Origin of the sequence: Streptomyces sp. NPDC046900 (assembly GCF_040644975.1) — a bacterium.
GTDB lineage: Bacteria > Actinomycetota > Actinomycetes > Streptomycetales > Streptomycetaceae > Streptomyces.
In genome coordinates, this window is record NZ_JBEYXD010000067.1 from 1 (window position 1) to 47,600 (window position 47,600).

Consider the following 47,600-nt stretch of genomic DNA (forward strand, 5'->3'; position numbering starts at 1 on the left):
AGTTGTCAACTCCCCACCCCCCACCACCAAAGCCCCCCCCCCCGGTGGGGGGGTCGGACGGTTTGTTGTTCCCACCCGCCGCCCGGGGCCGCGCCCGCCCCCCGGTACCCCTCTCACCGATCCGATGATCTTTCAAGAAAGGGCTTAACGTGCCGGGCTCTGAGCTCTACGAGAGATTCATGGCGTTGCACACCCGTGACGGCGGGTTCGTCATGCCGAACGCCTGGGACGGCCTGTCGGCGTTGATGCTGGCCGATGCCGGCTTCGAGGCGATCGCGACGTCGTCGGCGGCACTTGCCTTCACGCTCGGCCGCCTCGACGGGCGGCACGAGGTCACCCGCGAAGAGCACCTGGAGCATGCGCGGTTGCTCGGCCAGCTCACCGGGCTGCCCGTCAACGGCGATTTCGAGGACGGGTACGGCGACACGCCGCAGGACGTCGCAGCGACGGTGGAGGCGGCCGTGGCGTCTGGGCTGGCCGGGATCGGGATCGAGGACACCTCGGGTGATCCCGAACGGCCGATCCGGGGCTTCGACGACGCCGTCACCGCGTTCGCAGCGCGGTCGACGCGGCCAAGGGGCGCATCGTCGTCACCGGCCGGACCGACAACTTCATCCAGGGGCGGCCCGATCTCGATGACACCATCCGGCGTCTGACGGCCTTCGCCGAGGCCGGCGCGGATGTGCTCTACGCGCCATTCCCACCCGATCGCGACGCACTCGTCGCGATCGTCACCGCCGTCGCGCCGACACCGGTCAACGTCCTCATCTCGCCGGCGGACAAGGTGCTGACCGTCCCGGAGTTGCAAAAGGCCGGGGTCAAGCGGATCAGCTTGGGTCCGATGCTCTACGCGAACGCGATGGGGGCCCTCGAACACGCCACCAAGGCGCTCGTCGCGGGCGACCTCGCCGCGGCGACGACGGGCATGAGCTTCGACCGTATCGGCGCACTGCTCGCCGGCAAGAAGTAGCCCGAACCCTTGAGGATCTCTACCCATCAACCACTGATCGTAAGAAGAAGGCAGACTGACGTGGACCTCGACAAGCTCATGAACAAGCACCTCACCAGGTATTTTGACCCCAGCAAGACCATTCCGGAAGAGACCCTGGAGAAGTTGCTGAGGTTCCTGCGCTCCACGCCGACGTCGGTGAACATCCAGCCGAACCACTTCTACGTCCTCGCCACGCCCGAGGGGAAGAAGCAGCTCGCGGACAACCTGGGCGAGCGGTTCCAGGACAACGGCGAGAAGATCCTGAACGCGTCGCACACCATCATCCTCACCACCCGGGCTGACGTGCCCGACAGCCACCTCGAGGCGGTGTTCAGCAAGGAGAGGGCCGACGGCCGGTTCCCTGACCCGTCAAAGCAGGAGCTGTGGGAGTCGATGACCCGGGACTTCCTCAACCTGCGCAACTACGGCTACAAAGACCTGAACCACTGGATGGAGAAGCAGACCTACATGGCGGTGGGCCTGACCATGATGGCGGCCGCCGAGCTCGGCGTCGAGGCCACACCGCTGGAGGGGTTCGACCCGACCAGTGTCGACAAGGCGTTCAAGATCCGCGAGACCGGACACAGCACGACGGTGCTGCTGGCCCTGGGCTACCCCGACCCGGAGAGGGTGTACACCAGCCCGATCTCGCGATTCGACGCCGCCCAGCTGTTCACCTTCATCTAAACACCCGGAGTTGATCACCTTGGACGGACAGGAGCTGCAGAAGATCGCGGGCGACTGCACTGTGGAACTGCCCGGCGCCGACCTGGAGCATGTTTTCGGCCCCGACTGGGAGGTCTACAAGGTGCGCGGCAAGGTCTTCATGCTCATGACCGACATGCCGGGGCGCCCCGTCGTGATCCTGAAAGCTGATCCGGACGACGCCGCAGCGCTGCGTGAGCAGTACGCAGACATTACCCCCGGCTATCACATGAACAAGAGGCACTGGATCACGGTGGAAGGCGGGGACACCGTCGACGAGAAGCTGGTGAAGGAACTCGTGATCGAGTCCTACCGTCTCGTGGTCGGCGGGCTTCCCAAGTCCGCGCAGCCCGTGGATCCGCGCACCTACGGCCGCCGCGCCTGACCTTCGTCATGCCCATCAGCGGCGAGAAGCTCCAGGACAGAGCGCGCGACACGGCACTGGCGCGGCCCACTGACGGTCTGGCGGTGGACTTCGTTGTCGAGGCCGATCGAGCCGAACTGGGTGAGATCGTGCAGCGGCTACAGGACGGACGGCTGCGGACAAACATCGGTGACGTCGCGAGCCTCGATGACGCCATCGGTGCCCTCAACCCGACCACGCGACGCAGCGGGAAGACAGTCATCCGCGTACGCCCGTAGGCAGCGGACGGCCACAGTCCGACTGGCGGGTCATCCACACGGTGCAGGAGATGAAGCGGCTCGGCCGCGACGCCGCAGAACTCCCCCGCAGCCCCGTCCCGTTGGTCTGCGTACGCATCCTGCAGGGCACCACTGCCGCATTGATGGTGCCTCAGGTCCTCGCCATCGGACCTGAACGTGAACTCATTGACCAGGCCTTCACCGACCAAATGCACAACGAGCGCCGCCTACTGAACCTGCTGACGCCCACCGAGACCACAACACTCGAAACGCTGCTCACGACCTGGCTCTCCCGTATGGCACAGGCCGCACCAGCAGCAACTGACCAGACACCTATCCGAGCCGCGACCTGCTGGAAAGACGGTATGACGCAGCTTGGGAACACGGGTGATCGTCGCGTGCATCGCGTCGACTTTCGGATTAGGAGAACCCACTTCATGCCCAGCCCCACGGTCTTCCGATCAGCTTCCGCCGCCCCCGGCGACCGAGGACTGCTCCTCGGCCGCGCCTTCCCGGACCAGATCCGGCGGACCTGGGAGTTCTACAACGAACTCTTCGCTACCGCCGGGGCGGCTCGGCAAGACGTCACCAAGTGGGGCCAAGAGGCCTTGGAGCACATCGGCGCGCTGGCCCCCGACCTAGCCGCCGAGATCGACGGCATCGCCCGCGGCTCCGGCCTGCCGCCCCATCAGATCGCCGCGCTCAATGCCCGCACGGAGATTCTCGGCCGACTCGGGCAGCAGCACCCGGAGTGCTCGACCGTCGTCCACACCCCGGCCGACGGCGGCCCACCGGTCACCACCCAGGCCTGGGACTGGCACGACGGCATGCGCGATAACTGGTTCGTGTGGACCGTCGAGCACCCGGACGGCCGGGTGGTGCGCACGCTCACCGAATACGGCATCGTCGGCAAGATCGGAGTCAACTCCCGCGGACTCGGCCTCCACTTCAACATCCTCGGCCACCGCTCCGACCAGTCCCCCGAACACCACGGCCCATGGCTCCCCGTCCACGTCCTGGCCCGCCTGGTACTCGACCGCTGCGCGACCCTCGACGAGGCGAAGGCACTGGCCATGGGCACCCCGGTCGCGGCCTCTTCCGCGCTCACCCTGTGCGACTACGAGGAAGGCCGCGCCCGCGCCGCCACCGTCGAAGTCAGCCCGGTCGGTCCCGCCCTGCTCCAGCCCGGCGACGACGGCTACCTGCTCCACACCAATCACTTCCTCGCCCCGAACCTGTCCCCCGGAGAGACCATCGGAACGCAGGACCCCGGCACCTACCACCGCTTCGAGGCCCTGCAGCGACGCACCCGCCCGCTGGATGCCCCGGACCGCGGCGCCCTGCTGCAGGTCCTCACCGTCCATCTCGCCGAGGGCGCGGCCCTGTGCTGCCACGCGGCCCCGACCGCGCCACTCGGCCAGCGCTGGGAAACCCTGGCCACCGTGTCCCTCGACGTCACTACAGGCCACCTCGCCGTCCACCCCGGTGGCCCCTGCACCGCCCAGCCCCTCACCTGGACACAGGTCTGACAGATCGCCCGCACAACGCTCCGGCGCTCACCTGCCCGCCCAGGCCGCCGACCGCGGACCGGCCCATCAACCGCACCGTCATCCGCCGTCCGGCGACCGCGCCGAACAGTCCGAAGACCTTGCCGCGCTCCTCGGGGGAAAGCGGCACGCACAATGGCGGCTCGGGGAAGTCGACCTTCGGCAGCATGCCGTTGACGAACTGCCGGAACGGCGGCCTGAGTTTGGGTTCCTCGGCCTTGCCGAGCTTGGCCAGCTTCAGCTTCCCCCCACAAAAGGGCAGTCGTAGCAGCACGATCGATCAGCTTGACACGCTTGTCCAGCAGCCAACGACCGTTCGTGAGAACCTGCACGTCACAGGCCATGGATCGGGTTTTCGGCACTCGCAGACCGCGGACCCTATGCCTGACCAGCGGAAACACAGCTATCAAGCCCGGAAAGACAACAACTTCTCAGGGTGTGGACTTCGCCATGTCGACTGAGTCGTAAATGGGGAACACATTGTGCAGTCCCGTGCGGCGCCGTACCGGTGGCGTTTTCCGTTTTACCTGGTCAGAGGATCCCGTGTTCCTCGTTGTGCGCGGTGGCCACCGCCACTGCGGCGATCACGCCGTAGGTGAGATGGTCCGCCACTTGCGGCCACCGTGGCAGCGCACGGATCTGGGCGGTACGCCTACCCGGCACACTCAGGTCAAGCGCGGCGATGGCCAGTCCGGCGAGCGCGCCCCACGCGGTGGTCGCCCGCCGCGGCAGCACGGCCGCGAGCGCCACGCCCCAGCCCACACTGAGCCCGAAGTGGACGGGGATTGCGGCAGCGAGCAGTCGCGACGAGCGTGCTTCGTCCGGCAGCAGGAGCGATCCGGCCGCGCGGGTCGCCGCCAGCGGATCGCGCCGCGTGGCCAGGGCGTGCACCGTCGACGGCACGCCACTGAGCACACCGGCGACGATGCCCGCGCGCATCCCGGTTCCGAGGACGGTCATGCCCTTGGACTACACCGTGCTGGGGCGCTCCGCAATGACCGAGGTTCCGGTGGCCAACTGCTCGGCCGCCGGGTATCCAAGCCTCCGCTTACCGATAAACGGGCTTGTCTGGTCGAAGGGGGCCCTGATCGGGTGGTCGCGGTGCGGTCGGTGCATGAGGGTGTGCTGTCGGCCAGCGGCTCCCGCTGCGGTGCAGGCAAGCGCGGCTGACCAGCGGGCTCCGCGGCTACGCAGCCACTTCTGAAGGCGGCTGGCGCCGAGTCGGCGAATCGCGCCGGGGGTCTGGTAGCCCGTCAGCAGGATCAGCGGTTCCATGGCGGCCAGGTTCAGCTCACGCTCGAGGGCGGGGAAGATGCCGGCCAGCAGGCCGCGCAGGCGGTTGGAGGCACGGGTGCGATCGCAGACCAGGTCGGTGCGTCGAGCTGTGAGGAGCTTCGGCTCTGCCATGGCCTCGTCCGCGGCCCTGAGCGGGCTGAGGTCCCGAGGCACCCTCGCCTGGTCGGCGATGATCAGCGCATCGCGCGCGTCGGTCTTGCCCTCGCCTCGGCAGCTCCCAGACGCACGGTTCACGGCCCGGCCGGGCATGTAGAGGGGCCGCTGCCCATGGCTCGCCAGCAACGTGATCACCACGCCGGCACAGCCGTCCGGAAGATCGATCGCCCACGTGTCCTCGACCGCAGCAGGCGGTACACGGAGGAGTTCACACGGGACGCGGTCGCGCTCGTGCGCTCCTTCGGGAAGACCGTCACCGAGGTGGCCCGTCAGATCGAGGTCAGCCCCGAAGGACTGCGGAACCGGGTCACGCAGGACGCGAACGACCCTGGGCAGGGGGCGCCGGGAGAGCTGACGAGGGCCGAGCGCGAAGAGCTGCGCCCACTGCGCACCGAGGCGGTCAGGGCGAGGCCGCGTCGTTGGGGTGCGGAGCCTTCGTGCGTCTCGCCGTCGTCCCTCTCCCCCGGTCGCCGCTGCGCTGCCGATCCGGGCCGTCCCGCCAGGTGGCCACCGTCGGCGCCCGAGTCGCCCTACGGGCTATGCCGGGGATCACAGCGCCGCTGGTCGACTCCAGGGGAATACATGCCCAGTCATGTTGTTGATTTGCATGCGAAGTCATGTATCAACAGGGAGCGCAACATGCAGTTCGGAATCTTCGGGGTCGGTGACATCTCGCCCGACCCGACCACGGGACACACCCAGAGCGAGGCGGAGCGGATCGCCAACCTGATCAAGATCGCCCGGCGGGCCGACGAGGTGGGCCTCGACGTCTTCGCGCTGGGCGAGCACCACAATCCACCGTTCGTGATGTCCTCGCCGCCGGCGCTGCTCGCCCACATCGCGGCGCTGACGGAGCGGGTCATCCTGAGCACCGCGGTGACCCTGATCACGACCAATGACCCGGTGAAGATCGCCGAGGACTACGCGATGGTGCAGCACGTCGCCAAGGGGCGGCTGGACCTGATGCTCGGCCGCGGGAACACCGTGCCGGTCTATCCGTGGTTCGGCAAGGACATCCGCCAGGGCGTCCCCCTTGCCCTGGAGAACTACAACCTGCTCCACCGGCTGTGGCGAGAGGACGTGGTCGACTGGGAAGGACAGTTCCGCACCCCGCTGCAGGGCTTCACCGCCACCCCGCGCCCGCTGGACGACGTCCCGCCGTTCGTGTGGCACGGCTCGATCCGCAGCCCGGAGACCGCCGAACAGGCGGCGTACTACGGCAACGGGTTCTTCGCCAACCACATCCTGGCCCCGAACTTCCACTTCAAGCCGATCGTCGAACTCTACCGGCGACGGTATGAGCACTACGGCCACGGCACCGCCGAGCAGGCCATCGTCGGACTGGGCGGCCAGGCGTTCGTCGCCAAGCGCTCCCAGGACGCGGTCAACACCTACCGGCCCTACTTCGAGAACTATCCGGTCTTCCGCGGCTCGAAGCTGGAGGACTACATGGCGGGCACGCCGCTGACCGTCGGCAGCCCACAGGAAGTGATCGAGAAGGTCCTCACCTTCCAGGAGGGCTTTGGGGACTACCAGCGCCAACTCTTCTCCGTCGACGCCCTCGGCCTGCCCCTCGACATGGCGCTGGAGCAGGTCGAACTGCTGGGCACCGAGGTGGTGCCGGTGCTGCGCAAGGAGATGGCGGCCCGCCGTAAGCCCGGCGTCCCCAACGCCCCGACGCACGCTTCCCTCATCAAGGCGAAGTACGGCGATGCCGAGCCGCGTCAGCCGCGCCCGAACCCGAACCGAGGCGACAACCTGTCGGGCACCTCGCCGTACCAGGACAGTGACCCGGCCGTCGAGGCCAGCTTCCCGGCGGCGTTGTGATGACCGGCGTCAGCCGACTGGCGAACGAGGCCTGGGAGGCGATGTTTAGGGCCCAGGCGACCCTCGCCCGCGAGTTCGAGTACGAGGGCGACTGGGGTGGCTTCCCGCCGCGCGAGTACGGCGTGCTCTACGCGCTGGCCGGAGCGAGGGACGGCTTGCGGATCACCGACCTGATCGACGACGCCCTGCTCACCCAGGCAGGGGTGTCCCGCCTCGTCGCCCGCCTGGAGAAGCGGGGGCTCGTCGAACGGCGGCCCGATCCCGACGACGCTCGCGCCTGCCGCATCGTTCTCACCGCCGAAGGCCGTGAAGTGCAACGGCGCCTCGGCCGCGCACACGCCCGGCACGTCACGACCGCGATGACGAGGGCTCTGACTCGCGAACAACTGCAGACGCTACGCGAGTTGGGCCGCGCACTTCTCGCCGCGGCCCCGGCCACCGCCGCCCACCACACGAAAGCACCCGCGAGGGACACCACATGAACGACCTCACCCCCGCCGCGACCTCGGTGACGATCGCCGTCGTCAACGCCGGCGTCAGCGATCCGTCCTCGACCCGGCTGCTCGCCGACCGCATAGCCCAAAAGACAATCGACACCCTCGGGGCGTCGGGCACGACAGCCACCGTGCGCTCGCTCGATCTCGGTCCTCTCGCCACGGACACCGCACAGAGCATCGTCTCCGGCATCCTGGGCCCGAAGGTGCAGTCGGCCATGGAACTGCTCGCCCGGGCCGACGCGATCATCGCCGCCACACCGGTTTACAAGGCGGGGATCAGCGGCCTGTTCAAGTCGTTCGCCGACCTGATCGACAACGACCTGCTCATCGCCAAACCCGTCGTCCTCGCCGCGACGGGCCAAAGCACACGACACGCCATGGTCGTCGACGACCAGCTCCGGCCGCTGTTCGCTTTCCTGCGCACCATCCCGGTGCCCACCTCCCTGTACGCCGCACCCGAGGACTGGGCGTCGAGTGACCTCGGCAAGCGCATCGCCCGAGCCGCACACGAGCTCTCCGTCATGCTGCGCAGCGGAGCCGGCCGGAGAATCGCCGACAGCAACTGGAGTAGCTACGACCACCAGTTCGGCGGTAACGCCACACGGGCCGAGCGGTCCCTGGACGGCGTCGACTTCACCACCGACCTCATGCGACTCGCCACCGGCGCAAGCGCACGCCCTCACGATGGTGACCGGACCGATGTACGTTGACGCACCCGCCCCGGAAAGGGGACTGGCGCAATACGAGCGAGCAGGCCGACGCGCGACGGTGGTGGTTATAGGAGGCGGACAGTCGGGGCTCTCGGCCGGCTACCACCTCAAGCGGCGCGGCTTCGCCAGCGCCCTGACCGGCCCGCACGGCCCCGGCAACGAGAAGACCTTCGTGGTACTCGATGCCGAACCGGCGGCCGGCGGGGCGTGGCAGCACCGCTGGGAGTCGCTGCGGATGGGGACCGTGAACGGCATCTTCGACCTGCCCGACTTCCCGCAACCACCCGTCGACCCCGACGAGCCCAGTCGCATGGCGGTGCCGCGCTATTTCGCCGCTTTCGAGGAGGCGACCGACCTGCCGATCCTGCGTCCGGTGACCGTCACCTCCGTACGGACCGTGGACGACCGGCCCGACGGAGAGCTGGTGGTGGAGTCCAGCGCGGGGACGTGGACCACCCGGGCGGTCATCAACGCCACCGGCACCTGGACCAACCCCGTCCGACCCCACTACCCGGGGCAGGAGAGCTTCACCGGCATCCAGGTGCACACCCATGACTACGTCTCGGCCGACCGGTTCGCCGGCCTGCGGGTCGCCGTCGTCGGCGGCGGCATCTCGGCACTGCAGCAACTGGAGGAGATCTCACGGGTGGCCACCACGTTCTGGTACACGCGTCGCGAACCCATCTTCCGCGAGGGCCAGTTCGAGCGCGAGGTCGCCGGCCGTGAGATCGTCGCCAAGGTCGCCGCCGACGTCGAAGCGGGCAGGCCCACCGGCAGCGTCGTCTCCTACACCCACCTGGCCTGGACTCCCTACGCGCTGGCGGCAAAGGAACGCGGGGCACTGCGGCGCCGTCCCATGTTCACGGCCATCGAACCCGACGGCGTCCGCGAGGCGGACGGTTCCTTCACGGCCCTCGACGCCATCGTGTGGGCCACGGGTTTCAAAGCCGCCCTGGCGCACCTGGAGCCCCTGCGGCTGCGCAACGAGCTCGGCGGAATCACCATGCGCGGCACCCAGGTGGCCGACGAACCACGCGTGCACCTGGTCGGCTTCGGACCCTCCCAGTCCACCGTCGGCTCCAACCGCGCCGGCCGTCAGGCGGTCAACAGCCTGCTGCGGCAGTGGAAGGCCACCGCACCGTCCCTCGCCGGCCCGACGGGCACGTCCAGCGAAGAACCGGAGGTCCAGCGGTGACGTCCCGCAGGACGGCGGCCACACCGTATACATGCCCGCGGTCATCGTGCAGGAGCGTGGCGTGGAACTCGACGGACAGGCGCGTGCCATCCCTGCGCGCCGCCGGTGCCGCCGCGAGGTCGCCCAGCTCGGCCATCACGCCCCGGGGCACAGCGTGCCGGTATCCGCCCCGGTGGGCCGCGCGGAGCTCCTGAGGAACGATCAGGTCCACCGGCCGGCCCATGGCTTCCTCGGCGGAGTAGCCGAACATCCGGGCAGCACTCGGGTTCCATCTCCGGATGACACCGCTGCGATCCGCCACGATCACAGCTTCCACTGCCTCATGAAGGACATCGGGCGCGTAGGCGGCCGGGAGTTCGCCGGAGGGCCCGGTTGGGCCGTCAGCCGTCGACGGCCGAGTGGGGCAGGCGGGCGGTGCATCGGTCATGGCTGCTCTCCTTCATCACAGGGCCGGCCCGGCGCGGGCAGCGGCGCCGACCGGTGCGGTGCGGCCCCGCCGGGCTGTCGTCACGAGCGGGCGGGCGCACCAACGTTCGCGGCGGTGAACCCGGGCCGCTCTGCCCGGTCATGACGGTGCTCGGTCGCCCGGTCCGCGGCCCTTCCCCACGAGCGCCGCTCAGGCTCGATCCGGCCGGCTTGCGCCGTTCGTGCCGGCCAGGCCGACGGCCCGGGCAACTCCCTGCCTTCGGTGTCAGTGGACCCGCGTACGGTCTGCGCCTGGTTGATCAGAATTCTCGCTTGCCCTCGGTGCACGACTTCGTGACCTGGGAGCCCGTGCTGCGGCTTCTGCGGGACAGCGGTGCGAAGGAGCAGGCTGCCCCGTCCATCCGCGTGGCGGGACGCATCGGCCGGCAGGGCTGGAGCCTGCCCCTGCGGCGACGGCTACCCCCGCCCGGTCGGGCCGCCCAGGCCGAGGACATGCGAGACGAGATGGAGGCGGTGGAGCGGGTGCGTCACGCGCTCGCGGACGCCGGTGTCGACGACGTCTCGTTCACAGCGGAGATATCGCCGGCCGGCAAGACCGCACTCCGCCTGCTCGGGCCCAGCCCGGCCGTGGAGCCCGGCATCGGCACCCCGCACCGGGGTCGCTCATCCTGGTTGAGGGCGCCGTTGCCCAGCCCTGGCTCTGTCTTCCCGACCCGGTGCCTGGGGCGGTGCCGGCCCCTTCGGCGGATCCGGCGTTGCTGGAGCGGACGCTCCGTGAGCGGTTGCCCGGCGCCATCGGTGCGACGGAGGCGGAGATCGCCGCTGCGGAAGCGCGGCTCGGCGTCACCCTGCCCGAGGAACTCAAGGTGCTCTACCGGGTGACACGGGCACGGTGGGAGGACTGGGGCGACGACGACCAGGCAGCAGAACGTGAATGCATGGCGGTCGGCTGCGAGCTCTTCGCGTTGGACGACCTGTACATCGCCGACGCGTCGTCCCGCCACTGTCGTTCGAAGTTCGCGGCGATGGAAGCGGTCGTCACCCCGCCCGACGCCGCGGTGCAGGGCCTGGTTGGCTCACCCGGCTGGATCGCCTTCGGGGACAAGTGCGGTGGCGACCGGCTGGCCCTCGATCTGACACCCGGCCCGCGCGGACACGTCGGGCAGGTCATCATCCTCAGCCACGAGGAGGACATCGGCGCCTGCCTGGTCTCCGACTCGCTCACCGACCTGGTGATGAACCAGCGCAGTAAGCGACGTGGCGGCTTTGGCGGGGACCAGCCGCCGGCCGTGGCCCGCGTCAATATTCGAAGCGTCTCTGATTGGCTTAGCGCGCCTGAGCGTTGCTCAGCCTTGGGAGTCAATCGCCTTCGTGCCCTGGTACTGAACGACAGGAGCCGCCGGCCCGCGTGGCACGTCCCTGCGGACGCTGGTCGATCGGGCCGCAAGACCCGACCGAGGAGGGTGCCCGACGTCGCCCGGACGCCGGGCGTGCGCGCAGCACCCTGCCACAGGCTCACTACGCTTCGCTACTCCAACTGGTGAGCCCGCCAAACATCGAGGCCACCGCACACCCCGGCTTGGAGGTCCTGTCCATCGGCGTATGGGACGCCGAGCCACTCAGCCTCGCCCCGGTCACCGAGCTACCCCGCCTGCGAACCCTTACCGCCTACCCCGGCACGCTCACCGATCCTCTGGAGATCGCCGAGCTCACCACACTGGAGTTCCTGGAACTCGGCCCGGAGGAATGGCGCGTCCTCCTCGACGCCGGAGCCGTCCCGCGCAGCCTGTCGGCCGCCGCCATCCATGTGCACGGCAACCACGACCCCCTGCCCATCGTGGCCATCGCCAACGAAATCCTGGCCCTCTGGCACCGGCCCCAAATCATCCAGACCGTCCTTGAAGGCAACCTCGGGCCCATGCCTTAGCCGACAGGGGGCAAGCACCAGGTCGCAGGCCCACTCGTCACAGACCGGGACGAGAACGCAGCACGCAACCTCCCCGCCCTTGCGGCGAGGGCAGTAACGGGTACCACAGTGGCCGCAGACCAGGGCGCATCAGCGCCGAAGCCTGGTGGAGCCGACCAGAAGACCCGCACCACCCGTCCCCGCCACCCGGCGCGGACAGGACGGGCAGGGCGGGCAGGTGGCGCAGCCCTGCCGCACCAGCGGCAGACAGAAACGAGAGACCGTACTCAAGCCGAAGCCCTCACGCTGTGGTGATGTGACGGACCTTCCGGGCCGCAATGCCCGGAATGTTGAGACCTGAGTACGGTCTCGGCAACGGATGACGTCGCCAAGGTTCGCCCCTGCCGGGCAAGCGCCGTGCATTTCTCTAAATTGGTGCCTGGAGGGGATGGCGCGCAGCAGGCGGGAATGCTTACTGTTTCCCCCGGCAGCGCATCGGGCGCTGTCGTGGAGCGATGAATCGAGGAGGCCTGCGATGCTTAGCGTCAGCCCTTGGCTCCTCGGTGAAACGTGGCGGCGTTCCAACTCACGCGCGCCCGCGGGTCTGATCTGAATCGATAGCCGCACCGTCCTCGTGCCCATCTGGCCTTCGAGGCGGTTTTAGCACACCTCCTTTTTCGGGCCTGTTTCTTCAGGTTTCCGTGTGCCGCGCTCGACGTCACTGTTGCACTCATGCGCCCGTCCGTGACTGGACGGCAGTGGGGTCGGCATGGATTCGTCACTGGCGTCTCAACGACGCCCGCTTGTCGCCATGAGGACATATCATGCTTTCACGTCGTCTGTCCCGTCACGCCCGTACGCGGTGCATCCGCGTTCTCGCCTCGGTGGTTGCCGTCGCCTCTGTCAGTCTCCTGTCCGGTTGCGGGGGCGACTCGTCCGCCGCTGCCGGCTCCAAGGACGCGACGCTGCAACTGGGGTGGATTGCCAACGTCGAGAACATGGGGCCGTACACGGCCCTGGATTCCGGCTACTTCAAGGACAAGAAAGTCAACGTCACCGTCGCGCCGGGCGGGCCGAGCGTCACCGTGGAGCCGCTGGTCGTGAGCGGCAAGGCCCTGGTGGGCCTCACCTCGGCCGACATCGCGGCCAAGGCGATCATCGCGGGGGCGCCGATCAAGATCGTGGCAGCCACCCTGCAGACCAACCCGACCAGCGTCATGTCGCTTGCCAAGGCGCCCGTCAACACCCTCAAAGATCTTGAGGGCAAGCGGCTGTGCATTCAGACCAGCGGCCTGGAGACGATGAAGACGGTCCTGAAGGCCAACAAGATCGATATGGCCAAGGTCAAGTTCGTCACTGCGGACTTCGACCCGTCACCGCTGGTGACGGGCCAGTGCGACGCCTTCACGTCGTTCCTCAACAACCAGCCGATCACGTTGGCCTCCCAGGGCGTGAAGACCAAGGTCTTCCCGTTGAGCGACTACGGCTACAACGTCGTCGCCGACGCCCTCGTGGTGAGCGACAAGACCCTGGCCGACCCCGCCAAGAGGGCCGCCGTCGTCAAGATCATCTCCGCTCTTGCCCAGGGCTGGCGCAAGGCTCTGGACAACACCGACGCCGCCACACAACTCGTCGTGGACAAGTACGGCAAGAACCAGCACCTCGACCTCACGCAGCAAAAACTCGGCGCCAAGACCTACCTCGGCCTGGTTCAGAGCGACGAGACCAAGCGCAACGGCCTCCTCTCGATCAGCGATGCCACCGTGAAGGCCAATATCGCCACCCTGAACCTGCTGGGCATCCGCATCACCGCGGACCAGCTCTTCGACACCTCGCTCATCGCGGACGCCAAGCCGGTCGACTGACGCCGGGCCGCGCTCACCCTCCGCCCCATCACAACGAAAGCCGAGTCATGCCTGCTCACCACTCGAAAGACCCGTGGACCCGCGTCACCAGCGTGCACGGGTTCCCGGCCGATGAACTGATCGCCGCGCTGCAGAAGTCGATCCGGCGCGGGCTGCTCGACAACGCGCTGCTGGTGGCGCGGGAGATGTACGAGACCAGTGCCGAGCTCGAAGAGCACCTGTGGATGCGGTTGTCGGTGATCAGCTGCGAGGACACCGGCGACGGCAGCTTCCAGGAGCCGATCGTGATCAACTCGCTCTACCAGATGCACCAGCGCCTGGACCGCAGCTTCGGCGACCGATGGCTCTTCGCCGTCCACGCCGTCCGCTTCCTCACCGGACGCACCAAGGACCGCACCACCGACGAGTTGGCCAACCTCACCGTCCACGACGTCAACGCGGGCAAGCGCCCCGATTTCCCCGACTGGGCCCTGGACGTGCACACACGGCGGGGCCAGGAGATGGGCCGCACGGTCCAGGACTTCTGGACCACTCACTCCCATGTCGAGAACGAACTCCCCGACCGCGATCACCAGTACCTCGACCGGATCAAGGAGCTGCTCGCCTCCGGAAAGTGGCAGGCATGACCACCGCCGTCCCGAGCCAGGGCACCACCGGCACCCGGCGCGGCCTCATGGCCGAGGGCCTGGGCCGAACGTTCGCCACCAAGCAGGGCGAAGTGGTCGCCCTCTCCAACGTCGACCTCGCCACCCGACACGGCGAGTTCACCGCACTCCTTGGGCCCTCGGGGTGCGGGAAGTCGACCCTGCTCAAGATATTCGCCGGACTCGATGGCCCCACCAGCGGCGCCGCAACCCTGGACGGCAGCGCTCCGGACGCGGTGCGCAGACAGCACCGCATCGGGGTCGCCTTCCAGGACGCCGCCCTGCTGCCCTGGCGCAACGTGAGCGCGAACATCGCCATGGCCTACGAGGTCGCGGGCCGGCCCACCGACAAGGCGGCCATCGCCGACCTGATCTCACTCGTCGGCCTGAAGGGCTTCGAGAAGGCCCGCCCCGCTCAACTGTCCGGCGGGATGCGCCAACGCGTCGCACTGGCACGGGCATTGGCCCTCGAACCCGACGTCCTCATGCTCGACGAGCCGTTCGGTGCCCTCGACGAGGTCACCCGGCACAGGCTCAACCTGGAGCTTCAGCGTATCTGGCAGGAACGGGCCATCACCACACTGCTGGTCACCCACTCGATCAACGAGGCCGTCTTCCTCGCCGACCGGGTCGTACTGATGGCGGCCCGGCCCGGTCGCGTCGTCGAGGTGCTCGACATCGAACTCGAGCGCCCGCGCACTGCGGATATTATGCGCTCGCCGCGCTTCCACGAGCTGTGCGACCACCTCTCGGCCGGCCTGTACGGCGAGTCCACCCGGGAGCCGCGATGAGCGGGGCCCCCGAACCCGTCACGGTGGCAGGCCTTAGGTCCGCGCTGCTGCGGCTGGCGCCCGCCGCCGTGATCGTGGCGCTGTGGACACTGCTGGCCGTCAGCTTCACCGGCCTGCGAGTGGTGCCCACACCGTGGGCCGTCATCCATGCCTTCCTGGACGACCTGCCGGTCTACGGTCCCAACGTCTCCTCGACGCTGTCGGTGGCCGGCGTCGGGTTCCTGGTCGGCAACGGCGCCGCACTCGCACTGGGCGTCGTGTTCGTCCAAGTGCCCTGGGTCGAGCGTCTGCTGCTGCGGATCGCGGTAGCCAGTTTCTGCGTCCCGCTGGTCGCCATCGCCCCGATCCTGGTCGTCGTGCTCCCGGGAGACGCGCCCAAGCAGACACTGGCCGCGCTGTCGGTGTTCTTCACCACCTTGATCGCGGTGGTGCTCGGACTACGTTCCGCCGACCCCGCCTCACTGCAGGTCGTGCGGTCCCTGGGCGGCAGCCAGTGGCAGGCGATGTTCAAGATCCGCTTCTTCGCCATGCTGCCGAGCCTGTTCGGAGCACTCAGGATCGCGGCGCCCGCGGCACTGCTCGGCGCGATCATCGGCGAGTACCTCGGGGCAAGCCAAGGCCTCGGCGTCATGCTCGTCCAGGCCCAGTCCTCCTTCCAGGTGCCACGGACCTGGGCCGTGGCACTGGTCATGTCAGCCCTCGCCGGTCTCGCATACCTGGTCTTCGGAGTCATCGGACGCCTTATGACACCGTGGGCCGCCCACGACGTCACCCTCGTGACCGTCTCCCAACCGCCCCCGCCCCCTCGCCGGATGTGGGCCGCGGTGACGATCCCCGTCCTCGGCGTCGCCGGATCCATCGCCATCGTGATCGCCTGCTGGTACGCGCTGATCGCGGCATTCGACCTCAACGCCTACTTCGCCAAGACACCCCTGGACGTGCTGCGGTTCATCACCTCCAGCCCCGAGGCATCCGAAAACCGGGCGTCACTGTGGAGCGGGCTGAAGATCACCCTGACCGACGCCGGAGCGGGATACCTGTTCGGAACCCTGGCGGCGTCGCTCACCGCTCTGCTCATCGTCACCTCCAAGACCTTCGAACGCGCCGTCATGCCGGTCGCGATCGCGCTGCGATCCGTTCCGCTGGTCGCGATGACACCCCTGCTGGCGCTCGTCTTCGGGCGGGGACTGACCGGGGTAACCGTCATCGTCTCGATCGTGACGTTCTTCCCCACCCTCATCAACGTCGTCGTCGGGCTCCGCTCCGCCCCCGCCCTGGCCACAGACGTCGTCCGCTCGCTGGGCGGATCGGACACCCTGGCCACCCGCAAGGTGCGCATCCTCTACGCCCTCCCGGCCTTCTTCGCCTCCGCCCGCACCGGCGTCCCCGGCGCACTCGCCGGAGCAACCCTGGCCGAATGGCTGGCGACAGGGCAGGGAATCGGCTCGATGATCGTCCAGGACTACGCAGGGTCGCGTTTCGATGCACTGTGGACCGAATCCGTCGTGATCGTGGTCGTGTCCGTGCTCTTCTACACGGCCATCAGCGCACTGGAACGGCCCATCACCAGACGATTCGCCGTCGGCGGAGCATAGCCCGCAACCACCAACAAAGCAGCCTCGTACCGGCCTTACCGCCGTGGAATGCCGGACCCGAACAAGCCCGCCACCCGGGCGCCGCGCTACCAGCCCGGCACCGGGACCGGACGGGATCCGACCAGGCCCCACCACACCAAGGCACCAGCACAACTGCGCAGGGCACAGCCACGTGGCCGTGCCCCCGCTCATGCCCACAACAGCAGGAGGACCGCGATGCCCCGGACCGGTGTTCTCGTCGTCGGCAGCATCACCGCGGACGTCACCGCGTTCAGTCGGCGGCTGCCCCAACCCGGCGAAACGGTGCTGGGGGACGACGTCACCCTCGTCCTCGGCGGCAAGGGGGCCAACCAGGCGGTCGCCGCCGCCCGGGCGGGCGCACCCACCTGGATGGTCGGCTGCGTCGGACAGGACCTCTTCCGCGACCTCGCACTGGAGGGCCTGCGCGCACACGGGGTACAGACCTCCGAGATCCGCACCGTCCCCGACCGCACCGGTGTCGCCCACATCCGCGTCGACGCCTCCGGTGAGAACGACATCGTCATCACTCCACTGGCCAACACCGCCCTCACACCCGACATGGTCGACGCCAGCATCGCCAAAACCCGCAATCACACGCGCGTCATGCTGCTCCAACTGGAGGTCCCCGCCGAGGTCACCCGCCACGCCGCCCAGGCAGGGACCGACGCCGGGTACACCGTCGTCCTCGACCCGGCACCCGCACAGCCGCTGCCCGACGACATCTGGGCGCACGTGGACATCGTCACCCCCAACGAGAGCGAGGCCACCGCCCTGACCGGCATCACCGTGGACGGCCCCCACACCGCCGAACAAGCCGCCCACTGGTTCCTCGACCGAGGCGTACGCCACGCACTGATCACCCTCGGCGCAGCCGGGGCCATCTCCGTCACCGCACACGCAGTCCGGCACCACCCCGCCTTCCCCGTCACCCCCGTCGACACCACCGCGGCCGGCGACGCCTTCACCGGCGCACTCGGCGCAGCCCTCGCCGCCGGCCTGGACACCGACACCGCCCTCCAACGCGCCATGGCCGCCGGAGCCCTGGCCACCACCCGCCCCGGAGCAAGCCCCTCACTCCCCGACCTGGCCGCAGTCCACGCCCTGCTCGCCACCGCCGATTCTGCAGCCGACCTGGAAGAAGCCGCCCCGTAAGGCGCACCAACACAACACTCACCAGGCAACCCGGCCCCGTCAAACCCGAGACCGCCACACCGGCCAACTCATCGACACCGACGCCGGCCCACCCACCCCACCCGGCACGAAGCAGACGGACCCCGGCCCTCACCCAGAACCTGCCACGCTTCCTCGATCCGCTCGACGCTGCCCCAACCCCAGGCGGCAGTAACAGACGTGCTCCTGCCGAAGCAGACCAACGAGGCAGGTCCTGCTGCGCGCCGAGATCGAGAAGCGGTACGCGCCAGAGCGCCGCACTCCCCGCGCATTGCCGCCGCGGACTTCTTCACGCAGGCCCGCATCGCACAGGTCTCGACCGTACTGCCCCCACGGCAGGACAGGGACACAGTGAGCTGCCCGAAGGGCAGTATCTGGCCCCGCAGCCACAGCACATGGGCCGCACCCGGACAGCCAGATGCGCTCGCCGTCACGGACGAGGCCGTCGAAAGCTGGTCCAGCGGCAGGTCTCGACCGCCGGCGCCCCCTCCGGGGCTCCATGGTCGAACTCCTCACGGGCGCAACGGCCGGAGACGACGGCCGGCCTTTCCCCGGCCGGAACCGAATCATCTCGGCCGGCAACCGCACCGCTCGATAGGACACGGGCGGACAGCCCGGCGGCGCCGGCGCGCAGACGGAAGACCAGTGAGGAAGTGGCCCGAGCCGGCCGGGCTTTGGCCTGTGCCTGGATGCCTGATGCGCCGGAGTGAACGACGAGCGAGCCATCCTGGCGTACTCGGCCTCGACGCGCACCTGCAGCAGCGTGGGCGCCCGCGTCAGTGCGGGCCCGCTGCGAGCGGGGCCGCCTGACCTGCAGCTGGCACACGAGCCGGCCCCACCCCAATAGGCGCAAGTCTTCACTTGTTGGCCGAATTGACTCTTGTGGTGTCCGGTTCAACCACGGGACGTTGGCGTTGTATGGGCCTCCCTTCGCCACAGCAAAGGACATCGGCGGTGCATCTACGCAGGTTAGGACGTGCAGGTGTAACAGTGATTGCCGCTGCCATCGCCTCGGTTGCCGCTGTGACACCGGCATCCGCTACGGGACAGGCTTCGGTCTATGACCGTCAGGCCGAAGCGGGTCGAGTGAATTTCTTCCGGACTGGGCCGAACCACTATTACTTCGACTTCCGGGTCTCCGACACCCAGTGCGACGGACACTCCGTCTATGCGCAGTATCAAAGGGCTGGAGCCAGTCGACGAACCATTCCGAACTCCGGGGGCTGCGGCACACACTCGGACTACTGGCGTCATTTCACAACGGGGCAGAGCATCAAGTACCGGGTCTGCGTCGACAAACCCTGGTACATCGGCGACACCTGCGGTCGTTGGAAATGGGACACCACGGGTGGCTGAGCCGCGCTGAAGGCTGTCCAGTGAGGCTGGTTGCCATCTGCCGTGAGCCAGGCCCGGGCAGACACCACACCGCAGGCCCGCAAGCCGAGCCCCTTGCCGTCAGCCGATCTTGCGCGCGGTGGCACGTGCCGGCATCCAAAGCCGCGCCGAACTCCTGGTCGCGCTTGCGCCTCTGGTTCCCGTCCTGGTCTCGGGCCTCAAGGAGTCAAAGACCGAAGGCCTTTGTCAATCCACAGTCGTTCGAGACTTCCCGCTCATCGGCACATTCACGGTAAAGCTCACCGCAAGGCAAGTCGTGGCGCGCGACACATACAACGATGTAATCCAAAGCAGTTCCAGTTCTTACACACTGAGGAAGTCGGTCACCGGCATCGCCGTCGGCGCTAGCAGAAATGGGCCGGGCGTCAGGGCGGGGGACAAAACTAACCCCGCAAGTCGGGCAGAGGAGGCCGATTCCATCCTGGTGAACAACTCCAAGCAAGTCGTGGTGGCCACGAGCGCCGATATCGTCACTACGAGCGGAAGCAGGGTGAGATTCTATAGGGGCATCAACGAGTGCTTCTAGCTGAGGGTTGACCCGCAACTGATCATGGCACGAGGGGGGTTGGTCAGGACTGGATCCTGAGGACCACTGGGGCCCTCCGCTGCCACGTCGCGTCGTTCTCGTGGACTGTCCGGTTTGATCACTTGGTCTACAAGGTGGCCCAGGGCGCGACGGGTGGCGGGTGGATCCGCCGGAGGATATGAGCGGCGGAATCCCCTTGCTATGGTGCCGATGTCGGCGATCAAGAAGTTTCAAGTCACCTTTGACTGCGCAGAACCTGAGCGCCTCGCGCGCTTCTGGTGCGAGGTGTTGGGGTACGTCGTACCGCCGCCACCGGAGGGGTTTGCCACGTGGGACGATTTCAATCGTTCACAGCCACCTGAGCAGCGGGATTCATGGTTCGCCTGCATAGATCCCTCAGGAGTGGGCCCGCGACTGTACTTCCAGCGCGTCCCCGAAGGGAAGGCCGTCAAGAACCGGGGGCACCTTGATGTGCGGGTCGGCACCGGACTCGTGGGTAAAGAGCGCCTCGCCGCACTCGAGGCCGAATGTGCGCGACTGGTCCCGCTCGGCGCGGTACACGTGCGAACGCTGTACGACGGCAATGATGCGTGCATCCCGATGCTGGACATCGAGGGCAACGAGTTCTGTATCGACTGACCATTCTCCGAGCCGGACAGGTGGGGAGCCGCCTTACAACAGCTAACAGAATGGGCCTCGCCGGCTGACCTACAGAGATCCCGGCTCGCCATCGGCGACGAACCGCGTCAGGGATCGCTCCAGCAGTTCCAGAAACTGCCGCAGGTCGTCGGCTACCTTGTCGAGCTCCGGTTCGTCCAGCGACGCCGTCCGTGTCCGATGAACCGACCCGTCAGGGCCCGCGACGTAGGACAGGCCGCCGCCATTTGAGCCGATGACCAGTCCGTGGACCTTCTGGTCCGCGCCGACGTCGACAGCGCCGTACTCCTGGAGTCGCACAAGGACGTCACTTGCCGAATCGAGGAAGTAGCCGTTGCCGATGTCCGCCCAGGTGACGTCGCCGATGCTGTCGTAGAAGGTGACCAGGTCGGCCGAGATGAGGCTCGCTTGGGCAAGCGCGCGAGCCGCGGTTTGATCGTCGCGGTTGGCCGGCCGGACCTCGTTGGTGCCAGGGGGAAAGCCGTGCCGACGCTCGAACTCGCCGGTCATTGCCGTGAGGGTCCCCCAGACTCTGTCTGTCCACGAGGCCAGCCAAGCGGGTGAAAGCGAATGGTCACTCATGAGGCCGGATCATGGCATGGACCCCGGACATCCATGAGGTGACCAGCGGCCTTGCTGTGGAACGTCACGTAATTCCCCACCAGCGGCGTCAGCTTCCCCGCCCACACGTTCGAACGCCACGTCTCAGGTCTCGGGGACCCATTCCACGGGAGGGGGCATGCGACTGTAGTGGGGTCCCCTGGTGCCGTACTGGGCGAGGTGCAGGATTTCGCCGCCGACCTGGAGCTCTGCCGGCGGAGGGTTGGGAACGGAGATCCGCGGGTGACGCTGGCCGTCGATAACGATGCCCTCCCGGAGTTGGTTCCGGCCGTCCGCCCAGCTCTGGGCCCGCTCGCGAGTCCACGGGTTCTGCAGGGTCCGCGGGGCGGCCGGGTCGTGATCGTAGCCGTTGAGGCTTCGGACGAGACCTTCGCTGTAGACACCCTTGACCCGGAAGTTCTCCAGGTCATCCGCGCGCACGACCATGTTGACGTACCGGCGGCCGTTGCCTCTGTGCCGCCCGACCGCATGCCAGCGACCCCAGCCAGGGTCCCAGCGCATGGGCGGGATCCACAGCAGGGCGCCTACCGGGAAGTGCTTTGTGCCACGCTGGATGTCGAGACCGCTCTCGCCGCGCGCGGTTTCCTGCGCCACGTTGGCCACCAGGCACCAGCCCAGCAGCCCGTCCGGTGTCTCTTCTTCGGTGGGTTCCGTGTCTGCCACACCGAGAATCTTCAGGCACGAGACGGGACGCGAACCAGCTCTTATCAGCTGAGCCGACCGGAGCACAGGCCCGTACGTCGGCCCGGGCAGGCGCAGCAGTACCAGGGCGGCTCGGTGACCTACAGCGGACCGGGTTCGTGTGGTCGCCGAGCGGATTGGCAGGCAGCCGTCGTGCTACCAGGCGGGCGAGGTGATCAGGTGGACCCCGGGGGCGCCACGGTCGTGGACACCAGCCGTGTCGTGTTCCAGCTGCCCGATCGGCAGGTAGCTCTTCAGGGCGGACAGGTGGACGCCGTTGATGTCCGGGCCGGCGACCTGGTGCACACCGACGGGCGTGTAGACGGATCCACTTTGAGTAGGCATCCCAGATGCGGTCGGTCTCCCGGGCGGCGGGCTTCAGCAGGATGTCCGGCGTCGGGGTGGGCGACGACGTCGTAGCGGCCACCCTTGCGGGTACGCGGCTCCGCGGGCCAGCTCCTTCTCTACCTCGGCGAACTGGCCATCGGACGGCTTGGGAAGCTTGGGCGGCCCCGGCGAGACGAGGGCGCCAATCCCACCCCCGCCATGCACGCCGCCAGCGTTCCACCGACCGCTCACTCACCCGCAGATCCTTGGCGATCACTGCGGTCTTCTCACCGCGAGTGAACCGCTCGCCCGCCTCCTACCAGATCCGCTCGCGAAACCGCTCGCTCCGCGGTCAGTCCGCCACCCTGCGCGTACCGCATATCACCGGCCCACCGCATGGATCAGTACACGTCACCCCGACAACACTCCGGAGAGTTCAGCAAGCGCCGCCTTGGACGGCACACACCTTGAACGGTCCTTGGCGGTGCTGCGCATCCCGCCAGGACCCCGGCCGCCTAAACACCGTCGAGCTAATGGCGGCCATCGCAATCGCCAATGGCCGAGACGGAATCCCAGGAAATGAACATTTGCTCTCGATCACGTCAGCTGACGAACGAGGAGACGGGCAACGGAAGCGGCATGGCCGCACCCGATTGCGCTCTCATTTCCGATACGAAGGACGAACTCATGAGCTCTTTTGATCTGGCCGGACGCGTGGCCCTGGTGACCGGAGCGACCAGCGGCATCGGCGCCGCCACCGCAGCGCTGCTTGCGGAGCGCGGCGCACATGTGCTGGTCACGGGGCGTGACCGCTCCCGCGGTGAGGCGGTCGTCGCCGCCATCCGTGACCGGGGAGGCAAGGCCGACTCCCTCACAGCCGATCTGGGCAAGGCGGAGTCGGTGCGGCAACTGGCGCGGGAAGCCGGCGACCTGGGCGGCGGCCGTGTGGACATCCTGGTCAACAACGCGGGCGCCTTCCCGTTCGGTCCGACGGATCAGACGCCGGACAGTGACATGGACGCCGTCTACGCCCTGAACGTGAAGGCGCCGTTCCACCTGGTGGCGGCCCTGGCCCCGGCGATGGCCGCACATGGGCGGGGAGCGATCGTGAACGTCAGCACCATGGTCGCCGAGTACGGCGTCCCTGGCATGGCGTTGTACGGGTCGAGCAAGGCCGCGCTGAACCTGCTCACCAAGGCGTGGGCCGCCGAGTTCGGCCCGCATGGGGTGCGAGTCAACGCCGTTGAACCCGGCCCGACCCGCACAGAGGGCTCGGCCGGCATGGGCGACGGCCTCGACGCCCTCGCCGCCCAGGCGCCCGCCCGACGAACCGCCTCCGCCAAGGAGATCGCCGACGCGATTGCCTACCTGGTCAGCGACGCGGCGAGCTTCGTCCAGGGCGTGGTGCTGCCCGTAGACGGCGGTCGCACAGCCGTCTGATATCCGGTAACCGCCAGGCCAGCGGGGCACTCAACCGCCATCCCACGGTCTAGCCTCCCCCAGGAATCGCCGCCTCGAGTGTCGCTGGCCCTCGAGGCGGCGCTGGTGCCGGAGGCGCGCACGCGATCGCTGCAGGTGTTCGAGCACCGGCGGCGCCGAGCGTGCTCACGAACGAACCGGCGGAAGCTCGCCGGCCAACAGACGGGCGACGATGGGCCGATGCATCTCGGGCATGCACATCGCCTCGCCCGCGGCCGCAATGACCTGGGCTGCCTTCGGACGAAGCATCCGCACGCCGTCCTCTGCGGCGAAGCAGGGCCACGGTCTCCGCGGTCAAGGGCGGCGCCGACCGGGACGGCGGCATCCTCGGCATGGAGCTGCTGCGCCTGGGTCTGGAGCGGGGCCGCACGGCCCGGGAGGCGCTCGACGTCATCTGCTCGCTGGTGGAGCGGCGCGAATCGCGAAGCCCCCACATCAACTCGGTGGATCGAGGCTCAATCCGAGCTGATGAGCCTGTACTCCTCAGGGTCCAGCACCTGGGTGCGCTTCCTGTACTCCCGCATATAGCCGGGCCAGTTGGCGACTATTCGGCCTGTGCCGTCGCGGTACCAGGAGTCGCAGCGGGTCCACGCTGTCCCCGCGAATCGGGCCTGCAATGCGCGGTCCCCGGCGGCCTCGACCTCCGGACGCACCTCGATCGCGGCCGCGCCGTTGTGCTGGACCCACTGGAGTGCCTGGCGCAGATAGCCGGCCTGGGCCTCCAAATAGAAGATGATCGAGCCCCCGGAAGTGTTGGTGTTGGGCCCGTACATCAGGAAGAGGTTGGGGAACCTGGGGACTGTGATGCCCAGATGGGCGTGCGGGCCGCCGGACCAGGCCTCGCTGAGCGTGCGACCGCTGGTGCCGGTGACCTCCGTTGGCAACACGAAGTCGTTGGTGCGGAAGCCAGTGCCGTAGATGACGCAGTCCACCGGGTGCACCCGGCCGTCCGCGGTCTGGGGGCCTTCCGGCCGCATCCGGACGATCGACTCGGTCACCAGCTCCACGTTCTCGCGCTGCAGGGTGGGCAGGAATGTGGAGCTGAACAGGACGCGCTTGCAGCCGAACTGGTAGTCCGGCAGAGCACTGCGGCGCACCTCGGGATCGCGCAGCTGCCTGCGCATGAATGCGGCGGAGAGCGCCCCGCCGAGTCGGCCCGCAGTGCGCGGGTGGCGGATGGCGACCGTCAATGACCCTGCGTAGCAGGCGATCAGGCTGCGCCACAGGCTCCGCGTCACGGGGACACGTCGGAAGAGCTCGTGCACCGGGCGCGCATAGGAGCGGTTGATCCGCGGCAGATACCAGTTCGGTGTGCGTTGAAAGACCGTCAGGCCCGCAACTTGGTCGGCGATCTCGGGGACGAACTGGGTCGCGCTGGCCCCCGTGCCGATCACCGCGACCCGCTTTCCGCGCAGGTCGTAGCCATGGTCCCAGCGTGCGGAGTGGAAGCTGTGGCCGGAGAAGCAGTCCAGGTCGGGGATCCTGGGCAGGGCCGGCTGGTGGAGCTGCCCGGTGGCCATCACCACGGCGTCGGCGGTGCGGGTGGCGCCGGGACATCCGTCAGTGTCCTCGACGGAGACCTTCCAGGTGCGGGAGCGCTCCTCCCAGCGGCAGGCGGTAACCCTGGTGCCCGGGGTGATCAGCCGCTCGACGCCGAACTCCGCGACTACCGCGCGCATATACTCCAGGATCTCGTCGCCCGGGGAGCAGACTCGGGACCACTCCGAGCGCTGGGCGTAGGAGTAGGAGTACAGATGGCTAGGCACATCGCAGGCCGCGCCCGGGTAACGGTTGAAGTACCAGGTGCCGCCCGGTTCGGGCGCGGCCTCCAGTATCTCCAGATCATCGAACCCGTACCGCCCGAGTTCTATCGCCGCCGCGATCCCGCCGAATCCCGCGCCAACGACAACCACCCGCATGAGCGCCTCCTCCACTCTCCTCCGCGAGGCTAGCGCGCCCCTCGTGCCCTAACGTCGCACGGCCACCACGAACATGCTGGAGATCGTCGGCGGCCGCACGAGTTTCCCTCCCCGGCTGAAGCCGGGGATACCCCCGCAAGATCAACGAACGGAGGTGCCTCGATGGCATACCGATCCGATCCGTAGTACCGTTTCAATAGGTAGAACTGCAACCGCGACAACGGGAGCCACACATGCCTGCAGTAGGCGAGAGTGAGCGCGCCCCCAACATCGCCAAAGGCGTATGGGACGCCGCCGGAGCCCGCGCCAAGTCCGAGGGCCTGCCTCTCATCTGGATCATGAGCCGCGCCCTCACCGAGTACGCCGCAGGAACCCTCCCTCTGCCCCACACCACCACCGATGGGCACGCAGGGAACCGGCGCGGACGCAGCGTCTTCGCGTCCCACGCGGTATGGAACGGCGCCGACAGGCAACGCACAAAGGACAACGTCCGCTCCATGTCCGCGCTCTGCGAGATCCTGCTCCACGCCTACGCCCGCGGCGACATCCACCCCTACGCCCGCATGGTCACGACGGCACAGCGCGAGGCGCTCGCTGCTGCCTCCGGCACACCCCACGGGGCCACGGGCCCCACGTCCGTACCCGTAGCCGCCTGACCCGCTGTCGTCATGAAAGGACTCAACCAATGACAGCCGCCACAGTCGGCATGCGGGGACCCATCCCTCCCATGCCCGAACGCACCCCCAAAGCGCTGCGCGCTGCCATCGCAGAGCACACGCCCAAGCTCCTGCCGGACTTCGACCGCAATTGGCGCGAGAAGATCGCCGACACCTACGACCTGGCACCCCTCCCCGCCTTCATGGCCCGGTGGTGGGCCGAATTCGCGCTCGCCAGGGATCCTCAGCTGCAGGCCAAGGTTCACCGCCTGGAGGACGAGGCCGCGCACGCCACCGACAACGCCCACGCCAAGGGCCTTGTTGAAGAGGCCGGACGCCTGCGCCGCGAGGCGAGCAAGGCGGAACCCGGCCAGTGACAGCCGAGTTCATGGGCCCTCCGTGGCAGGCCGACTGGACGAAAGAAGCCGAAGACAACAGGAACGCCCTGCCCCTACAGACCCGCTCCCTGGTCGACGCGGCCCGCGCCGAACTCGTCACCGCGAAGGACCCCTACTTCCGGGGCATCGACAAAGCCGCGGACCTGCCCGCCGGAATGAGCGTCGAACCCGTCCAGTCCACCCGCCCCGGCGGAGCCCACATCATCTACTTCGATCATGGCAGGGGATGGCTGCGATACGTCTTCACCCCCCGCACAGCCGACCCCCAGATCGTGATCGATGAGTGCATCTGGCTGTAGACGAGCATCCACGCCGCACCCTCCTCGCCAACCTGCGAGGTCTATAGATGGCACCAGCTTCAAAGAGCAGCGCTACCGAGTCCACGTAGGGCGCTTTTCTGGAGCGGTGAGTGTCGAGCAGTGACTGCACGAGGGCGCCACCTGCGCGGTCTCGGCCCACGGGCTCAGGCGAGGGCGGCGACCATCAGGGCGAAGGCGGCGATGATGACGGAGACGCCGACGTAGTGGAAGCGGTACCAGCCGTTCATCTGCTGCTTCCAGTCGGCGGGCAGGCCGTCGGCGGTCCACGTCTTGGCCCGGCACTGTTGATCGGGACGAGCAGCAGGATCGGCATGACCACGCTGAGGATCAGCGCGGCGGCGGTGACGACGAGGCCGCACCAACGGCCGCACTCCGCCTTCAGGCACACCGTACGAGAAGCAGCTAGCCCCCGGCGTCGCCAGCTTCTCCTTGAGGTCGTCCAGCTGATAGCCGGTCACCCATGACGCATCGCGGCCACGGGTGCCCTCCGTGACTCAGGGCGCTGACCATGCACGGCCAGGCCTGTGGTCGGGCCGGCCACGGTGACGGTCAGGGGGTGTCTCCGCACCAGTCGAACCGGCGCCGGTCCACCGGTCTCGGGGAGTACAGGGCGTGGCCGCCCGACCCGTACTGGCCTATCTCCGTATGAAGGGCGACGTCTTCGGCTCGAGCGTGGTCGGGCCAGTCCGTGACGTCCAGGAGCAGACCATCCAGCGGGCCGGCCACCAGCTCCACGTAGGTGCGCCCCTGCCGCGGTCCGGCATCGTCGTGGTCGGCCCCGTCGACACGGCCGTGCATGAACTCCAGCTCATCCATGGCGGACAGCGTCGCGGCCGCCACCGACAGCCTGCGTGACCCACTCGCGAGATGGCCGTTCAACACGGCATCGCGTGCATGAACATCCGTCCCCCCGCGGACGCGCGACCCCGTGCGGGCTCGAAGCCCCGCCCGGACGTCGGGCCCGGGCGGACAGCATGGACGGCACGTCGACCACGTTCTCGCCCGCCGCGGCCAGTTGCTGGGCCAGGGTGCGACCCAGGCCGCGGGCGCCTTCGACGGCGAAGCGGCGTTCGGGCCACGCACCAGCGCATCAGCTGGCGGAAGGCGCCGGCGTTGACGGCCACGGCGGGGTGGGACGCCTTGTGGGGGTCGACGCCGATCAGAATCACAGGCTGACCTCGCACTCGCTGAGACAGGGAAGGGAATGCGGCGGGCATCCTGACTTGAAGTCACAGCGTCACCATGATGTTCATGCCTCTGTCGAGCCACACCGCGTGGGTGCCGGCCGGCGGCGGCACGCTAAGGACGAGCCAGCCCGTGGGCGGCAAGGAACAGGTCGAGCCCGTGCCAACCGGCACCCTCGACGCTACGGCCGCGAACCGCGCGTCTGGGATCGATTGAACAAAGTCAGGAATGGTGTCCTGACCCTGACCAACGAGCTCTTCGCGGCCATGGCCGCTGCATCCGTCGCCAGCTGCACCATCTTGCGCTTCGATCCGCACAACGCCACCGTCACCGGCGCAACCGCCGGCCACGTCCCTCTCCTGTGAGCTCGGCGTAGCGGCACCCACGGCATCCGGGAACTGCCGGTCGGCCCCAACCTGGGTGTCCTCCCCGCCGCCGCCTACCCCCAGGAAACCTTTCCCCTCGCCGAAGGCACCACCCTCGTCATGGTCACCGATGGACTGGTCGAAGGCCCCACCCTGCCGCTCGACACCGGCCTGGCACGAGCCGGAGCACTGACCGCTCAAGGCACACAAGAGAGGGCAAGCATCGAATCCACGGCAGACGCGCGCTCGAAGCGTCTCTGATTGGCTTAGCGAGCCTGAGCGTTGGTCAGCCTTGGGAGCCAATCGCCTTCGTGCCCTGGTACTGAACGACAGGAGCCGCCAGCCCGCGTGGCATGTCCCTGCGGACGCTGGTCGACCAAGCCGCAAGACCCGACCGAGGAGGGTGCCCACGTCGCCTGGGCGCCGGGCGTGCGCGTAGCACTCTGCCACAGGTTCACTACAGTTCGCTAATCCAACTGGTGAGCCTGTCACGACGTCGACCATCTCGACGACGTAGCCCTCCTGCCATCCGCCGCATCCCATAGACAACATATCGGTCACCCAACACACGCCAAAGCTCTTCATACCGGCGCCTTGCCCGAGGCGATGTGCGGGTCCGACCAACCCGAGATGCAAACCCCGCTAAACTTGAAAAATCAGCATAATTATGTTGATAAGGAAGAAACACATATGAAACAGGCAGCAGGCACTGTGACTTAGACAGTGACCAGCAGATCAGAGGCATAGCAGAGGCGAACCGAGCGGACCGCTTTCCTTACCGAACCGCTCAGCGACCGATTCGTTCGCCCAGGCGAGCACTCCCCTCACGTCACGTCACTCGGAAGCCTGGGCAACACCCACGCAGCGGTGCCGAGGGCACCATGCCCACCGGCAGGCTGCGCGTCCTGAAGGCACCAGCCATTCTGCCTACCTGCCTCCCTGTCGTCCGCCCACCAGAGGAAGTGACGCCTCATGCCCCCCGCTCCCGCCGCCAACGTGGATCCCACCGCTATCAAAATTGCCCGTCTGCTTCCCGCGTTCTTGATCCTCGGCGGCATGGCGGCAGATCTCTTCGCTCCCGAGCCGTATATGGGTTTGCCCTTGCTGGCCGCGGCCCCCCTTGTGGGGTGCGTCGTCATGCGTATCCGCACATGCATCGGTGTCGCTGCTGCGGCATGCCTCGCCGGTGTTGCCGTCGATCTGTGGATCGGTCGTCCCCTGCCCGCGACTCTGGTGGACTTGGGTGTGGTCGGGCTGATCGGCCTCATCGGCCTGTGGGTCGGCCACCTGCTGTCTCGGCAGCGCGGCCGCCTGACTGTGGCCCGCGACATCGCGGAAGCGGCACAGCGCGCCGTCTTGCCCTCACCACCCGACCGCGTCGGATCCTTCAGCGTCGCCGCCCGATATGAGCCCGCTCAGACGGAAGCCAGAATCGGCGGTGACCTTTACGCGGTCCAGGAGACACCCTTCGGGCTGCGCGCCATCGTGGGCGACGTTGTCGGTAAAGGCCTGCGCGCCGTACCCGCCGTCTCCGCCGTCCTGGGCGCCTTCCGCGAGGCCGCAGAGTCCGCTCCCGACCTTGGAGTGCTAGCGCAACGTCTGGATCACGCACTCGAGCGAGACTGCCACGCCGACGAACAAAGCGCCGAGTACTACACCACGGCCTTGCTTGCCGAAATCCCGGCCAGCGGTGACACCGTCACGGTGCTCTCCATGGGTCACCCCGCGCCATACCTTCTGCACCCGGGAAAGGTCACGCAGTTGGAGCCGACAACACCCGATCCGCCGCTCGGCACCGGCCTGCCCGAGGCCGCTCAGGACAGCACCCCGGACATCTTCCCTCTGCCTCCTGACGCCACCGTCCTGATGCTCACCGACGGCGTACTCGAGGCCCGCAACCGGCACGGGACCTTCTACGACCCCACAGCAACGCTGACCCGACGCACCGGCGCGCACCCCAAGGACATCGTCGACGCTCTCGTCCGAAGTGTCTCGCAGTGGACCGACGGCGAACGCCAAGACGACCTGGCCGTGCTGGCACTTGCCCGCACCCCGGCAAGCCGCCAGGAGGCAGACCTGGCCGCCCGGGGACAGTGGACGCCGACCCTGCTCCCGCTGCGCGCACCCAACGCATCACCTGCGCCCTCCCCCACTTATCGGAACAAGCAAGGGTTCTGATCTTCCACACGGGGACAGCAGCAAACCCTGGCAGCGGCGGAAAGCCACGAGGATGCGGGGATGCCGCCCAGGGCGATGCGTTGTGCGGGGCGCCGGGTCAACCATCGCGACCCCTCCGCCGGCATCCGGCCACCACTCGCCCGCGTCCCGCGCCCCCGGACGCTGAGAACTACCTTTCGATGCCCGGCATCACGGAGATCACCGGCGTCCGGGGCTCGCCGAGTTCGGGGACGACCCTACCCGCTACGCTTCCGCCAAGGCCCGGAAGAATTACGCCGGCGCGAGCCCCATCACCCGAACTTCCGGCAAGAGCCACACCGTCCGGGCCCGCTTCGTGTGCAGCAACCGGCTCGCCGCCGCCCCGCGGACCCAGGCGTCTCCGCCTTGCGGGCCTCGCCCGGCGCCCGCCGCTACTACGACAAACAACCCGCGCGCGAGGCCTGATACAACGCCGCTTGCCGCTAGGTCGGCAACCGCCTCGTCGTGCATCCTCCACGGATGCCTCAAGACCCGAACCCTCTACCGCGAGTGACCGCTTGGTCGCACCATGCGCACCCCCATGCCGCTTGACCACATGGGGTGTCTGACCAGGACGGACATAATTTCTGGCAGGCACAACGTCCGACCGTATGGCGTTCCGCCCGTGACCTTGTCCTCGCCGAAAACGTCGTTCGTGCAGGTCACGCCCATGTTCGTACTCGTGGGCAATGCTCGGCGACTCTCGATCAAAAGCCCGCGATTTCCGGCGGCGGGGCGGGCTGTGGAGGGAGGCCGCGGAAGCATCTGTCGACAAATTTGCCACTTGGCGTGATCCTGAGATCTCAAATCCGCCAACGAGCCGACGGCCAGATCTAGCCGAAGTGGGAGAAATCACCGTGCTTCCATGGAGCTGCGACACCTTCGTGGCCATGGCCGACAGCGTGCCCGGAGGGCACGTCCTGCTGGCCAAGAACAGCGACCGCCCTGTGTCCGACACACAACCCCTGCGCTTCCTGTCGCGCCGCACCGCGCAGGCGGGTGCCACCCTGCGGCTGGCCCACGTCGAGATTGACGACGTCGAGGAGTCCTACGCGCACCTGGGCGGTTCGCCCTACTGGTGCTGGGGACACGAAGAGGGCCTGAACGAATGGGGTGTGGCCATCGGCAATGAGGCCCTGTTCACCAGGGACTGGGCCGCCACGGTTTCCGCGGTCAAGGGCGGCGCCGACCGGGACGGCGGCATCCTCGGCATGGAGCTGCTGCGCCTGGGTCTGGAGCGGGGCCGCACGGCCCGGGAGGCGCTCGACGTCATCTGCTCGCTGGTGGAGCGCTACGGGCAGTGGGGCTCCGGTGTCGTGGGGCAGCCGCCGGTCACGGGTGGCTATGACAACTCCTTCCTCATCGCTGACGCCCAGGAAGCGTGGGTGCTGGAGACCAGCGGTCACCGCTGGGTGGCGAAACAGGTCACCACGGGGACGTACGCCATCTCCAACCAGCCGACCATCCGCACCCAGTGGGACCGCGCCAGCGGCGATCTGGTGGAACACGCGGTGGACTCCGGCTGGTGGGAGTCAGCGCCGGGGCGATCGTTCGACTTCGCGCGCGCCTATGTCGACGCTGGTACGCCGCTGCAGTTGTCGCACATCCGGCTCCAGCGCTCACGCCAACTGCTCGGCGAGGCGGTGGGTGCCGGTGGGGTGGGGCTCGGCCAGGCCCAGCGGGTGCTGCGCGACCACTACGAGGACACCTTCCTGGGCGGCCCGTACTTCAACGCGGCGGTGCCCGACTTCCTGAGCCTGTGCATGCACTCCCACCCGTCGGACTTCACCTGGGGCAACACTGCCGGCTCGGCGGTGTTCGTGCTGCCGAAGAGCGGGGAGGGGCTGGCTCACCTGTGGTGGACGCCGGTGACGCCGTGCACCGGTGTGTACGTGCCGGTGTTCGTGGACGCCGGGAGGGTACCTGGAATCTTTTCTGCGGCGGGGACGGCCGGCGTCCGGGAGTGTCCTGCCGAGCACGCGTCGGTGGACACGTATGACGAAGGGTCCTACTGGTGGCGCTTCCGTCGGCTGCTCGATCTGGTCAAGGGCGGCGAGCAGGCGTGGAGCTTCAACGAGAACCAGCCCGTGGTGCGGCGGGCGTTCGACGCCCTGGAACGGCAGTGGGCGGCCGAACTCCCGCAGGTGGAGAAGGACGCGCTCGTGTTGCGTGAGCAAAGCGATCACACGGCGATGGCGGACTTCCTGGCCGACTACACCGAGTCCTGCGCGCAGCAGGCACTGGAGGTCCTCGACCACCTCGTCGCGCAACTGTCCGGCTGAGAGGCGTTCTGTCACGGCCGGAGAAGCCTTGACAAGCCGATGTGATGTATGCATGCTACCGGCCAGAGTGTCGGATCTGAGATCTCAAGAATTTCACTTGAAGGTGCCATGGACCGTCCGGAAACCGTTCACATCCGCAGCAATGGGCAGGTCACTCTTCCCATGCCGGTGCGCCGTGCGGCCGAACTGCACGAGGGTGACGTGATCGAGGTCGTCCTCCAGAGTGACGGAACGATTCTGCTGCGCCCGGTCGCGGTCCTCGACCGCTTGCAGGCGGACCTGGTCTACCGGGTCGGGGACCGGTCCGACCCGGGGCTCAACGAGGACGACATAAGGGAACGGGCCCGCGGGCTGGTCCGACGCCGCAGGCTTCCGGTCACCACCGGGCGCGCGCTCGACGCGCTGGTGGAGCGCTACCAGCGCGGTGACCTGACCCAGCGGGCGTTCATCGGCGAGTCACTGATGCTGGGCCTGCCCTCGGCGTCGATCACGGCGCTGCTGGCCGGCACCGAGCCCGCCCCCGCCGACGCGCCTCCCGGGCCCCCCGTGGCCGAGGAGACGCCGCAAGCGGCGGTACGGATCGCCCAGGCGTACCACTCGCTGCTGTATCTGCCGCTGTACATCGCCCATGACGTCGGTTTCTTCGCAGACGAAGGCGTGCGAGTCGAGATCACCACCGCCGGCGGAGGCACCGAGGCCTGGTCCGCGGTGGAGGCAGGAGTCGCCGACTATTCCGTCCACGATCCGGTGTTCACCGTCCGCGCTTTCGAACAAGGGATCGGGGATGCGGTCGTGGTCGGCAGCATCTGCAACGGGCAGGCCATCCTGGCGCTGGCCGCGGACTCGGAGGTGGAGGCAACCGACGACCCACGTGTTTTCAGCACGCGCACCGTCGCCGGGCGCACCGTCGCCACCCAACCCCAGCCCGACTCGCAGTGGGCCCTGCTGCGCTACCTTCAGTTCCTTTACCAGGCGGGCCCCGAGTCTTCCTACCGCGGCCTCCAGGTGCCGATCGGCACCGAACCGGCTCGCGTCCTGGCGGGGCAGGCCGACATCTGCCTCGCCTTTCCGCCGCAGGCGGACGTGGCCATGTCGCAGGGCCTACGCGAGGTCTTCGACTTCTCCACCTATTTCGGCCCGTATCTGCTGTCGGCTCTTGCCACCCGGCGTGGCACCGTGCAGGAAAAGCCCGCACAGCACAAATCGGTGATCACCGCGCTGGAAAAAGCCTGCCAGTACGCCCATGCTTTCCCGGACGAAGCGGTCCGGGTGGCTCAGCTGGAATTCCCCGGTGTCGACTCAAAGGTGATCGAGAGCGCCACACGGCGCTGTCTGCGGCGCAACTTCCTGCCACCCCACATCGCGGTGGACCACGAGGCCTGGAAGGAGAACGGCGTTCTCAACAGGTTCGTCGGCACCATTCAGCAGTACCACCCGTCGGCCGAACTGGTCGACAACGAGATGAGTCTTCACGTCTATCGCACGCTCGGCAATCTCCACCTCGTGTGGGACGGTCCCCGCCCCATCGGGAAGCCGGTCGCCATAGCCGGAGCGTGACCAGACGGACGTGAGGTGGGACCAGAACGGCACCCCGGATGCCCCTACGGTCACCCATGCCCGAGGAAAGGTGCACCATGAGCGTACTGGCAAAATTCAGAGGACCGGCGACATCGATCGACGACCAGATCGAGAGCTTCGCAATCAACCGCGTCCCGGCAAATCTGCGGTGGCCCATACCCGCCATCAGCCTCGTGCTTCTCGGCAACGCCACCGCGATGTTCTTCTTCTCCTTCGGTGCCCAGCAGGCATTCCTCGTGGGATGGCCCGGGATGCTCGGCCCGATCGCGTACTTCTTCATCGGCTCCGTGCTGATCGGCATGCTCACCATGCGCATGGCAAGCCGGGAAGGCCTGTCGCAGAACCTGCTCAGCCGGGGTCTCGGTTTCGGCAGTCGGGGCGCGGCAGTCACCTCGTTCATCTACGCCATCAACTACGTCTTCTACTTCCTCTTCGAAGGAACGATCGTCTCGCACGCGATCGCGGAGTATTTCAAGGTCGACATCAACTCCATCGCCGGCATCGGCATCTTCGCCGTGGTGGGCCTGGTCACCCTGCTGGTGGTCCGACGCGGCATGCACGCCATGTCGTTCCTCCAGTCCTGGGGCTTCCCGGTGTTCCTGATCCTGCTCGGCTGGGGCCTGTACAAGATGTTCACGGAGCACACCCCGGTCAGCGTGGACGGCTGGCATGCCACCGGCGCCACGGGCAGCGTGGCGATGTGGAGCGCGTTCAGCCTCGCCAACGGCCAGATGATCTTCCAGGGCCTGATGGCGACCGACTACGGGCGTTTCGCCTCCCGCAACATCCGCTACCGCGGCACCGCCACCATCATGCTCGGTGAGCTCATCCCGATGTTCGCCGTGATCTTCCTGGGCGCCTTCATCGGCATCACGCTGCTGACCGAACTGCACGGACCGAACGCGCAGTCCAACGCCCAGGACCCGGGCTTCATGTTCGTGTCCCTCATGGGCGGTGTGGGTGTCGTCTTCGCTGTCATCACCCAGATCCGCATCAACGTCATGAACCTGTACGGCGGCTCCATCGCGCTCTCGTCCGGATTCGACGTCGCCGCCAACTTCCGCCCTGGCCGCCAGTACTGGACGTACCTGGTGTGGATTTTGGGCGTGGTCTTCTACGCATTCAACGTCATCAACCACCTGGGGACATTCCTGGCGATCACGGGTGTCCTCACCAACACCTGGGTGCTGATCATCCTCGCCGACTACTTCGTGTGCCGCCGCTGGATGAAGCTCGGCCGGTCGGAGAACATCGAGTTCGAGCCGCACGAGGTGCGATCCTGGAACCCCTGCGGTCTGGCCTCGCTCGGACTGGCGGTAGTGGTCGGCGCGCTGGGCATCGGCGGCGTGTACCCGGTGTACTACGCGTCGTTCATCTCGATGCTGCTCGGCCCCATCCTGCACGTCGCATTCACCGCGGGGACCAAGGGCCGCTACTACAAGCCCGTCCAGGCGGACGAGGCCCCGGAAGAGCCGCAGAGCGCCCTCATTTGAAGTGCTCTCCTCCCTTCAGCAAGCCTCAGGAAGGCGAGGGGGACGTTCACCCCGGCGTCAATGCCGATCTCCGGCCCGGGGTGGGGTGGGGAACTGGTCGTTTTCGGATGTGCAGGAGCGTGTGTGAGTGTGCAGGAGCATGTTCTGGTTCGTGGTGTTGCAGCGCGCACAGGTCATATGGCGGGCATTGATGAGTTCCTAACAGACGTCAAGTCCGTTGTGGTGTTCTCCGAGTGACGTTCGTAGAGTGGCTGGCAGACGAGCTGGCGGCTGGAGCGCTGAGCGACTCCTGATCGCGTCGGCTCGTCGTAGTGCCCTTGAGATGTTGGCTGCGCCTGCGGATGATCGTCTTGGCGCGGTCGGTCTTGTATCGGGTGACACAGATGGTCCGGCCTTCGGCTTCGGTGATCTCGCGGCCGTCGGTGTCCCGGAGTTCGGATGGTCGGCGAGTTCGGCCTCGGCGGCGATGTCCTCGGCCAGCTCGGCGTAGTCGAGCAGGCCGTCGGGCCAGAGCCGGAGGGTTTCGCGGGCCGCTTCCATGATCTTCTCGGCGCGGTCTTCGCGCCATTGTCCGCGGCTGTGGCGGATCAGCAGGGCCGCCAGTCGTTTGGGGCCCAGGCGGCGGAGGGCGTGGGGGTCGGCGCCGGTGTGCTGGAGCACCGCGAGGGCGGCTTTGCGGTAGGCACCGGTGCCGAGGGCGTCGCCCCAGCCGGGGCCCATCAGTTCCAGCAGGGCGTCGAGGCGGTAGAACGATGCGGTGCGGGCATTCTCCACGAGTACCGCCATCCGGCCTGACCTGCCCGGACGAGGATTCGGCAAGGGGCCCGGCTCGTCAGCATGGCGGCCGAACTCGGCATCACCATCATCGCCGTCGACCCGGCCTACACCAGCAAGTGGGGCGCCCAGCACTGGCAGAAACCCCCACCGGCAAGACCAGGAAAACCACCCGTCGCGATGCCGCGAGCATCGCGATCGGCAGGCGCGCCCTCGGGCACCGCATCCGGCGACGGACGGCACCGCCTCCTGCCCACCAGAGCGATGGACAGCAGCATCGGACCGCCCAGGCCGCACACGGCACCCCAGGGCGTGAGGAAACCCGCCCCCGCATACCCGGACCACGGACACGATCCACTGGGACCAGACGCGGCGCGAACGCGGGAGACCAGGACGCCCAACACCGTTCCGAGCGTCCGACTGAGCCCGTGCAACTCATGCTCAGTCCGTAGGAACGGTAAGGATGAAGCCGACTGCGACGACTCTCCGCCCGCGGTGTCGCCCGCCTCGTCGCCGAACCTGCACTCCTTGGCGCCTGGGGGGAGCGCAGCTCTGGTCTCCCTAAAGATCGCGGGCCAGGGCTGCGGCGCCTATGATGCCGGCCTGCTCGCCCAGAGCTGCCGGGCGGACGGTGACGCCGCGGACGAAGCTGAGACGCGTGACCCTGTCGATGTGCGAACGGAGCGGGCGGAACAGGACGTCACCGGCGTGGGCCACACCACCGCCGATGACGGCGAGCCGGGCCTCGGTGAGGTTGGCGACGGCACCGACGGCGACCGCAACGGCTCTGGCGGCGCGGTCGAAGGCCGCGAGGGCGATGGGGTCACCCGCGCGTGCGGCTTCGGCAACCGCCGCCGTGGTCGTAGCCCCCGGATCATGGGGGCGCCAGCCGTGACGCAGCGCCCACGCCAGGATCGCCGGCCCCGCGGCCGCCGTCTCCACACACCCCCTGGCTCCGCAGGGGCATTGCTCGCCGTCAGGCTCGGCGATGATGTGGCCCATGTGTCCGGCGTTGCCGGTGGGCCCGGCGCACAGGGAGCCGCCGAGGATCAGGCCGCCGCCGACGCCCGTGGAGACCACGAGGCAGACCGCGTCCTGGGCCCCGGCGGCGGCACCGCGCCAGTGCTCGCCTGAGGCCATGGCCGCACCGTCACCGACGAGGCCGACTGGACGATCGTCGACCAGCGACCGCACTCCTTCAACAAGCGGGAAGTCACGCCAGGCGGGAATGTTGATGGGGCTCACCGTGCCCCGCGCCCCGTCGAGCGGTCCGGCGCTGCCGATGCCGACGGCCCGGACCGCCGCCCACTCTGGGCGGGCGGCAAGTTCACCGATCACCTCACCCAGGGCATCCATCACGACGGCGGCGTCGTCGGCGTCGGGGGTGGGGCGGCGGGCGCCGAAGAGAACGGTGCCCGCCATGTCGGTGATCCCTGCCGCGATCTTGGTGCCGCCGATGTCGATCCCGGCCACCAGGGTGGGCTTCACCGCGATCCACGTACGGTGAGCCGCAGGGTGACGATCTGGAACGGACGCAGCGCCAACTGGATCCCCTCGCCTGTGACTTCGTAGGCTCCGGGCTCGTCCAGCGGGCGTTCCAGCAGGTCCGTGGAAATGGCCGATTCCAGCTCGAACCCGGTGACCAGCCGTGCCCTGGCACGACCGCCGTGGGCTTCGTAGAGCCGGACGACGACATCGCCCGAGAGGTCGTCGGCGAGCTTGACCGCCTCGATCACGACCGCCTCGTTGTCCACGGAGACGAGCGGAGCGACCTGTGCGGTGCCGGGGAGGGTCCGCTCGGGCAGGTTGAGGTGGTAGCCCTCGCGCACCGCGTCGGCGATGTCCGAGCCGATGACGAACGCGTACCGCAGCCGGTGGCTGCCCTGGTCGGCCTCGGGGTCGGGGAAGCGCGCCGCACGCACCAGCGACAGCCGGACGGTGGTGGTGGTACCACCGTCGGCACGCATGTCGCGGGTCACGTCATGGCCGTACGTCGAATCGTTGACCAGGGCCGCTCCCCAGCCGCGTTCGCCGACGTGCAGGAAACGGTGGGCGCAGATCTCGAACTTGGCCGCGTCCCAGCTGGTGTTGGTGTGCGTGGGCCGCTGGATATGGCCGAAGGGGATCTCGGCGCTGGAGTGGTCGGCGCGCACATCGAGCGGGAAGGCGGCCTTGAGCAGCTTCTCCGTCTCGTGCCAGTCGATGCGCGTGTCGATGTCCAGGCGGCGGGCACCGGCGCGCAGGCTGAGCCGCTGCTCGATGCGTGAGGCTCCGAAGGTCCGTACGACGTGCACGGCCGAGCCGGTGCTGTACACCTCGTCCGCGTCCGTCAGGTCGCGCACCGAGTTGCGGTAGAAGGCTTCGATGTCCCAGGCGTCGTACTGATTGGGGAAGTCCTGGTGCAACTGGAGCAGGTTCGCGACGCTCCCGGGTGCGAGGGCCTCCCGCTCGGCGGCGAGGTCGTAGGCGGAGGTCACCAGGCCGCGGGCGTCGATCGCGATGCGCACCAGGCCGTTGTCCAGGACGAAGCCGGCGTCCTCGCCGGCCGAGGGAGCGACCGCGTCGGTGTCCGCGGCGGCCTCCCGGGGCGCGGCTGCGAACGCGGCGATGCCGCCGCGGGCGTGCGGTGCGCCGTTGAACACCACCACGCTGTCGTCGGAGGCGGGCCCGGCCAGGGCACGCTGGGCCGTGTCGATCAGCCCGTTCAGCTCTTCGGCGACCTCGGCGTAGGTCTGCTCGGCCTCCTGGTGGACCCAGGCGATGGAGGAGCCCGGCAGGATGTCGTGGAACTGGTGCGTCAGCACGATCTTCCACAGCCGGTCCAGGGCCTCGTACGGGTACGGTGCCCCACTGCGCACCGCGGCGGTCGCGGCCCACAGCTCTGCCTCGCGCAGCAGATGCTCACTGCGCCGGTTGCCCTGCTTGGTGCCGAGCTGGCTCGTCAGGGTGCCTCGATGGAATTCCAGGTAGAGCTCGCCGACCCACACCGGCGCGTCGGGGTATTCGGCATGGGCCTGGGCGAAGAAGTCGGCCGGCTTCTCGATCGCGATCCGGGCAGAGCCCTCCAGGTCGGCGAGCCGGGCGGCACGCGCCAGCATCTCCCGGGTGGGGCCGCCACCGCCGTCCCCGTAGCCGAAGGGGATCATGGAGCGGTTCGCGGCACCCTTGTCCTGGAAGTTGCGGACGGTGTGGGCGATTTCCGCACCGGACAGTTCGCTGTTGTACGTGTCGACGGACGGGAAGTGGCTGAAGATGCGCGTGCCGTCGACGCCCTCCCACCAGAAGGTGTGGTGCGGGAACTTGTTGGTGGTGTTCCAGGAGATCTTCTGGGTGAGGAACCAGCGGACACCCGCGAGCTTCATCAACTGCGGCAGCGCCGCGTTGTAGCCGAAGGTGTCGGGCAGCCACATCTCCTCGGTCTCGACGCCGAACTCGTCTAGGTAGAAGCGCTTGGCGTGCACGAACTGGCGGGCGAGCGACTCACCGCCGGTGATGTTGGTGTCGGGCTCCACCCACAGGCTGCCGGTGGGCAGGAACTGCCCCGTCTTGGCCTTCTCCACCGCTCGGGCATACACCTCGGGGCGGGACTCCTTCAGCCAGGCCAGTTGCTGGGCCTGGGACATCACGAAGCGGAATTCCGGATGATCGTCCATCAGCGCCGTGACGTTGGAGACCGTACGGGCGACCTTGCGGACGGTCTCGCGCAGGGGCCACAGCCACGCGGTGTCGATGTGGGCGTGTCCGATCGCCGAGACGCGGTGCGCACTGGCGTGCGCGGGCGCGGCCAGAGCCGGGACCAGAACCCGGCGGGCGGCGGTGGCGCTGCCGCTGATGTCCTGCAGGTCGACGACGTCCATCGCGCGGTCGAGGGCCTTGAGGATCTGCCAGCGCCGCGGGGACTCCAGCGGCAGCTCACGCATCAGCTGGGACAGGACCTCGATGTCCTGCACCAGCTCCCACACCTCCTCGTCGAAGACGACGAGGTCCATCCGGCTGAGCACGTACTGGGGTTCACCGGTCGGGGCGTTCTCGTCGAGGAGCCAGGCCGCCCGGTCCCCGGCCCGCGTGGGGAGGAACTCGTTGCCCCAGGGCGGCAGGATGAGCGGGTTGGCGGCGGCCTCGATGAAGTACGTGACCGTCTCGCCACCGGCCGCGGGGGCGGCGATCGGCACGTGCGTGTTGCGAGGGTTGAGTGCCTTGACCGCGCTGCCGTCCGGCCGGTAGATGAGCCCTTCGGCGGACATTCCCGGCGAGATGGTGTCGAAGCCGAGGTCCAGGATCGCCTCGACGGTTCGTCCGGCCCACTCCTCGGGAACGGTGCCGCTGACCTTGAACCATCGGGTGGCCCACGCGGGTCCCCACGGCTCACCGATCCGCGTGGGCCGGTAGGTCGCCCCCAAACCGGTTTCGACCGGGACGGGTTCGCCGGGTACGTCCCACACCCCGACGTCGAGCGGGACGGACCGGGCGTGGACGGCGGGCCGGATGCGCTGGTTCAGCACCCGGTCGATGCGCCGCTCTGTGACTTCACGCTCGTCGTGCAAGGTCATGCTCCGTTCATCTGGTAAGTCGCACTTCATGGCGGTGCTGTACGCGCTGCTCAGCGGGAATCCGGCCGCTCGGGCGCGCGGCGAGTTCGCCCCGCGCCGTCACCGCTGGCCGTGCACGAACTACTCCTGGATCACCTCGCGGCAAAGACTGATGGCTCCCTCGTTCTGGTCGTGCTCACCGACCGGGAACAGAACGAACCCGATCCGGCTCATCAGCCCTTGAGGGCTCCGCCGAGTGCGAATCCACCGCCGAGCTTGCGGGCGAGCAGCAGGTAGAGCATCACGACAGGAATGCAGTAGAGGATCGAGAAGGCGGACAACTGCCCGTACTGGCTCGAGGAGTGGGAACTGAGGAAGGTGAAGACGCTGATCGACGCCGGCAGCTTCTCGGGGGACAGCAGCAGTGCGAAGGGGACGAAGAAGTTGCCCCACATCCCGATGAAGGTGAAGATCGTCACCACGGTGACGCCCGGCCACATGAGCGGCAGGACCACGCGCCACAGGACCTGCATGGTGTTGGCCCCGTCGATCCGGGCGGCCTCCTCCAGCACGATCGGCACCCCGTCCATGAAGCTCTTCATCAGCCAGATGCCGAACGGAAGTGACGACGCCGCCAGGAACAGCGTGGTGGCCGGGATCGAGTCGATGAGGTTCACCTGCACGAACATGCTGTACACGGGGATCATGACCGCCGTGATCGGCAACCCGGTGGAGAACAGGATCGTGTAGAGGAACGGCCGCCGCATCCGCGACCGGTAGCGCGACAGCGGATAGGCGGCCAGGATCGAGCACACAACGCACAGCAGGGTGCCCCCGCCGCACAGCAGAAGGCTGTTGAGCATGGGCCGGAACGTGGTGTCCACGTTCAGCACCGCGTCGAAGTTGGAGAGCGTGAACGGCGAGGGCAGCGAGAGCTGGAAGGTGGCGTGGGCGTTCACCGATGCCAGCACCATCCACAGCAGCGGCAGGACGTACACCAGGGAGACGGCGAGCAGGACGGTGTTGGCGGCGATGCGGCCCAGGCGGGAGCGGCGTGCGCGCCCGGAGGCGGGCAGGATCCTGACGGGCATCGTGTCCCGGCCGGCCGCCTTCGTCGTGGACGCGGCACCGGGGGTGCCGGGGGCGTCGGTCAGGGCCATCAGGAGTCCTCCAGCTTGAGAATCCGGACGTAGATGGCGGAGAACAGCGCACCGACGACCAGCAGGACGAGCGCGATGGCCGTTCCGTAGCCGATGAGGCTGTTCTGGAACGCCTGCCGGTACATGAAGATCGGCAACGTCTCGCTCTTGTTGCCCGGTCCGCCACGGGTCATGGTGTAGATCAGCCCGAAGACCGAGAGGGTCTGGAGCGTGATCAGCATCAGGTTGGTCGTGATGGTGCGGCGGATGACCGGCAGGGTGATCAGCCGCAGCCGCTGCCATGGGCCCGCGCCGTCCATCTCGGCGGCCTCGACCAGCTCCCGCGGGACGTCGTTGAGAGCGGCGGTGTACACCATCATCGAGAACGCCGTCCCCCGCCAGACGTTGGCGAGGCACACGGCCAGGATCGGCAGATTGACGAGCCAGTCCTGCTGCGGCAGGTGCAGACCCGAGAGGATGGCGTCGAGGGTGCCCTGGTCGTAGAAGAACGCGTACATCAGGTAGCCGGAGACCACCTCGGGCAGGACCCAGGCGGCGATGACGACCGTGTTCGTCACCGCCTTGACCGGCTTGGAGGCCTTCTCCATCAGGACGGCCAGGGCCAGACCAAGCGTGTTCTGCCCGATGACGGCGGATCCGACGGTGAACACCACGGTCAGGACGACCGAGTTGGTGAAGTCGGGATCCGCGAAGGCCCGGCTGAAGTTGTCGAAGGCTACGAACTGGCTGGTGGAGGCGCCCGTGAGCTGGAGGTTCGTGAACGCGTAGTAGATGCAGTAGGCGATGGGACCCGCCATGAAGACCAGCAGCAGGACGGCCGAGGGAAGTACGGGTAGCCCGCGCAGCATGTTCCGCACGAGGGCCGGGGCCTGCCCGGCCGACGTCCTGGGACGACGGCCGGGGGCCTGTGTTGCCGCACTCATCACGAGCCCTTGACCGTGCTGCCACTACCGACGGCGGCCGCGACCTCGTTGTCGTACGCGGACGCGGCCTTCTCGACCGAGCTCTGTCCGCTGGCCACGGCCTCCATGGCCTTCTGGGTGGCGGTGGAGACCTGGTTGTACGCGGGCAGGCTGGGCCGGTAGAAGGTGTCGGGGACCAGATCGGTGAAGAACTTGTTGCTCGGCAGGCCCTTGATGTAGGCCGGGTCGGCGGCCACGTCCTTGCGCACCGGGATCTGGGCGTTCACGACGTCCCACTTGGCCGCGGCGGACTCCGTCTGGATGGACTTGAGGAACTTGAAGGCCAGGTCGGGGTTCTTGGCCTTGGCGGGAATGGACCAGGCGAAGCCGCCCGACATGCTGATCTTGCCGCTGCCCTGGCCGTGTTGGGTCGGCATCGGCGCCACACCCAGCACCGAGCTCCACTCCTTCCACGGCGCGCCGCCGGACGGCAGCCAGTTGTTCGGCATCCATGAGCCGTCGATGTCCATCGCGAGCTTGCCCTGGGGCAGCAGTTGCGTACCGACGGTGTCGCTGAAGTTGGCCCCGAGCGCCTGCTGGAGCGAGGGACCGAGGCCTCCGCCGTAGACGCTGTGGACGAAGTCGAGGGCGTCCTTGAAGCCCTGACTGCCCGTCATCCACTTCTTCTTGGTCCAGTCGTACTGGGAGTCGCGGGCGGCGGGCGTGCCGTACAGGAGCATCTCCATGCCCTGCATGGAGGACGCCTCGCCGCTGGCGACGCTGCTGTAGAGGTTCAGCGGGGCGACGCCGGGGACCTTGGCCTTGACCTGCTTCGCGGCGGCCAGCACGTCGTCCCAGGTCTTGGGCTGCCACGGAACCGATATGCCGGCCTTGGCGAAGATCTGCTTGTTGTACCAGATCCCGCGGGTGTCGGTGCCGTCCGGCACCCCGTAGGTCTTGCCGTCCGAGAAACCCTTGACCGAGCCCTTGGAGACATCCTCGAACTGCCCCCAGTCCGACCACGTGGAGACGTAGGAGTCCAGCGGCTTGAGCAGGCCGGCAGCGATGTCGGAATTGATGACCGCGGTGTCCTCGTAGACCAGGTCGGGCGCCGTGGCCGGGGACTTCATCAGCAGGTCGATCTTGGTGAAGTAGTCGCTGTCGGAGGCCGTGACGGGCACCAGTTGGACGTGGGTGCCCGGGTTGGCCTTCTCGAACGCCTTGACCATCGGGGCCAGGTAGTTCGCCTGGACCTTGTTGCCGTTGTTCGGATTCTGCTTGTAGACGACCTTGATCGTCTTGGAATTGCTGCCTGAGGAGGTACTGCAACCCGTAATGGCCAGGGCGGTGGCGGCGGCGAGGGCCGCGCCGGTGAGAAGCCTAGAACGCACTGCAATCCTCCGGAGGGGTGGGATGCGGGTGGGGAACAGTGTCGAAACGCGTGCGCGGGCGCCTCTCGGGCGCACGCCCGGCCGCCGGAGGCCGTCGGGGCCGGGCGGGTGTCGGTAGCTAAATCCAATGGATTGATAGAGTCAACACCTGGGGTTGAATTGAATACTTGTATGCAAGCCCTGAGCGGTGCGCCGGGGTGGATACCTGGCGGCCGCCGCCCCGATGAGCTACGGTCCGGTTGGCCCTGATGTAAGACGTGCACCCGCGGCCGCCCGGCGATCAAGGCCTGCTTTCCGCCTGTACCGCTTACCGGTTCCGCACCGGCCCCTGACCAGACTTGCCACACGAACCACACCAGACAGGCCAGCGGCACCTGTCACCCCGGACGGAGGAGACGACGAGTGATTCCAGGGGGGACGAACCTGCCGCGGGTCGGGGGGTACAACCAGACGGTCGTCCTGGACGCGATCCGCTCGCGCGGGCCGATCAGCCGCGTCGAACTCGTCCCGCTCACGGGGCTGACGGCCCAGACCATCTCCAACGTCGTCCGCCGGCTCCTCAACGAGGGTCTGGTCGAAGAGTCGGGCCACTCTTACTCCGACGGCGGCAAGCGCAGGACCCTGCTGTCGATGCGCGCGTGCGGCGCCTACGCCGTGGGCGTGCACCTCGACCCGGACTTCGTCGTGGTCGCCCTGGTGGATCTGGCCGGCCAAGTGGTGCGCAGCAGTCACGTTCGGCTCACGGGGCCGGTCGACCCAGCCGACCTGGTCGAAGAGGTCGGACGTACCGTGAAAGACCTGGTCAGGGAAGCCGCAGTGGATCCGGCCCGGGTCCTCGGGACCGGCATCGCCACCCCCGGCCCGATTGACGGCGCCCGGGGCGCCATCGTAGATCCACCCAACTTCCCCGGCTGGGGTCAGGTCCCGCTCGCAAAAATGTTCGGGGAGGCGACAGGCATGCCGGTCGCCATGGACAAGGACGCCACCGCCGCCGCCATAGGTGAGCGCTGGATTGGGGGCGCGGAACGCTCCGGCAGCTTCCTGTTCATCTACATCGGCACCGGCATCGGCGGTGGCGTCAGCCTGGACAGCGCCATCCTGCACGGCGAATCGGGCAATGCGGGTGAATTCGGCCATATCGTCGTCGAACCCGGAGGTCGCAGCTGCAGCTGCGGCGGCACAGGCTGCCTGGAGACCTACTGCTCCCCCGCCGCCATCCTCGCCGACCTGTCCCAACGCCATGGAGAACAAACGCTGTCCCGTCTCGGACTCACCGCCACCCCCGAGTCCCTGCACAGCGACTGGACACGGCTCCGACAAGCCGTCCGACAGGGCGACCCGGCCGCCACCGACGCCGTGCGCCAGGCCGCTCGGCGGATCGGCCAAGCCTCCCGCAGCGCCGTCAACCTGCTCGACGTCGGCCGCATTATCCTCGGCGGCGAAGCCGTCAAGGGAATCGAACCCATCCTGTCCGAGGAGATCGACGCCGCGGTCAACGGCGCGTCCATCGCGCGCGTCGTCCGCCGCGTCAGAATCGAACCCAGCCTCATCGGAGACACAGTCGGCGCTGTGGGCGCCGCCTCCCTGGTTCTGCACGGCAACTACGCTCCGGGGTGGCAGCAACTCACGGAAGCCCCGAGGTAACTTGGCCCCATCTGTGTGACCGCGCCGAGACAGCAGAGGCCGACCCTGTAGAGGTCAGTAACTCCCGTGCGAGGAGCTGCACATCGATCGGCCCTGATCCTCAATCCCATCGAGCAGGTACGCCGCTACTGCGAGTACCTCAACGGTGCGGTGGCCGAGCATCCCGAGCGGGTCCACGGTGTGGCCTACCTGCACAACGTCACCGAGTTCGGCGTGAGCGGCCTACGAGCCGTCGAGAACAACGAGCGGGGCCAGCTCTTCACCGGCCAGCAGCGCGGCGAGTTCCTCGACTACCTGCGGGCCCGACTCAGCGACCAGCAGCCGGGCGCCCGCGCCGCCGACGAGCTTTCGGCGGGGAAGACGGTGCCGTCCAAGCAGTTGATGGCGGTCGCGGCCCAGGAGGAGCGGGAGCAGTTCGTGCTGCTGGACGAGCAGCAGGTCGCCTACCGCATGGTGCTGAACGCGGTGCGTCGCGCGAAGACGTCCGATCACAAGGAGGTCGTGGTCGTCACCGGTGGCCCCGGTACCGGCAAGAGGGTGATCGCGCTGTCTCTGCTCGGTGAGTTGTATCGGCAGGGGGTGCCGGCCCTGCACGCGACCGGTTCGCAGTCGTTCACCAAGACGATGCGCAAGGTCGCCGGCAGCCGCAAGCGCGAGGTGCAGGAGCTGTTCAAGTACTTCAACAGCTTCGTGACCGCCGAAGGCGGTGGAGGGATCCGGCTTACCGCAAGCGGAAAGGCGTTCCGCCCGCCCTCCCGAGCCGCCAGCGTCGCGGTCGGGTCGGGAAGCTTTGACGGCTGGTCCCAGCAGCGCATCCCACCAGCCGACCAGGCAGCGCGAACGCGCGATGAAGGGGTTCCGCTCACCGGGAGCCACGCAATGGTTCCTGTCCGCGTTCAGACGACCACGCACCCGTCAACGTGACAGCACCTCTCGGCCCGCTCGCCCGCGAGACCCAGCTCCCCAGGGTCGTCTCATTGACCCCCAGGTCCTTCGCGACCTCGGGGACCGGCTTCCTGGTCTCCGTCACGATGCGTACCGGCCCCTCACGAAACTCCGCCGTGAACTTGCGACGCTTCTCCGCCATGACAACCAACTTCCCCTGCCGTCACGGACTCGGCCCGAGGGAGCCTCAACG

Annotated in this window: 41 protein-coding genes and 10 pseudogenes; 35 read left to right on the top strand and 16 right to left on the bottom strand. The window is 68.0% G+C overall.

Features of this window, described 5'->3' with window-relative positions; genetic code table 11:
- Nucleotides 1-212 precede the first annotated feature (212 nt).
- From ABZ904_RS38150 to ABZ904_RS38170, 5 genes and pseudogenes are all read left to right on the top strand, one after another.
- Nucleotides 213-970 (top strand): annotated as a pseudogene (locus tag ABZ904_RS38150) (isocitrate lyase/phosphoenolpyruvate mutase family protein).
- 60 nt (nucleotides 971-1,030) lie between these two features.
- Complete coding sequence (locus tag ABZ904_RS38155; RefSeq protein ID WP_361828730.1) at nucleotides 1,031-1,678, top strand: nitroreductase family protein; 648 nt, start codon at nucleotides 1,031-1,033, stop codon at nucleotides 1,676-1,678.
- 19 nt (nucleotides 1,679-1,697) lie between these two features.
- Complete coding sequence (locus tag ABZ904_RS38160) at nucleotides 1,698-2,081, top strand: MmcQ/YjbR family DNA-binding protein (protein ID WP_361828767.1); 384 nt, start codon at nucleotides 1,698-1,700, stop codon at nucleotides 2,079-2,081.
- A gap of 8 nt (nucleotides 2,082-2,089) precedes the next feature.
- Nucleotides 2,090-2,338 carry a hypothetical protein gene (locus ABZ904_RS38165; RefSeq protein WP_359410706.1) on the top strand — a complete coding sequence of 83 codons (249 nt, stop codon included), beginning with the start codon at nucleotides 2,090-2,092 and terminating at the stop codon, nucleotides 2,336-2,338.
- Nucleotides 2,339-2,775: 437 nt separating this feature from the next.
- Nucleotides 2,776-3,867: a C45 family peptidase gene (locus ABZ904_RS38170; RefSeq protein WP_359410707.1), complete on the top strand. Its 1,092-nt coding sequence runs from the start codon at nucleotides 2,776-2,778 to the stop codon at nucleotides 3,865-3,867.
- On the opposite strand, the gene ABZ904_RS38175 is transcribed toward ABZ904_RS38170, so the two are convergent.
- The 3 genes and pseudogenes from ABZ904_RS38175 to ABZ904_RS38185 form a co-directional block, all read right to left on the bottom strand.
- Nucleotides 3,848-4,159: a hypothetical protein gene (locus tag ABZ904_RS38175; RefSeq protein ID WP_361828733.1), complete on the bottom strand. Its 312-nt coding sequence runs from the start codon at nucleotides 4,157-4,159 to the stop codon at nucleotides 3,848-3,850. The two genes, ABZ904_RS38170 and ABZ904_RS38175, sit on opposite strands and share 20 nt — an antisense overlap.
- Before the next feature lie 257 nt (nucleotides 4,160-4,416).
- Entirely contained in the window at nucleotides 4,417-4,845 is a 429-nt protein-coding gene (locus ABZ904_RS38180) for a hypothetical protein (protein WP_361828735.1), read from the bottom strand.
- A 153-nt stretch (nucleotides 4,846-4,998) separates the two neighbouring features.
- Nucleotides 4,999-5,517, bottom strand: a pseudogene (locus tag ABZ904_RS38185) (IS110 family transposase); the annotation flags it as partial.
- Here ABZ904_RS38185 and ABZ904_RS38190 point away from each other — a divergent pair.
- From ABZ904_RS38190 to ABZ904_RS38210, 5 genes and pseudogenes are all read left to right on the top strand, one after another.
- Nucleotides 5,449-5,721, top strand: a pseudogene (locus tag ABZ904_RS38190) (transposase); the annotation flags it as partial. The pseudogenes ABZ904_RS38185 and ABZ904_RS38190 overlap by 69 nt on opposite strands.
- Nucleotides 5,722-5,976: 255 nt before the next feature.
- The gene (locus tag ABZ904_RS38195; RefSeq protein ID WP_359410140.1) at nucleotides 5,977-7,164 is read left to right on the top strand and encodes a CE1758 family FMN-dependent luciferase-like monooxygenase; all 1,188 of its coding nucleotides are present in this window, start codon (nucleotides 5,977-5,979) and stop codon (nucleotides 7,162-7,164) included.
- Nucleotides 7,164-7,646, top strand: a complete 483-nt coding sequence (locus ABZ904_RS38200; RefSeq protein WP_361828737.1) for a MarR family winged helix-turn-helix transcriptional regulator — start codon at nucleotides 7,164-7,166, stop codon at nucleotides 7,644-7,646. Before ABZ904_RS38195 ends, ABZ904_RS38200 begins: the two co-directional genes overlap by 1 nt.
- A complete protein-coding gene (locus ABZ904_RS38205) occupies nucleotides 7,643-8,371 on the top strand; it encodes a CE1759 family FMN reductase (protein ID WP_361828739.1) in 729 nt (242 codons plus the stop codon). Before ABZ904_RS38200 ends, ABZ904_RS38205 begins: the two co-directional genes overlap by 4 nt.
- A gap of 58 nt (nucleotides 8,372-8,429) precedes the next feature.
- Nucleotides 8,430-9,566 (top strand): NAD(P)/FAD-dependent oxidoreductase, encoded by a 1,137-nt coding sequence (locus tag ABZ904_RS38210; protein WP_361828741.1) that lies wholly within the window; start codon nucleotides 8,430-8,432, stop codon nucleotides 9,564-9,566.
- On the opposite strand, the gene ABZ904_RS38215 is transcribed toward ABZ904_RS38210, so the two are convergent.
- Complete coding sequence (locus tag ABZ904_RS38215; RefSeq protein ID WP_361828743.1) at nucleotides 9,475-9,993, bottom strand: PAS domain S-box protein; 519 nt, start codon at nucleotides 9,991-9,993, stop codon at nucleotides 9,475-9,477. The two genes, ABZ904_RS38210 and ABZ904_RS38215, sit on opposite strands and share 92 nt — an antisense overlap.
- Before the next feature lie 311 nt (nucleotides 9,994-10,304).
- On the opposite strand from ABZ904_RS38215, the pseudogene ABZ904_RS38220 reads away from it, so the two are divergent.
- The 10 genes and pseudogenes from ABZ904_RS38220 to ABZ904_RS38265 all read left to right on the top strand — a co-directional run.
- Nucleotides 10,305-11,308 (top strand): annotated as a pseudogene (locus tag ABZ904_RS38220) (SMI1/KNR4 family protein); the annotation flags it as partial.
- Nucleotides 11,309-11,544: 236 nt separating this feature from the next.
- Nucleotides 11,545-11,919: pseudogene (locus ABZ904_RS38225) on the top strand (SMI1/KNR4 family protein); the annotation flags it as partial.
- Nucleotides 11,920-12,722: 803 nt separating this feature from the next.
- On the top strand, nucleotides 12,723-13,763 hold the full coding sequence (locus ABZ904_RS38230) for an ABC transporter substrate-binding protein (RefSeq protein ID WP_361005376.1): 1,041 nt from the start codon (nucleotides 12,723-12,725) through the stop codon (nucleotides 13,761-13,763).
- A 47-nt stretch (nucleotides 13,764-13,810) separates the two neighbouring features.
- Nucleotides 13,811-14,389: a hypothetical protein gene (locus ABZ904_RS38235; protein WP_359410126.1), complete on the top strand. Its 579-nt coding sequence runs from the start codon at nucleotides 13,811-13,813 to the stop codon at nucleotides 14,387-14,389.
- Nucleotides 14,386-15,198, top strand: coding sequence for an ABC transporter ATP-binding protein (locus ABZ904_RS38240; protein ID WP_361005373.1), 813 nt, complete (start codon nucleotides 14,386-14,388; stop codon nucleotides 15,196-15,198). The genes ABZ904_RS38235 and ABZ904_RS38240 overlap by 4 nt, the downstream gene beginning before the upstream one ends.
- The gene (locus ABZ904_RS38245; protein WP_361005370.1) at nucleotides 15,195-16,793 is read left to right on the top strand and encodes an ABC transporter permease subunit; all 1,599 of its coding nucleotides are present in this window, start codon (nucleotides 15,195-15,197) and stop codon (nucleotides 16,791-16,793) included. The genes ABZ904_RS38240 and ABZ904_RS38245 overlap by 4 nt, the downstream gene beginning before the upstream one ends.
- 216 nt (nucleotides 16,794-17,009) lie before the next feature.
- Nucleotides 17,010-17,966 carry a ribokinase gene (gene rbsK, locus ABZ904_RS38250; RefSeq protein WP_361005366.1) on the top strand — a complete coding sequence of 319 codons (957 nt, stop codon included), beginning with the start codon at nucleotides 17,010-17,012 and terminating at the stop codon, nucleotides 17,964-17,966.
- A 1,008-nt stretch (nucleotides 17,967-18,974) separates the two neighbouring features.
- Nucleotides 18,975-19,340, top strand: coding sequence for a hypothetical protein (locus ABZ904_RS38255; protein ID WP_361005363.1), 366 nt, complete (start codon nucleotides 18,975-18,977; stop codon nucleotides 19,338-19,340).
- Nucleotides 19,341-19,458: 118 nt separating this feature from the next.
- Complete coding sequence (locus ABZ904_RS38260) at nucleotides 19,459-19,905, top strand: DUF6230 family protein (protein WP_361005360.1); 447 nt, start codon at nucleotides 19,459-19,461, stop codon at nucleotides 19,903-19,905.
- A gap of 210 nt (nucleotides 19,906-20,115) precedes the next feature.
- Complete coding sequence (locus ABZ904_RS38265; protein ID WP_361005357.1) at nucleotides 20,116-20,544, top strand: VOC family protein; 429 nt, start codon at nucleotides 20,116-20,118, stop codon at nucleotides 20,542-20,544.
- A 69-nt stretch (nucleotides 20,545-20,613) separates the two neighbouring features.
- On the opposite strand, the gene ABZ904_RS38270 is transcribed toward ABZ904_RS38265, so the two are convergent.
- From ABZ904_RS38270 to ABZ904_RS38280, 3 genes are all read right to left on the bottom strand, one after another.
- The gene (locus ABZ904_RS38270) at nucleotides 20,614-21,072 is read right to left on the bottom strand and encodes an SMI1/KNR4 family protein (protein WP_361005354.1); all 459 of its coding nucleotides are present in this window, start codon (nucleotides 21,070-21,072) and stop codon (nucleotides 20,614-20,616) included.
- A gap of 195 nt (nucleotides 21,073-21,267) precedes the next feature.
- Nucleotides 21,268-21,846 (bottom strand): hypothetical protein, encoded by a 579-nt coding sequence (locus tag ABZ904_RS38275; protein ID WP_361005351.1) that lies wholly within the window; start codon nucleotides 21,844-21,846, stop codon nucleotides 21,268-21,270.
- 174 nt (nucleotides 21,847-22,020) lie between these two features.
- A complete protein-coding gene (locus ABZ904_RS38280; protein WP_361828747.1) occupies nucleotides 22,021-22,209 on the bottom strand; it encodes a hypothetical protein in 189 nt (62 codons plus the stop codon).
- 669 nt (nucleotides 22,210-22,878) lie between these two features.
- Here ABZ904_RS38280 and ABZ904_RS38285 point away from each other — a divergent pair.
- The gene (locus ABZ904_RS38285; RefSeq protein ID WP_361828749.1) at nucleotides 22,879-23,631 is read left to right on the top strand and encodes an SDR family NAD(P)-dependent oxidoreductase; all 753 of its coding nucleotides are present in this window, start codon (nucleotides 22,879-22,881) and stop codon (nucleotides 23,629-23,631) included.
- A 494-nt stretch (nucleotides 23,632-24,125) separates the two neighbouring features.
- Here ABZ904_RS38285 and ABZ904_RS38290 read toward each other — a convergent pair whose 3' ends face one another.
- On the bottom strand, nucleotides 24,126-25,589 hold the full coding sequence (locus ABZ904_RS38290; RefSeq protein ID WP_361002026.1) for an NAD(P)/FAD-dependent oxidoreductase: 1,464 nt from the start codon (nucleotides 25,587-25,589) through the stop codon (nucleotides 24,126-24,128).
- Between the two features lie 233 nt (nucleotides 25,590-25,822).
- Between ABZ904_RS38290 and ABZ904_RS38295 the strand changes: the two genes are divergently transcribed.
- The 3 genes from ABZ904_RS38295 to ABZ904_RS38305 are packed head-to-tail and all read left to right on the top strand — an operon-like array spanning nucleotide 25,823 to nucleotide 26,942.
- Nucleotides 25,823-26,245 carry a hypothetical protein gene (locus ABZ904_RS38295; RefSeq protein ID WP_361002023.1) on the top strand — a complete coding sequence of 141 codons (423 nt, stop codon included), beginning with the start codon at nucleotides 25,823-25,825 and terminating at the stop codon, nucleotides 26,243-26,245.
- Between the two features lie 29 nt (nucleotides 26,246-26,274).
- The gene (locus tag ABZ904_RS38300; RefSeq protein WP_361002021.1) at nucleotides 26,275-26,622 is read left to right on the top strand and encodes a DUF6247 family protein; all 348 of its coding nucleotides are present in this window, start codon (nucleotides 26,275-26,277) and stop codon (nucleotides 26,620-26,622) included.
- The gene (locus tag ABZ904_RS38305; protein ID WP_361002018.1) at nucleotides 26,619-26,942 is read left to right on the top strand and encodes a hypothetical protein; all 324 of its coding nucleotides are present in this window, start codon (nucleotides 26,619-26,621) and stop codon (nucleotides 26,940-26,942) included. The genes ABZ904_RS38300 and ABZ904_RS38305 overlap by 4 nt, the downstream gene beginning before the upstream one ends.
- A gap of 164 nt (nucleotides 26,943-27,106) precedes the next feature.
- Here ABZ904_RS38305 and ABZ904_RS38310 read toward each other — a convergent pair.
- Both ABZ904_RS38310 and ABZ904_RS38315 read right to left on the bottom strand, forming a co-directional pair.
- Nucleotides 27,107-27,318: pseudogene (locus ABZ904_RS38310) on the bottom strand (anthrone oxygenase family protein); the annotation flags it as partial.
- A gap of 194 nt (nucleotides 27,319-27,512) precedes the next feature.
- On the bottom strand, nucleotides 27,513-27,779 hold the full coding sequence (locus tag ABZ904_RS38315) for a hypothetical protein (RefSeq protein ID WP_361828752.1): 267 nt from the start codon (nucleotides 27,777-27,779) through the stop codon (nucleotides 27,513-27,515).
- A 785-nt stretch (nucleotides 27,780-28,564) separates the two neighbouring features.
- Here ABZ904_RS38315 and ABZ904_RS38320 point away from each other — a divergent pair.
- From ABZ904_RS38320 to ABZ904_RS38355, 8 genes and pseudogenes are all read left to right on the top strand, one after another.
- Entirely contained in the window at nucleotides 28,565-28,774 is a 210-nt protein-coding gene (locus ABZ904_RS38320; protein WP_361828769.1) for a SpoIIE family protein phosphatase, read from the top strand.
- 876 nt (nucleotides 28,775-29,650) lie between these two features.
- Complete coding sequence (locus ABZ904_RS38325; RefSeq protein ID WP_361828754.1) at nucleotides 29,651-30,691, top strand: PP2C family protein-serine/threonine phosphatase; 1,041 nt, start codon at nucleotides 29,651-29,653, stop codon at nucleotides 30,689-30,691.
- 271 nt (nucleotides 30,692-30,962) lie between these two features.
- Nucleotides 30,963-31,223 (top strand): annotated as a pseudogene (locus ABZ904_RS38330) (IS110 family transposase); the annotation flags it as partial.
- 376 nt (nucleotides 31,224-31,599) lie between these two features.
- A complete protein-coding gene (locus ABZ904_RS38335; protein ID WP_361828756.1) occupies nucleotides 31,600-32,991 on the top strand; it encodes a C69 family dipeptidase in 1,392 nt (463 codons plus the stop codon).
- Nucleotides 32,992-33,099: 108 nt separating this feature from the next.
- Nucleotides 33,100-34,548 (top strand): ABC transporter substrate-binding protein, encoded by a 1,449-nt coding sequence (locus tag ABZ904_RS38340; protein WP_361828758.1) that lies wholly within the window; start codon nucleotides 33,100-33,102, stop codon nucleotides 34,546-34,548.
- A gap of 77 nt (nucleotides 34,549-34,625) precedes the next feature.
- Nucleotides 34,626-36,062, top strand: a complete 1,437-nt coding sequence (locus tag ABZ904_RS38345; RefSeq protein ID WP_359411363.1) for a hypothetical protein — start codon at nucleotides 34,626-34,628, stop codon at nucleotides 36,060-36,062.
- Between the two features lie 438 nt (nucleotides 36,063-36,500).
- Nucleotides 36,501-36,857 (top strand): hypothetical protein, encoded by a 357-nt coding sequence (locus tag ABZ904_RS38350; protein WP_361828760.1) that lies wholly within the window; start codon nucleotides 36,501-36,503, stop codon nucleotides 36,855-36,857.
- A gap of 27 nt (nucleotides 36,858-36,884) precedes the next feature.
- Nucleotides 36,885-37,288, top strand: a pseudogene (locus ABZ904_RS38355) (hypothetical protein); the annotation flags it as partial.
- Between the two features lie 109 nt (nucleotides 37,289-37,397).
- Here the strand turns inward: ABZ904_RS38355 and ABZ904_RS38360 are convergent.
- The 5 genes from ABZ904_RS38360 to ABZ904_RS38380 all read right to left on the bottom strand — a co-directional run bounded on the left by ABZ904_RS38360 (nucleotide 37,398) and on the right by ABZ904_RS38380 (nucleotide 44,818).
- The gene (locus tag ABZ904_RS38360) at nucleotides 37,398-38,324 is read right to left on the bottom strand and encodes an ROK family protein (RefSeq protein ID WP_361828762.1); all 927 of its coding nucleotides are present in this window, start codon (nucleotides 38,322-38,324) and stop codon (nucleotides 37,398-37,400) included.
- A complete protein-coding gene (locus ABZ904_RS38365) occupies nucleotides 38,321-41,380 on the bottom strand; it encodes a glycoside hydrolase family 38 C-terminal domain-containing protein (protein ID WP_361002035.1) in 3,060 nt (1,019 codons plus the stop codon). Before ABZ904_RS38365 ends, ABZ904_RS38360 begins: the two co-directional genes overlap by 4 nt.
- 218 nt (nucleotides 41,381-41,598) lie before the next feature.
- Nucleotides 41,599-42,456 carry a carbohydrate ABC transporter permease gene (locus ABZ904_RS38370; RefSeq protein WP_361828771.1) on the bottom strand — a complete coding sequence of 286 codons (858 nt, stop codon included), beginning with the start codon at nucleotides 42,454-42,456 and terminating at the stop codon, nucleotides 41,599-41,601.
- Nucleotides 42,457-42,524: 68 nt separating this feature from the next.
- The gene (locus ABZ904_RS38375; RefSeq protein ID WP_359406941.1) at nucleotides 42,525-43,373 is read right to left on the bottom strand and encodes a sugar ABC transporter permease; all 849 of its coding nucleotides are present in this window, start codon (nucleotides 43,371-43,373) and stop codon (nucleotides 42,525-42,527) included.
- Between the two features lie 74 nt (nucleotides 43,374-43,447).
- Nucleotides 43,448-44,818 (bottom strand): extracellular solute-binding protein, encoded by a 1,371-nt coding sequence (locus ABZ904_RS38380; RefSeq protein WP_359406887.1) that lies wholly within the window; start codon nucleotides 44,816-44,818, stop codon nucleotides 43,448-43,450.
- A 402-nt stretch (nucleotides 44,819-45,220) separates the two neighbouring features.
- On the opposite strand from ABZ904_RS38380, the gene ABZ904_RS38385 reads away from it, so the two are divergent.
- The 3 genes and pseudogenes from ABZ904_RS38385 to ABZ904_RS38395 form a co-directional block, all read left to right on the top strand.
- Nucleotides 45,221-46,462: an ROK family transcriptional regulator gene (locus ABZ904_RS38385; RefSeq protein WP_361828764.1), complete on the top strand. Its 1,242-nt coding sequence runs from the start codon at nucleotides 45,221-45,223 to the stop codon at nucleotides 46,460-46,462.
- Nucleotides 46,463-46,558: 96 nt separating this feature from the next.
- Nucleotides 46,559-47,164, top strand: a pseudogene (locus ABZ904_RS38390) (DNA/RNA helicase domain-containing protein); the annotation flags it as partial.
- Between the two features lie 112 nt (nucleotides 47,165-47,276).
- Nucleotides 47,277-47,360, top strand: a pseudogene (locus tag ABZ904_RS38395) (IS6 family transposase); the annotation flags it as partial.
- Here the strand turns inward: ABZ904_RS38395 and ABZ904_RS38400 are convergent.
- Nucleotides 47,325-47,549: a transposase gene (locus tag ABZ904_RS38400; RefSeq protein ID WP_361001997.1), complete on the bottom strand. Its 225-nt coding sequence runs from the start codon at nucleotides 47,547-47,549 to the stop codon at nucleotides 47,325-47,327. The pseudogene ABZ904_RS38395 and the gene ABZ904_RS38400 overlap by 36 nt on opposite strands.
- Between the last annotated feature and the right edge of the window lie 51 nt (nucleotides 47,550-47,600).

Coding starts and splice junctions, on each gene's coding strand:
- ABZ904_RS38245 (WP_361005370.1), top strand. CDS start 15,195: ATGAGCGGGGCCCCCGAACCCGTCACGGTGGCAGGCCTTAGGTCCGCG.
- ABZ904_RS38280 (WP_361828747.1), bottom strand. CDS start 22,209: ATGCCTACTCAAAGTGGATCCGTCTACACGCCCGTCGGTGTGCACCAG.
- ABZ904_RS38335 (WP_361828756.1), top strand. CDS start 31,600: ATGGCCGACAGCGTGCCCGGAGGGCACGTCCTGCTGGCCAAGAACAGC.
- ABZ904_RS38240 (WP_361005373.1), top strand. CDS start 14,386: ATGACCACCGCCGTCCCGAGCCAGGGCACCACCGGCACCCGGCGCGGC.
- rbsK (WP_361005366.1), top strand. CDS start 17,010: ATGCCCCGGACCGGTGTTCTCGTCGTCGGCAGCATCACCGCGGACGTC.
- ABZ904_RS38350 (WP_361828760.1), top strand. CDS start 36,501: ATGGTCGGCGAGTTCGGCCTCGGCGGCGATGTCCTCGGCCAGCTCGGC.
- ABZ904_RS38370 (WP_361828771.1), bottom strand. CDS start 42,456: ATGCCCGTCAGGATCCTGCCCGCCTCCGGGCGCGCACGCCGCTCCCGC.
- ABZ904_RS38180 (WP_361828735.1), bottom strand. CDS start 4,845: ATGACCGTCCTCGGAACCGGGATGCGCGCGGGCATCGTCGCCGGTGTG.
- ABZ904_RS38375 (WP_359406941.1), bottom strand. CDS start 43,373: ATGCTGCGCGGGCTACCCGTACTTCCCTCGGCCGTCCTGCTGCTGGTC.
- ABZ904_RS38165 (WP_359410706.1), top strand. CDS start 2,090: ATGCCCATCAGCGGCGAGAAGCTCCAGGACAGAGCGCGCGACACGGCA.
- ABZ904_RS38205 (WP_361828739.1), top strand. CDS start 7,643: ATGAACGACCTCACCCCCGCCGCGACCTCGGTGACGATCGCCGTCGTC.
- ABZ904_RS38265 (WP_361005357.1), top strand. CDS start 20,116: ATGTCGGCGATCAAGAAGTTTCAAGTCACCTTTGACTGCGCAGAACCT.
- ABZ904_RS38195 (WP_359410140.1), top strand. CDS start 5,977: ATGCAGTTCGGAATCTTCGGGGTCGGTGACATCTCGCCCGACCCGACC.
- ABZ904_RS38325 (WP_361828754.1), top strand. CDS start 29,651: ATGCGTATCCGCACATGCATCGGTGTCGCTGCTGCGGCATGCCTCGCC.
- ABZ904_RS38400 (WP_361001997.1), bottom strand. CDS start 47,549: ATGGCGGAGAAGCGTCGCAAGTTCACGGCGGAGTTTCGTGAGGGGCCG.
- ABZ904_RS38230 (WP_361005376.1), top strand. CDS start 12,723: ATGCTTTCACGTCGTCTGTCCCGTCACGCCCGTACGCGGTGCATCCGC.
- ABZ904_RS38170 (WP_359410707.1), top strand. CDS start 2,776: ATGCCCAGCCCCACGGTCTTCCGATCAGCTTCCGCCGCCCCCGGCGAC.
- ABZ904_RS38290 (WP_361002026.1), bottom strand. CDS start 25,589: ATGCGGGTGGTTGTCGTTGGCGCGGGATTCGGCGGGATCGCGGCGGCG.
- ABZ904_RS38315 (WP_361828752.1), bottom strand. CDS start 27,779: ATGGATGAGCTGGAGTTCATGCACGGCCGTGTCGACGGGGCCGACCAC.
- ABZ904_RS38285 (WP_361828749.1), top strand. CDS start 22,879: ATGAGCTCTTTTGATCTGGCCGGACGCGTGGCCCTGGTGACCGGAGCG.
- ABZ904_RS38235 (WP_359410126.1), top strand. CDS start 13,811: ATGCCTGCTCACCACTCGAAAGACCCGTGGACCCGCGTCACCAGCGTG.
- ABZ904_RS38215 (WP_361828743.1), bottom strand. CDS start 9,993: ATGACCGATGCACCGCCCGCCTGCCCCACTCGGCCGTCGACGGCTGAC.
- ABZ904_RS38200 (WP_361828737.1), top strand. CDS start 7,164: ATGACCGGCGTCAGCCGACTGGCGAACGAGGCCTGGGAGGCGATGTTT.
- ABZ904_RS38300 (WP_361002021.1), top strand. CDS start 26,275: ATGACAGCCGCCACAGTCGGCATGCGGGGACCCATCCCTCCCATGCCC.
- ABZ904_RS38295 (WP_361002023.1), top strand. CDS start 25,823: ATGCCTGCAGTAGGCGAGAGTGAGCGCGCCCCCAACATCGCCAAAGGC.
- ABZ904_RS38340 (WP_361828758.1), top strand. CDS start 33,100: ATGGACCGTCCGGAAACCGTTCACATCCGCAGCAATGGGCAGGTCACT.
- ABZ904_RS38270 (WP_361005354.1), bottom strand. CDS start 21,072: ATGACCGGCGAGTTCGAGCGTCGGCACGGCTTTCCCCCTGGCACCAAC.
- ABZ904_RS38345 (WP_359411363.1), top strand. CDS start 34,626: ATGAGCGTACTGGCAAAATTCAGAGGACCGGCGACATCGATCGACGAC.